This is a genomic window from Corynebacterium sp. KPL4035, assembly GCF_037908325.1.
Classification (GTDB): domain Bacteria; phylum Actinomycetota; class Actinomycetes; order Mycobacteriales; family Mycobacteriaceae; genus Corynebacterium; species Corynebacterium kefirresidentii.
On record NZ_JBBMGF010000011.1, the window covers coordinates 1 to 57,671 of the forward strand.

The window sequence follows — 57,671 nt, forward strand, 5'->3', positions numbered from 1 at the left end:
CACCGCGGGGAACGGGCCCAGGGGCCCCACGCCCTGCGGGCCCCCACCGGGGCCCGCGCCCGCCCCCGGCTCGGCGGGCGGATACTCGGTGGGCCTACCGCATCTCCCAGGGCCGCATCCCCGCTTCGCTGGAATACCGCGTGGTCAATGACGGCCAAGTTGTGGCCCGAACCGACCGCAACGCGGGCGAGCTGCAGGTACGCGGCAACCTAGTCACCGGTTCCTACTACCACTCGCCTACCGCTGAGCCGGGCGAAATCGCCTCCGAATTTCGTGGCAAGCAGGTCGAGGCTGCAGAGGGCAAGTTCACCGCGGATGGCTGGCTGCGCACTGGCGATGTCGGCTCGGTCACCAAGGACGGCTTCCTTACCGTAGAGGACCGCGCCCGAGACGTCATCCGCTCCGGCGGCGAGTGGATCTATTCCGTCCAGCTAGAAAACCTCATCATGTCTGACGAACTTGTCGTCGAAGCCGCCGTCATCGGCTACCCCGATAAGCAATGGGTCGAGCGCCCACTGGCCGTTACCGTCTTGGCAGAAGGTGCTTCTCCCACCATCGAAACCGCAGAGCGCCTGCGCGCCAGCATGCGCAAGGAGCTGCCAAGTTGGATGCTGCCGGAGTACTGGACCTTTGTAAAGTCCATCGATAAAACTTCCGTGGGCAAATTCGATAAGAAGGATTTGCGCACCCACCTGGCAGAAGGCGAGTACAACATCATCCGGCTCAAGGGTCCAGGCGAATCGCAGCGCCTCGCTGCCACCGAAGCTACCGAGTTAAGCCGGGAAAACTAGGAATAATATCCTTCTCTAAGCCGTTGCAGCTTGGTGTACCTCGTCCCCTCTCTTAGACTGGCACCAATGACCTCTTCCACGCAGCGACCCGTAGTTTCCCTGCCCCTGCCCACCGTGGTCCGGGCGCAGTTGCCAGCGGATCTGCCCGCCCCGGCTGCTGATGGCACGCGCGCACTGCTGGATCGCTATGGCCGCCAAGCCCGCGACCTGCGCGTCTCCCTCACGGATCGCTGCAACTTGCGCTGCACCTATTGCATGCCGGCCGAAGGCTTAGAGTGGATGCCCACAGAGAAGACCTTGAGCGATGAGGAAACCATCCGATTGATTCGAATTGGCGTCGGCAAGCTGGGCATCCGCCAAGTACGCTTCACCGGCGGCGAACCCTTGCTGCGTAAGTCGCTGGAAAAGATTATTGCCGCCACCAAGGAGCTACGCACTGACCAAGGCCTCTCCCCTTCCACCGCGCTCACTACCAACGGGCTGGGACTGGAAAAGCGGGCCGACGCCCTCGCCGCGGCCGGGCTCGACCGCATCAATATCTCGCTCGACACCATCGACCGCGAGCGCTATGCCGCGCTCACGCGCCGCGACCGCCTCGATCACGTCCTTCAGGCCATCGCTGCCGCGGATGCCGCGGGCTTAAAGCCCATCAAAATCAACGCCGTGGTCATGCCCGGGGTCAATGAAGAAGACATCGTCCCGCTAGCAGACTATGCCGTCCGCCACGGTGCTCAGCTGCGCTTCATCGAACAGATGCCGCTTGGGCCCCGCGAGCAATGGCGCCGCGAGGACATGGTAACGGCCGCGGATATCCTCGCCCGTCTGCGCACCCACTTTTCGCTACAGCCCGCCCGCGAACCGCGGGGTTCTGCCCCCGCCGCTCTGTGGGAGGCCACCGCTCCGGATGGAACGCGCGGCACACTGGGCATCATTGCCTCGGTCACCCACCCCTTCTGCAGCGACTGCGATCGTACGCGGCTGACTACCGATGGCGCCGTCCGCAACTGTCTCTTTGGCAATTCCGAAACCCCACTGCGGGAATTATTGCGCTCTGGGGCCAGCGATGAGGAGATCATGGAGGCCTGGGCTGGGGAAATGTGGACCAAAAAGCCTGGCCACGGCATCGATGACGAGGGCTTTCTCCAACCGGACCGTCCGATGTCCGCCATCGGCGGCTAACCTTATTTTTATGTCCACGCCCCGCAGCATCTCCGCGCACCTCGATGCCGTCCTCACCCTGGCATCCCCCCTGCCGGCCGAGTCAGCCGCCGTCGATGCTTCCCTCATCGGCCGCGTCCTCGCCGCCGATGCCACCGCGCGCTTTCCCGTGCCGCCCCACGCCAACTCGGCGATGGATGGCTTCCTCGTCCACGCCGCGGATCTTTTCTCCACCGGCCCGTGGACCCTCCCCATCGCCGGCGATGTCCCAGCCGGCGCCGCCCCTATCGAGGTCCCCGCGGGACACGCCGTGCGCATCATGACCGGCGCACCGGTAGCTGATACCGCAGGAATGCTTGTCGTGCCCGTGGAAAATACCACCACCCCGGCCGGCCCAGTAGCGCTTCCAGACGAGGTGACCATCACCGATGCTCCCACCAAGTCACATATTCGCCCTGCCGGGGAGGATATCCAGCCCGGCGCGCCAGTGGCCACAGCCGGCACGCTTGTCGACGCCGCCGTAATCGCCGCTCTCACCTCCGCCGGCGTTTATTCCGTCTCGGCCTACCGCCGCCCACGCATAGCGATCATTTCTTCTGGCGAAGAACTCGTCTCTTCCCCAACAGAGCTCGCTGCCGGCCAGCTGCCGGATTCCAACGGCCCCATGCTCGCTGCCCTTGCAGGCGCAGACGCACACGTCCACGTGAGTGATGCCCCTGCGGACCTCGCCTCTGCACTGGATGAGCTTGCCTCCTCCCACGACCTCATCATCACCTCCGGTGGCGTGTCAGCCGGCGCCTTCGATGTGGTCCACACTGTGCTGGGGCGCACGGATTCCGCGTGGTTCGGTCACGTCGATCAGCGCCCAGGTGCCCCACAGGGCTACTCCCTCTGGAAAGGCACCCCGGTACTATGCTTGCCCGGCAACCCCGTGGCTGCCTTCGTGGATTTCCAGCTTTATGCTCGGCCCCTCATCGCCGCACTTTCCGGGCACCCTGCGCCACGGGAGCGGGTCAACCTGCGCGCCCGTGTGGACTCGCCTCTTCCTGCCTCCCGCGGCCGGCCGACCATTGTCCCCGTGACCGTAGACTTTCAGCCGGAGCCCGCCATTACTTCGCACCTGCCCCACGGCAGCCATCGCGTCGTATCGCTCGCCGGTACCAATGGCTTTTGTCTCATCTCCTCCGAACCGCCCGCCGTGGGCGAAGAGACCACCGTTTATCTGTATTAAAGGAGCAACCATGAAATTTACCCACCTAAACTCTGACGGCGCTGCCTACATGGTCGATGTCACCGAGAAGCAACCCACCGTACGCACTGCCACGGCCGAGGGCGAAGTCGCCTGCTCCCCCGAGGTCATGACCGCTTTGCGCGACGGCACGGTCCCCAAGGGCGATGTCCTCGCCGTAGCCCGCATCGCCGGCATTTCCGCCGCCAAGAAGGTCCCCGAGCTGCTTCCACTAGCGCATACCATCGGCGTGCACGGCTGCGCTGTGGAGCTCACGCTTGCCGACGACCACGTATTCATCTCCGCCACCGTCCGCACCGCCGACCGCACTGGCGTGGAGATGGAAGCGCTTACGGCCGTGAATGTTTCCGCGCTCGCCATCATCGACATGGTCAAGGGCGTGGACCGCTCCGCCTATATCCGCCGTTGCGGCATCGTGGCGAAATCCGGCGGCCGCTCCGGAGACTGGTCCCGCACCCTGCCGGAGGCCTAATGCTCGGCGCGATAATCCTCGCCGGTGGCCACGGCCGACGCATGGGTGGCACAGATAAAGCCTCTCTTTCCGCCCACGGAACACGTTTTATAGACCGCCTGCTCGCCCAGCTCCCCTACGGCACCCCGGCCGTGGCCGTCTCCCCGCATTATCTCGGCCTACCCCAGGTGTGCGAGTCCCCGCTCTATGGTGGTCCCGTCGCTGGCATCGCGGCCGGCGCACAAGCGTTATCCCACTGCACCGAACTTGCCCTCTTCGCCGTGGATGCCCCCGATTCGCCGCTACTGCTTCCCCGTCTGCGCTCGACCCTCGCCTCCTCCACGGCCGATGCCGTACTCACCCGCGCCGCCGACGGCTACCTCCAGCCGCTGTGTTCCCTCTGGCACGCCCCCGCGCTCCACACTCAGCTCGAATCCCTTTCTACGGCTAGGAACGTCTCCGTCCGCCGCCTCATCCGCGGTGTGAATTTTGTCGAGGTCCCTGGCACCGGCGCCGAACGCGACTACGACACACACGCGGAATTGCGCGAGCTCCCCCTGCTCTGCTTCCCGGACCCTGCCCTCCCCCTTCGCGCTCACCGCAGCTCGCTGAACTAGGCCACGGCACCGCACTGGTGAGCGGCAAGGGTAAGGGTCTTCTTCCCACCACCCTTCGCGCTCACTAGCAGCCGCGGGTAGCACGAAATCACCGTCCCGGTGAGCGCGAAGGGGAAGCTGCAGAACTACCCCGCTCTTCGTGATCACCGTGAAGCCGCGGATTTATGAAACTTGTTTCATGGTGAGCGCGAAGGGTGTATCGAGCGAGGCTGGCCTACTCCGTGACGATGAACTTGCCGTGCTGCCCCTTCTCGGCGTTAGTCATGATGTGATTGACAAAGGAATAAGTACCGGGCTCGTTGAAGGTCATCTCGACGAATCCGCCTTGCGCCGGGAGGAGGTCCAGGGCTTGCGAGCCGGTCGAGTCCTCATTCTTGATGAGGTAGGCGCCTTCTTTGTAGGCGGTATCGAATTGTTCGCCCACAACGTGGAAGCTCAGCGGCTGGTCGGGGCCTAGATTAGTCAGCCACAGGCGAACAGTATCGCCCACCTTGGCCTTGATGGGTTCTGCGTCGTACTGGCCTGGATAATAGTTAAAGGCCATGAGGTCGAAGCGGCCGTCGGCTACGCGCTGGGCATCGGCACCAGTGTTTTCCTCACCGAGGAACACGTCGGTCGCCATGAAGTTGTATTCCGCGTCCACGGGCTTCAGGTTCGGCGGATCGATGATGACGTTGCCGGCCATACCATTAGCGATGTGGAGGGACATGGGCATCGTAGAGCAGTGATACATCCAAATGCCGGAGCGATGCGCGGTGAATTTATAGGTCAATTCCTCACCCGGTTGGATGGATTTCATGGTCTCATCAGGGTTGACCTCGCCGGCGTGGAAGTCGATGGAGTGGGCCATGGAGCCCTCGTTTTTGATGGTGATTTCGAATTTATCGCCCACTTTTCCGCGCAGGGTCGGGCCTGGGGCTTGGCCGTTGAAGAGCCAACGCATTTGCTTGATGCCGGGGGCGACCTCTACGACTTCTTCGGTCATCGTCCAGGTCTCTTTGTGGGTCTTCGTTTTGGCGGCAGGCTGCACAGAGGCGTCGAAGGCAGAAAAGCCATCGTGCTGGGTGCCGAGTTCGGCGGCGGTGGGCACGTCTACGTGGGGGTTGCTCGCAGACGCCACCGTGTGATCATGCCCTGCGGCGGCGCCATCTCCGACGTTGACCTTAAAAGTCATGCCCTGCATCTTGTGGCCGGCGATGGTGCAATAGCCTTCCTCGGAGGAGTCGATGACTCCGGCATCAAGTTGGACGGTCTCGCCGGGATCGACGCGGCCGGTTTCGGCATCGCCAATCTTCAGGTCGTGGACTTGGTCACCCGAGTTAGTGAAGTTGACCACCAGGTGGGTTCCCGGGTCGATATCGATGGACGAGGGCGTAAATGCCATGCCATCCACGCCCACGTCAATGGTCTGCGTTTCACCGGTTGCTACAGGCGTAGCGGATTGAGAGCTCTTGCCGGTGGAATTGACCACCGCGAGTGCGATTACTGCCGCTAACGCGATACCGATGAGTAGCCACGATGCCCAAGAGGAATCCTTAGGCGCGGGCTTATCCGCGGGTTGTGAGGAAGAGACGCTCAGCATTTAGTTCTCCAGTCTTTTCTGTAAGTAGAGGGCTCGGCCAACGGCGAAGATATTGGCGGCAAGACCTATCCCCATCATGATAAGCCCGGCCGCAATAGCATCCAGCAAGCTAAATAGTCCGCCCAGGTTGATGAGCAGCAGACGAGCGTAACCGGTGCGGTCCGCGGTATTGGGGCGCGCTCCAGTAAGGATGGGCAACAGATGGTGCAAGACACCGGTCACCATTTGCAAGAGGCCAGCGCCGAGGAAGGCGGGAAGTACAACCAAGGTGATGGTGCGCGGGTAGGCTCCGACGGCCGCGGAGATGGCATCACCGGCGCACAACGCCAGCATCCACAGCAGGCCGGCGATGACGGCAACGGTGGCGGTGGTCAGTCGTGGTGAGCGACCCATGACGGTGGCGAGTACCGGCTGGATGATGAGCAGGGCTGCCAATACCACGAGCAGCTGGGCCACACCTGCAGCTCGGGTGAGACCTACCGCGTATAGTGCCATCGCACATCCCAGCCCCACGCAATGCACGATGAGCGCACGAGTACACCGCGCACGAGCAGTGGGCGAAATCGCGGTGGCAGACAGCGTGGGGAGCAAGGTCACCACCGTGCCGATGACGGTAAGCCAGGCAAATCCCCAGACCATACCGCGCGAGTGGGCGCCGATGAGGAGGGAGTACTCGCCTACCCCGTTGCCGCTGAGGATGACGAGCACTATGGAGACAATCATGAACACGCTCGCGGCGATATAAAAGGGCACGGTCACGGCAAAGGAACCAGACAGCGAACCGCGCAGGCGCCGCGCCACGAACCACAGGTGCCAGGCGAGGGCGGCGATGATGAGGGTTGAGGCGACGTCGGCAAGCGGGCCCCAGTCATACCCCGCCCTATCTATGAGCAACAAAATAAGCCCCAGCTGTACCAACCCCACGCGACTGCCGACGCCCCGATAGTCCCCACCCGCAGTCCTACTCAAGGCCTCGGTGAAGTGAGTGGAAAAGACGATAATCGCCGTGGTCAGCGCTCCAATTGTGAAGGGATGGATGATATCCCACCACACCACGGGTGCGCCCAAGGAGCTAGCGATGAGCAGGCCGAGGCCGACTAGAATCCACCCGGCGATAATGGCAGCGCTAAGGGTATGCCAACGGCCGCGTGCGGCCAGTGAAATGTCATGAATGCGCACGTCGCGCCTCCTTGCTGGTCAGGGTAATGCCGCAGGCAAGAAAGCCTATTACCGCAATAATGGTAACCACCCCGCCGCTTTGGAGCGCTGTGGTGTGCTGGGCACAATCTGCAAGGACTCGCAGCGCAAGGCCACCATGCAAGAGCCCCACAGGTACGTAGAGCACTTTGTGGTATGGCAGGCGGCGGCGAATAACAGAGGTGACGATGATGGGCGCGTGCGCGAAAATCATGGACATGACAAAGCCCAGGAAAATGGTGTGCACCGAGGCATCATAGACAAAGCCGGTGGCCTCGCCATAGATCAGCCACAAGTACCCGCCGAACGCGAGCCAGGCGTAGCCGGCTAGCATGCATGCCGCCGAATAGCGCGGCAATCCTTGTGAGCGCACCAAGTTCTTGGCCACATCCACCCGCGCGGTCGCCACGGCGATGGCAATCAACATCAGCCCCATTGCGCGATAGCCCACCGCCGGGGAAAGCACATAGATAACGCTGGCTGCCGCCAGCCCCAGCACTAAGAGGGTGAGATGATTTTCGGCGCGAGTTCCGGCCATGGTTATGCGCGCTAATTCCATGCGCTCGCCGATGATGGTGGCCACGGCATAAAGCGCGCACAGCGGCATCGCAGTAGCAAACCCTGGCCCCATGGCCCAGAGGGCGGCGGCAACTACTCCCCCAATGACGCCGACTGCCTGCACCAGGATCGCGAGGCTAGCCTGACGGCGGTAGATAGTGGCATAGATGCAGCCAAGGACAAGGAAGCCGGCGGCAAAGAACATGGCTGCGACCCCACGCGGTAGGCCGGCGAGAATGCTGAGCACGCCAGCGACGTGGCATACAGGCCCCACCCAGGCCCACGTGGTGCGCGCGGCGACGACGCGTTCGAGGCCGATGGCCCCGCCTATGAAGCCGAAGACCATAAGCGGCCCGTGGTCGGCGGCAAAGGATGCTCCCGGGGTGGCGTTCAAACCCAGGAGGGAGGCGCCCGCACCCAGCCCAACCAGCAGGGATAAACCTGCACAGGCGAGAAAGATAAGGCGATGCGCCACGCTATTATTTTGCACGAGTTTTATCGTACTAATATTGGGGTCAGAGCGAAACTAGCACCCCAGTAGAAAGGACTACTTGCCATGCAGCTGCCCATTTCCGACGCCAATAGGCCGCATTCCATCCCCACCCTCAACGCCTCAGAAATTCCGCACGCCGTTCGCCACGGTGCCATCCATGGCGCATTGGGCACCCTTAACGTGGGAGAGTCTATGATCCTCATCGCCCCGCACAACCCTATTCCGCTGCTCAAAGAAGTCGAGTCCCGCGAGGAGAAGTTCGAGCTCGACTACCTCCAGGAAGAAGAAAACGACTTCCACATCAAGTTCACTCGCGTGAGCTAAACCTTTGTCCGGCGGAGGGCTATTCTAGGTAGGTCAAGCCCGTCGCCGAAGAAGCCGAAAAGGAGCTCTCCGCAGATGAAAAGATGCATCGCCGCACTCCTCGTTGCCTTGGGATTCGCCGTTTCAGCCTGCGCTCCGCACACGTCAGTAACCTCGCCGCAGGATACGGCGGATCCCACGCTCAATGTACTGGCGGCCTCATCCACCCGCGTTATCAATGAGGAACTTACCCAGCGCGCGGGCCAGCTCGATCCAGCAGTGAATCTAAGCTTTGAAAATGGCGGCTCGTCCGATCTGGTGAGCAAGCTGCGCGAGGGTGCCCCGGCCGATCTTCTCCTCACAGCTTCTAAGAAGACCATGGATAAGGCGGTCCAGGATGGCACAGTCACCACACCTGAGGTGCTCGCCACCAATGTCATGGTCATGGTGGTTCCCAAGGGAAATCCGGCGGGAATCCATTCCGTGCACGATCTCTCCCACTCCCATCACTTCGTACTCTGCGATCCGCAAGTACCCTGCGGCGATATTTCCTCCCAAATCATCGATGACCAGCATCTGGACGCACACCCTTCCTCCCAGGAGCGCCAGGTGGCAGACGTTTTGGGAAAGGTGGCCTCGGGCGAAGCCGATGCTGGATGGGTCTACTCCACAGATGCCGCCGCGGCCGGCAATGATGTTGAGGTGATTGAGATTCCTGGGGCGGAGAAATTCTCCAACCAGATTTTGGGTGCCGTTGCCACGGACGCCTCTCATCCCGACCAGGCACGCGCGGTGCTCGAGGTACTGGGCAGTGACTTCGATTCCACCTGGCGCGACCTTGGCTTCAGCCCAGCGGAGTAGTCTATGTCCGCCCCTCAGCCTGTCCGCCCCAAGGCCCCGCTGCTTATCGGCCTCATTGGTCTCATTGCGGTAGCTACCATCATCGTTCCCGTGGTAGCTCTCGGGCTGCGGGTGCCGTGGGCACGCATCGGCGAATACCTTGGCCGCGAAGAGATTCGAGACATGCTGCTCATCTCCGTGGCGGCGGCCTTCCAGTCCATGCTGCTCGCACTCGTATTGGGCTTGGGCCTGGCATTATGGGTCCAGCAGCTCGGCCGCGGCAGCACCATTATCCGTCTTTTGGTCTACCTTCCTCTGGCTATGCCACCGGTGGTCGGCGGTTTGGCCCTTACCGCAGCCTTAGGGCGCAAGGGCTACCTCGCCCCGCTTCTCGACGCCCTGGGCATCCACCTCGCTTTCGCCTTCCCCGGAGTCGTGGTGGCGCAAACCTTCGTGGCACTGCCCTTTGTGGTGGTAGCGGTCGATTCGGCGCTGCGCCAACTAGACCAGGAAATCCTCGCTTCTGCGCGGAGCGTGGGCCTGGGGCGTTGGGAGATACTCGGCAAGATCACCCTTCCTTCGATCGCGCCGGCTGTAGCTACCGGCGCGGCGCTGGCCTTCGCGCGCTCATTGGGCGAATTTGGCACGACACTGACCTTTGCCGGCTCTCAGCCAGGGGTTACCCGCACGATGCCGCTGGGTATCTATTTAGAGCGAGAGGTCGACGCGGACGGCGCCTACGTGCTCTCCGCCCTGCTTATCGGGCTGGCTTTGGTCTGCCTGGCGCTTGCGGGCTTGCCGACCCTGCGAAGGCGGCGCTACCAGCCACAGGCAAAGCAGCTGCATTCACTGGACGTGGACAAGCTCCGCGAGCTCACCCAGCCCACGAATGCGCAGGCGGTATCCGTGACGGTCGAAGGCGTGCGCACGGCTTTGTCTCCACGAGCCATTACGGCCGTGGTGGGTCCGAACGGCTCCGGCAAGACCACTTTTATGGGACGCATTGCTGGACGCCTGAGCGGCGGTGAGGTTTCTCCAGACACAACCGGCATCGTCTTACTTACCCAGCGGCCGGGCTTGCCGCCGCGCTCGACGGCCCAGCAAGCGGTCGCCATGGTTACCCGCGATAGAACCCGTGCGCAGAAGCTTCTCGCGGCAGCAGGATTGCACGAGCTTGCCGACGTCCCAGTAACAGCCCTCTCCGGCGGCCAGGCCGCCCACGTGGCCCTGGTGCGCGCGCTAGCCGCACGACCAGCCGTTCTCATACTGGACGAGCCACTTGCCGCAGTCGACGTGAAATCGGCCGAGAGGTGGCGCCACTTTCTGCACGCTGCCCGCGAGGATAGGACCACCCTGCTCGTTACCCATAACGCACTCGACATTGCGAACCTGGCGCAGGACATGCTGGTCATGGAAGCCGGACAGGTGCGAGCGCACGACGCTACCGCGCGGCTGCTTGATGCCCCGCCGACTGGCTTCGTTGCGGCACTCGCGGGGCTTAACCGCCTTGAAGGAACGGTGACCGCCACAGATGCCTCCACTGTGGAGGTCGCCTGCGGGGAGATTACTATTTTGGCAACGACAGAACACGCACCTGTTCAGCCCGGGCGGGAGGTGGCGGTGACATTCGATCCGCATACGGCCACCATCGGCGCCGTGCCGGAAGCCTGCAACCAGTGGGCTGTGCGAGTCCTAGCGGTCGAGGCCACCAGCCTCGCAGCCGCTCAGCTGCGCGTGGACCTGGGCGGTTACGAGGCCACCGTACCGGTAGACCGCGAGTCTGCTTTAGGTTTTGCGGTGGGTAGCACCGTATCCTTGGCAATATCTACAGCAAACGTTTTTGTCCACCCCAAATAGAATCTCTGTTATGCAGACCCCAAGGCGGATTTTCTACCATGCCTGACTCACTACCCCGGCCCACCACCGAGCTCTTCCCCGAGGCCCTCAACCTCTCGCCAAAGCAGCGCGAGGTGCTCACTGCTTTAAAACGCCATCCTGATGGCGCCAAAGCCGGCACCGTGGCCGAGGAGCTTGGCATGCACGTCAACACCGCCCGCGGCCACATCGATGAGCTGGTCAACGCCGGAGCTGTAAACGTGCTATCCGCCCCAAGTAAGGGCCGGGGACGCCCTTCCCTGATTTTCCAAGTCCGCGTCCCAGACAATAAGACCGTGGCAGAGGAATACATCACCCTGGTAGAAGTGCTGACCACCATGCTGGCGGGCAAGGAAGAGCTTGACGACGCCGCGTCAGCCAAGGCCATCGAGATCGGGCGCCGCTGGGCACGCGCCGCAGGCGCGGAGGGCTCCGACCGCGCACTCGATACGCTCTTTTCCACGCTGCGCGATATGGGCTTTGACCCCGCCATGCAGCCGGACTCTACCGATATTGAGCTCCGCGCCTGCCCTTTTGTGTCTTCAGGGCTTAAGCCTTCACCGTTCCTCTGCGCGGTACACGCTGGCTTCCTGCAAGAAACTACCGATGAAAGCACCACCATTAACCTGGTGCCGCGCCAGCCTCACAACGTATGCAGGCTGGAAATTAAGCCTGCGTAAGCTCCACGCTGACTGGGCCGGCGACGGCGAGGTCGAGGACGCGGAGGTTTTGCTCGCGGGCGTCGGCAAGAATGCTCTCATCGATGTCCTCGGTGTGCAGCACCATTACGGTCGGGCCGGCGCCGGAGAGATAAGCTGCGTATCCTCGGTTGCGCAGACGGTTAACCCACTCCGCGGTCACAGGAAGCACATCCGCTCGGTACGGCTGGTGCAGGCGATCGCGGGTGCCTTCCCACAAAAGGTCCGGATAGTTTTGCAATGCAGCCACTTGCACCGCGGTGCGCGAGACGTTAAACGCCGCATCCGAATGAGTCACGTGCGACGGCAATACGCGACGCACCGCCTGGGTAGAAGCATGGAAATCCGGCACGAGCGCGGTGGCACGAATATCTTTATGCACCTTGATGGAAGCAGCGCGATAGTCCGGCAAGGAGTGGCCATCGACGGGGACATTGGTCCACGACACCACGGCATCCCCCAGCACGGAGGCGGCCGCATTATCGGGGTGGCCCTCAAAAGCGGAAGAAAGCTGCACCACCTGCTCTTGTGTAAGGGGGCTTCCCGCCAGCGCATTGCCAGCGGCCACGCCCGCCACAGCGGCGGAGGCGGAAGAGCCTAAGCCACGCGACTGCGGAATATTATTATGCGAAACCACCCGCAGGCCCGGGACGGTAGCATCGGCCGCCGAGAGCGCGGAGCGAATCGCCTTAACCACTAGGTGGGAGCCATCGCGCGGCAGGTCTTCTGCGCCCTCACCAAAAATCTCTACCTCCAGCCCAGAGGTGGTGACCTCTACCTCGACGGTGTCATAAAGGCTTAGCGCCATGCCCAAGGTGTCGTAACCGGGGCCCAGATTCGCTGTAGAAGCGGGAACGGTCACGATTGCTTTGGTGCCGACTTCAACTTCGATACTCATAGCTGACCAGTCTATTGCGTCGGGCTAGCTGCCGAGGCGGATTACGGAATGGACGGCCTTGACCTCAGCTAGCTCATCCAAGTCAGCCACGATCTTGTCCAGGGTGGCTTCCTTGGCAGCGTGGGTAACTACGATGAGGCGAGCAGTATCTTCACCGTCCTCTTGGCGGACCGTGCGCAGGGATACGCCATTATTGGCAAAGGCCGTAGAGATAGCCGCAAGCACACCGGTGCGGTCTTGGACCTCCATATCGATGTGATAGCGAGTTTCCACCTCACCAAAGTCGGCGATAGGTAGATTGGCGTAGGTATTTTCACCCGGTGCGCGGCCGCCGTGGACGATATTGCGGGCTGCACCGACGACGTCGCCAAGCACGGCAGAAGCAGTAGGATTACCACCTGCGCCATTGCCGTAGAACATCAGGGAACCTGCGGCCTCGGCCTCGACGAAGATGGCGTTATAGGACTCGCTGACAGAAGCCAGCGGGTGCTCCTTGGGCACCAAAGTGGGATGTACGCGGGCGTTGACAGCTTCGGAGCCGTCCTCTCGCTGGAGGCGCTCGCAGATGGCCAGCAGCTTGATGGAATAACCAGCGTCATTAGCCGCCGCGATATCCGCGGCCGTGACCTTGGTAATTCCCTCGCAGTGCACATCTTCAAACTTCACGCGGGTGTGAAAGCCCAAAGATGCCATAATGGCGGCCTTGGAGGCGGCGTCGTGGCCCTCAACATCCGCGGTGGGATCAGCCTCGGCGTAGCCCAGACGGGTGGCCTCGGCCAGTGCCTCATCATAAGAGGCACCCGTGGACTCCATGGCATCCAAAATAAAGTTGGTGGTGCCGTTGACAATACCGGAGATGCGCTCTACCTGATCGCCGGCCAAGGAGCGGCGCAACATGCCCACCACCGGGATGGCGGCGGCCACAGCAGCCTCAAAGTAAAGGTCCACGCCGGCACGGTCAGCGGCCTCTGCCAGCTCATCCGCATGCGCGGCCACCAGCGCCTTATTGGCGGTAACCACGGACTTGCCGGAATTGAGAGCGGCGAGGACCAGCTCGCGCGGAAAATCAATGCCGCCGATGACCTCAACTACAAGGTCGATATCGTCGCGGGCGACAAGTGCCTTGGCATCATCGGTCAATAGCTCCTGGGGTACCCCTGGGCGCAGCTTATTCTTATTGTGGATGGCGATGCCGCGAATCTCGGCTGGGCCGCCAATGCGGTGAGCAAAGGCATCAGCATTTTCTCCCAGCAGGCGGAAGACCTCAGCGCCAACGGTGCCGAAGCCCAGCAGCGCGATACCAACGGTCTCGCCTTCGCCTTTGCCGGAATGCTTTTGTGCCTGAAGCTCACTAGTCGGTGCAGCCATAGTCCGTCTCCATATTGAAGTTGGGGTTAACGTGTCGTTCCCGCTCAGTGCGGATACAGGACACTATACAGAACAAGCTGTCTACTTTCGCCCTAAATAGACTCCTAGATAGAAAAAGCCCCGCCACAAGGCCTGAATTAAATTAGACCTTGTGGCGGGGCTGCGGGCGCCGGCTAGTCGACCTCGAGGGAGAGAAGATCCTCGATGGTCTCGCGCCGCAGCATTGGCTTGGTATGTCCCACGCGCGTTGCGACGACCGCGGGGCGCACCGCACCGTTATAGCGCGAGGACATCATGTACTGGTAGCCGCCGGTAGCTGCAAAGGCAATCAAGTCTCCCGGCTGGATATCATTGGGTAGCTCGCCATCCTCAAGGAGGATATCTCCGGATTCGCAGTGGAAACCCACCACGCGGGAGGGAACCTCTTCCCCATCACTGAAGCGGTTGACCACGCGCACGTCATACGCCGAACCGTAGAGCGCCGGGCGAATATTGTCTGACATTCCGCCGTCGACTGAGATATAGCGCCGCAGCGGCAGATCGGACTTGCCGGTTTCTACATCCTTGACGGTACCCACGCGGTAGACGGTCACCGCAGAGCCAGCGACCAAGGAGCGACCAGGCTCAACTAGGAGGAAGGGAGCCTCGATGCCCAACTCCTCTGCGGTGTGCTTGACCGCACCGAGCATATCGCTGGCCACGCGCTCGATATCCAGTGCCTCTTCATAGGGCATATAGGGAATGCCGAAGCCACCGCCCAAATCGAGCTCTTCCAATGTCACGTTCAGTTCGGTGTAGATCTGACGGTACAGGCCCATTACGCGCTCAGCGGCAAGCTTGAAGCCTTCCGCGTTGAATACCTGGGAGCCCACATGGCAGTGCAGGCCGCTCAAGTGCAGGTTCTCTGCCTCCAAACATCGCTTGGCCGCGGCGAAGGCCGCACCGGTGGCTAGCGAAATGCCGAACTTTTGATCCTCATGCGCTGTAGCGATGAATTCATGCGTATGCGCATCCACGCCCGGCTTGACGCGGATCATGACCGGCTGCACCTTGCCCGCTTCCCCAGCGATGCGATTGAGTTCTTCGAGTTCGTGCTCATTATCGATAACGACGTGACCCACGCCGGCATCTACACACAGCCGCAGGTACTCTTCGTCCTTATTATTGCCATGCGTGGTAATGCGCTCGGCCGGGAATTCTGCCGCCAGTGCAATCTTGAGCTCGTTGAGAGAGGCCGCGTCCAAGCACAGGCCTTCCTCATTGACCCAATTCACGATCTTTTTGGAAATGAATGCCTTGGAGGCATAGTGCACATGCTCCGGGCCGCCAAAGGCACGCGCCATGTCTTGGCAGCGGGACCGGAAGTCATCTTCGTCGAAAACGTAGAGCGGGGTGTGGAACTCCTCCGCCAAGTCCGGCAGCGGAACGCCAGCGATGGTAACTACGCCGTCTTCCTCGCGCTGCGCATTGCGCGGCCAGACATGGGCGGGCAACTCATTAAAATCCGCCATTTACATCTTCTCCGGGGTGCTTACGCCCACCATGGTCAAAGCATTAGCCAGGACCACGCGGGCTGCCTGTGCCAATGCCAGGCGGGCACCATGGATAGGAGCCTTCTCCTCGCCGGCCTTGGGCAGGACCTGGCAAGAGTCATAGAAACGGTGGAATACCGCAGCGAGGTCTTCGGCGTAGCGGGCAATGCGGTGCGGTTCGCGCAACTGCGCTGCCTCTTCCACTACGGCCGGAAATTCACCCAGCGTACGGATGAGATCTCCCTCGCGTTCGTGTGTAAGCAGGGAAAGGTCCGCACCTTCGGCATCGACACCCAGCTCGGCTGCCTTGCGGCCGATAGAGCACAGGCGGGCGTGGCCGTACTGCACGTAGTAGACGGGGTTATCGGAGGACTGGGATTCCCACAGGCCGAGGTCAATATCGATGCTCTGGTCCACAGAGGATCGCACCAGGGAGTAACGGGAGGCGTCCACGCCGATGGCGGCCACGAGGTCCTCCATGGTGATAACTGTGCCCGCACGCTTGGACATGCGCACCGGCTTGCCATCGCGCAAAAGGTTGACTAGCTGGCCAATTAGTACCTCGACAGCATCGGCATCGTAGCCCAAGGCGGCAGCTGCCGCTTTCAAGCGCGGCACATAGCCGTGGTGGTCCGCACCCAGCATGTAGATATTCAGATCATGGCCGCGGTCGAACTTATCAGCCACGTATGCGATATCGCCTGCGATATAGGCCGCATTGCCATCAGACTTAACCACCACGCGGTCTTTCGAATCACCGTAGTCGGTGGATTTGAGCCACCACGCATTCTCGGCCTCATACATATTGCCTTCAGCCTTGAGCTTGTCCAGCGCAGCGTCGACCGCACCGGACTCAAAGAGGGAGTTCTCGTGGAAGTAGACATCAAAGTCCACGCCAAACTCATGCAGAGATTGCTTAATCTGCGCAAACATCATCTCTACGCCATCTGCGCGGAAGGCTTCCTGCACTTCTTCATCGCTGCCCTCCAGGGCGGATGGATTCTTCTCCACCACGGCCGCAGCGATGTCTTGGATATAGGCTCCGCCGTAGCCATCCTCCGGAGTTGGCTCGCCCTTCGCAGCCGCCACGAGGGAGCGGGAGAAACGGTCAATCTGGCCGCCATGGTCATTGAAGTAATACTCGCGGGTAACCTCCGCGCCGGATGCCTCCAGCACGCGACCCAAGGAATCTCCGACTGCGGCCCAACGAGTACCACCGAGGTGGATCGGACCGGTGGGGTTAGCGGAGACGAATTCTAGATTGACCTTCTTGCCCGCAAAGGAATCATTAGAGCCATAATTCTTTCCGGTGCGGAGAATCTGCGCGACGATCTCCCCCTGGGCATCGGCACCGAGGCGAATATTAATGAAACCAGGCCCGGCGATGTCGGCCTCCGCAATGGCGTCATTTTCCGCTAGGGACTCTGCTAGCCAGCCACCCAACTCGCGCGGGTTAGCTCCGGCCTTTTTGGCCACCTGCAGTGCCACATTGGTGGCATAATCGCCGTGTTCAGGATAGCGAGGGCGTTCGACGTTTACCGTTTCCGGCAAGACGGAGGAGTCAAGGCCATGGCTTTCCATGACCTTGGTGGCAGTTTCTTTAATCAGTGTGGCCAAATCAGCTGGTGTCATGTCGCACGATTCTAGTGGACTGAAAAGTCAAGTGTGAAAAGGGCCGGGCCCTAAAACTCCCCTTTACTGCACAAACGGCTGATAAACACTTTCTGCAACACTAATATTGCAAAATAATCGCTGGTCAACGAGGAGACGCATTACGCACGTACTGCTTAAAGGGAGTAAGGTTGTGGCTACCCCATGTCAAAAATCAACGAGGAGCACCGTATGCGCATTGCGCTATTTTCCACTTGCATTGGTGACGCCCTTTTCCCGGACGTACAAAAGGCAACGGCACTGGTTCTCTCCCGCTTGGGCCACGAGGTGGTCTTCCCGGAAGAACAGACCTGCTGCGGCCAGATGCACATCAATACCGGCTACCAAAAGGAAACGTTGGGCATGATCCGCTCTTATGCGGATGCCTTCGCAGATCCCTCTATTGACTACGTAGTTGCGGCCTCCGGTTCCTGCGTGGGCGCTGTTCGTGAACAGCACGAGCGCATCGCCGACCGTTTCGGCAACTCCGCCGACGTCGACGGCGCCCGCAAGACCACCCAAAAGACCCTGGATCTACCCGAATTCTTGGTCGACGTTGCCGGCGTGACCAATGTGGGCGCATTCTTCCCGCACCGCGTGACCTACCACCCCTCCTGCCACGGCTTGCGCTTCCTGAAACTGGGCGACCGCCCGCTGCAGCTGCTCCAAGAAGTAGAGGGCATCGACCTGGTCACCCTTCCTAATAAGGAAGAATGCTGTGGCTTCGGCGGTACCTTCGCAATCAAGAATGCGGAAGTATCCCGCGCGATGGTCACGGATAAGACCCGCCACGTTAAGGAGACCGAAGCAGAATTCGTCACCGGCGGTGACTCCTCCTGCCTGATGAACATCGGTGGTGCCCTGAGCCGCCAGCGTTCCGGTGTCCGCGCCGTTCACATGGCTGAGATCTTGGCTTCCACCAAGGAGCACCCATGGACTCCTACCTCCGCCGCCTACTCCAAGGAGACGATGCTCTAATGACCTCTTTCCTCGATACCACCCCACCGCGTGCGCCGGAAGGCTACGGTAACCTGCGCGGCAGCAAGGCCTTTGTTCCCCTCGCACACGTTGGCCTAAACAACGCCACCCAGCGCCACAACCTGCAGCATGCCACTACCTCCATTCGTGAGAAGCGCTCTGGCGCTGTAGAAGAGCTGGATGATTGGCAGGAGCTGCGCGCCGCTGGTTCCGCAATTAAGGAAGATGTCGCCGCCCGCATGCCAGAACTGCTCGAGCAGTTCGAAGAGGCAGTTAAGGCGCGCGGTGGCACTGTCCACTGGGCACGCGATGCCAAGGAAGCTAACCAGATCATCGAGGGTCTGATTCGCGCCACCGGCGAGACCGATGTGGTCAAGGTTAAGTCCATGGCCACGCAGGAAATCGGCATGAACGAGCACCTAGAGGCGGCCGGCATCAACGCTCGCGAGACCGACCTCGCGGAGCTCATCGTGCAGCTGGGTGAAGATAAGCCATCCCACATTCTGGTTCCGGCTATCCACCGCAACCGCGCGGAGATTCGCGATATCTTCGTCAACAAGATGCCGAACACCGATGACTCCCTGCAGGCAGAGCCGGCCGAGCTGGCAGAGGCATCCCGCCAGTTCCTGCGCGAGCAGTTCATGAAGGCCAAGGTTGCCATCTCTGGCGCCAACTTCGGCGTAGCAGAAACCGGCACCATCAACATCGTGGAGTCCGAGGGCAATGGCCGCATGTGCCTGACCCTGCCGGAGACCCTCATTACCGTCATGGGCATTGAAAAGCTGGTTCCTACCTTCCAGGACCTGGAAGTCTTCCTCCAGCTGCTGCCGCGTTCTTCCACCGCGGAGCGTATGAACCCATACACCTCCATGTGGTCCGGCGTTACTGAAGGCGATGGCCCGCAGAACTTCCACTTGGTGCTGCTGGATAACGGCCGTACCGCGGCCCTGTCTTCCCCGATTGGCCACCAGGCCCTCAAGTGCATCCGTTGCTCGGCCTGCCTGAATGTTTGCCCGGTCTACGAGCGCGCCGGCGGCCACGCCTACGGCTCGGTCTACCCTGGCCCAATTGGTATTTCCCTGACGCCGCAGCTCACCGGCATGAAGGACCACAACGATCCTTCCGCCAGCCTGCCTTATGCTTGCTCGCTGTGTGGCCGCTGCGACGAGGTTTGCCCGGTTAAGATTCCGCTTTCTGACGTCATTTTGGAAAACCGTCACCAGAAGGTCACCCACGCCACCCCACCAATCGAGCCGAAGCTCTTCAAGACCATCCAGCTGCTGTGGAGCAACCCGAAGCTGTGGAACAAGGCAACCCACATGGTCGCCCTGGGCCGCATTCTGGGTGGCACCAACAAGACCATCGAATCCCTGCCACTGTTTATGTCCGGTTGGTCTGAAGGCCGCGATACCGCGGTTCCACCAAAGAAATCCTTCCGCCAGTGGTTCGAGTCCGAAGAAGGCAAGGAACTTCTTGCCGAGGCCCGTGAGGAGTCCAAGAAGTGAACGCAAAGCAGGAAATTCTAAACCGCATCCGCTCCGCTCAGAAGCAGGCTGGTCTTCCCGACCACGTTGACGCCCCGCGCGACTACCAGCACGAAGGCACCCTGAACGCGGACGAACTGCGCGATATGCTCATTGACCGACTCGAGGACTACAAGGCCGAGGTGCACGTCACCGAGGAAGGCGAGCTGAAGCAGGCCATCGCCAAGATCCTTAAGGATCGCGAGTGCAACGACATCCGCTATGCCGAGGGCATGGACGCTAGCCTCTTCGAGGGCTTCGATGCTAAGCCGGACGATAAGACTGTCGATCCACGCACCCTCAATGAGACCGACGCCGTTGTCACCTTGTCTCACGTCACCTCCGCCCAGACCGGCACCATCGTGCTCGAGTCTGATGAGCGCTGCGGCCGTCGCGCGCTCACCCTGGTTCCGGATCGCCACCTGTGCATCGTTCACCAGGATGAGATCGTCTACGGCATCCCCGAGGTCATCTCCCGCATGAACCCGGAGAAGCCAGCGACGTGGATCTCTGGCCCGTCCGCTACCTCTGATATCGAGCTCACTCGTGTCGAGGGCGTACACGGCCCGCGTGACCTCATCGTCCTCATCGTCAAGTAGGTGCATAGCCCTCGCCCCGGCCGGTGAGGGCACCCACCTACTGTGAATATGATGCCAAAAGCATCAAAAAAGCATAGGCTAGGTCTACCAATTATTTTTTATTCTGGAGACCTAACCTATGCTTTCTTTTTCTTCTAAGTTTGCGGCCACGCTCGGTGCTGCTGCGGTCACGATTGGTGTTACTGCACCGATTGCCACGGCCGCGCCACAAGACACCAAGCCCGCCATTGCCTGGGAAGACTGCCCAGAGCAGGTGGACATCGACAGCGCCGAGTGTGGCCGCATCGAGGTCCCTACGTACTACGACAACCCACAAGCCGGCACCATTAGCGTCGGCTTCGTGCGCGTTCCCGCCGCCAACCCAGGCGCCCGCCGTGGCGCGTTGTTTACCAACCCTGGTGGCCCAAGTGGCGATGCCTATGAATGGGCCGGCAATACCGCTATTCCGTGGCCACAGGCCGTGCGCGATGAGTGGGACACCATCGGGGTACAACCGCGTGGCCTGCCCGGCTCTACCCCGGTCAAGTGTGATGCCACGGCCACCAGCAATCCGCTCCAAGGAAGCCTCCAGGTAGGAAAGCTCACCCGCGATGCCTGCGAAAAGAACACTCCGGGCTATACCAACTCACTGACCACTGCGAATACCCTGCAGGATTGGGAAATGGTGCGCCGCGCCTTGGGTGAAGAAAAAATTGACATCGCCGGCACCTCTTATGGCACTTACCTCGGCTCCGCCTACGCCACCAAGTATCCAGAGCACACCGGCAAGGTCTTGCTAGATTCGGGTATGAGCCCCAAACTGGCGTGGAATGGCATCTTTGCTTCGCAACAGCGCGGCTATGAAAAGGGACTGCACGATCTCTTCGGGTTTATTGCCAAAAATGACGCCAAGTACCACCTCGGCACCACCCCGCTGCAGGTCTACGAAAAGTGGTCACAGAAGGTAGCCCGCGAGGCAGGTGTACGCCCTACTGTTTTGCCACCGAATGCCAAGATCGGTGACCTCCCACCAGGGCTCGAGTTTGCCGGCCAGCCCGGCGCGGACATCATGACCGCTACCGGCCCGCTGCGGGTGCAGGCAGAGTTTCTCAGCCAGAAGATTCAGCAGCCCAATGCTGTGCAAGTGTCCTCCCCGCTTTTGGGCATGACGCGCCTCCTCGTGCCGGTTCCTGCACAGTGGGATGCCTTTGCTAAGCACTTAAATGGCAGCGAGCCTATGGATGCCGAGCAGTCTGACCCAGAGGCACTGCGAAAACATCAAGAGTCCGTCGCTCAAGCAATGAATATGCAAAACCTCATCGTCTGTAATGAAAACACCGTGCCCGGCAATCCGCTGCTGTATCCGAGTTATTTATGGGCCAACTTCGTCAGCACTGATCCCTTCACCCTCATCAACTCCCTGTACGGTTCCGGCGCGGGCTGTGGTGGCCGTGCACCGGTCACGGGCCAGGCGCCTCTCGACGGCTCTAAGCTGGCCACCAAGCCCCTCCAAATTCAGGCGACGGGCGATCCACAAACGCCGTACCAGTACCACACGAGCCTCTCCAAGCCGATGCAGTCCCGCGTAGTCACCGTCCATGGTCCCGGCCATGCGCACTTTGCCTCTGGGAATAAGGTTGTCGACGACATCGGCGTGCATTACCTGCGCACCGGTGAAGTCGCTACCACCGACGCCCCAGGGTTGATTTAGTCCCCCACTACCCCATGCGCTAAAATCACATCGTTGGGAATTTTCCCAGCGATGTCTCCGTAGCTCAGCGGATTAGAGCATCGGTTTCCGGTACCGAAGGTCGCAGGTTCGATCCCTGTCGGGGACACAAGTACTCCCCACTCTCAAGCGGATATTTGCCTGAGAGTGGGGAGTAGTCGTTTTGCAGTACGCCTGATTAGCCCTTGTGCTTGAGCAGACCTGCTTCTTGCAGGAGTTCACCGATCTCGTTGTCTTCCAGCTTGTCTAGGAAGTGCTTACGCATAAACCGGCCGGCCTTGGTGTCACGGCCATTGCCAAGTGGCTCGCCGTCGCGTAGCTGAACGGTGGCGTCGAGAAGCGTGCGTACATCGAAGGTGGAATTGAATACCTCCGGTACGCCACGCTCCAGATCCATAAGGGTATAGACCGCTTCCATTGGTGTGCGAACCGAGTACTCGGTGGTAAAGATGCAATCACGCTGAGCAGATTCGGAGAATTGGCCGATGAATGCAAAGTTCTTCGCACCTTCCGGCACCACATCCGGGCGGTCGCCAGCCTGACGCGGCATGAAGAACGCCGTGACGTAGGGCATCATGACTGGAACGGCCTTAGCGCCCGTTGCAGCCATCTCATCAATCTGGTCTACCGGAACGCCGAGGTGATAGAGCCACTCGCGGGTGATTTCCTCACCAGTGGATTCCTCGATGGTCTTGCCGGTGTAGTCACCTGGGCGATCAGAATAAAGGGCGTAGACCCAGACCACGATTTGGTCGTCCGGCTGATTCTTAAAGTGGGGCTGGCGGTTCACGGTCCAAGACATCAACCAGTTGGAGTCGCGGGCGGTAACAATACCGCCGGTAACGACCTTGCCGGAGAAGGGGTCCCGCTTGGCAATCTTTTCGATGTAGCGTGGGATGCGCTCGTCCAGCGTAGTCACCGTGCAGGATTCCCACTTCGTCTCTGGGATATGGCTGCCAAAAACGTCTGGGCGGCCAAAGGAATCATCTTTCGCCGCGATCTTGCGCCACAGTTCCCAAGCCGGTGCTGGACCTTCATTGAGCTTGGCTGCACGGTGGTGATTTCCGTTATCGGAATTTTCCACCAAGGAGCCAATGGTCAAAAATGCTAGATCATTATCCGTGAGGGACACACCGCCCTCTTTGCCGTTTTTCTCCCAATGGATGTAGGTGGCCTGCTTTTCCCCGTCGGCAATGCGGAAGTCTACGTCGGTCACGCGGGTACCGTACTCGAATTGCACACCGTGATCCTGCAGGTACTTTGTCAGCGGCAAAGCCAGCGATTCATACTGATTATACTTTGTGAATTTAAGCGCGGAAAAATCCGGGAGGCCACCGATATGGTGGATGAAGCGGTGGACATAGAGCTTCATCTCCAGTGCCGAGTGCCATTCTTCGAAGGCAAACATGGTGCGCCAGTACATCCAGAAATTGGACTCAAGGAAGTCTTCGCTAAACCACTCGTTAATACGGACATTTTCCACCTCAGCACGGGTGGCAAGGAAGAGCTTGATGAGTTCCTTTTGCGCCTTGCGAGTCAAAGTAAACTTGCCATCGGTGTGCGCGTCCTCGCCGCGGTTTACCGTCGCGCGCTGCAGGGAATAATTCGGGTCATCGCGGTTGAGCCAGTAGAACTCGTCCAATACGCTGGCGTCCTCGATCTCCAGCGAGGGCACCGAGCGGAAGAGATCCCACAGGCACTCGAAGTGGTTTTCCATTTCGCGGCCTCCACGGATGACAAAGCCGTCCTCTGGCTCTTTGATTCCATCGAGAGCGCCACCTGCGATATTGGATTGTTCGAGGATATGAATATTTTCCCCCGGTACCTGTGCATCACGTACTAGGAACGCGGCGGCAGAAAGACCAGCGAGGCCAGATCCGAGGATCCACGCAGTTTTCTCATCGGCCCCTTTCGGCTTACGGGGGCGAGCAAATGCTTCATAGTTACCGTTGGTGTAGCGCATGGCGAGCACTCCTTGCATAGACAATTGGCCTAAAGTTAACGGTAGTACCATCGAGCGCTCCCCGCGGAGAAATAAGCTATGCCGCACCACCATCCGGGGGTAGACATAAGCAAAACCTCAGAAACGGTTCCGGCTACCTATTTCCACTCCGGATGCACAGTATCTACCCCCTGCGCCTGAGCTGCACATTCGATTGCATCCGCCAGCCACTGAGCAAGCCCCTCCTGCTGCGCCTCATAGTGATCCCGGAAGCGCTCATCGGCAACGTATCCGCGTGAGATTAAGAAGTGCTTTGCCGGCGTGACAGGAAAGAAGGCACTGAGTGCTGCGCGGTGCTTGTCGACGAGTCCCTGGGCCTCCTCCGACCCCGCAGCCACACCGCTCGCTACGGCCTGGGCCAGCTCCTTTTCGACCTCAGCGACTCCGGCTTGCGCATCGCTCCAGTCTTGCATCGACCAGTCGGCAGTACGCTGTTGATACATAGCCCAGTCCTCGCTCGATCCATAGGCCTCTTCAGCCTCTTGTTGATGCGCGGCAAAGTTGGCATCGCCGACGATTTGTCCGATTTCTTCCACAGTGAGCTTTCGGTTATTCATTGCATCCTCCATCAAGGTGTCAATTGCTGCCAACATGTCAGTAAGACTGTCGCGCTGTGCGAGCAGGCTTTCTCTTTGCCTCCGCAGATGCTCCACATCGGAGGCACCGCCATCTAGCAGCTGTTTAATATCGGTCAATTTCATACCGGTAGCGCGGTAGATCAGAATCTTCTGCACGCGGGCGCAGTCCTGTTCGGTATAGAGCCGGTAATTGGACCAGCTGCGCCACGTGGGAGATAGCAAGCCTTGCGCCTCCCAGTGGTGCAAGGTGCGCACCGTAATACGAAAAAGCGCTGCTACCTCGCCAACGGTATAAAGAACTTCATCGATGTCGTCCATGGCTTCATTGTCGCGCCTTACGTTGCGTCAGGGTCAACCTCAAAGAAAAATCTGCAGAAACTATTGCCAGAGTGTTGGGTTTATGCAACACTTAAATACATGACAGCAAACGACGCCCCAGTTTCAACAACGATCCGCGCCAAACGGTTCCGCCGTCCCGGCCCCACCCGTGGATTAATCGCATCAATGTATGGCTGCGTAGCTGTATCCGCGATTTTCCTCATCCTCGCATTGGCGCTTTCTTCTTACTGGGCACTGTTAGCCATGTCTATAGCAATGGTGCTCTCTTGCATTCCGTGGACCATTCTGCGGGTATCCATTGATTCCAAAGACCGCAAGCCGCTGTCCTCTCTTGATGAGTACGAGGCCCAGGTCCTCGACCAGTGGCGCCGCAAGGCTTTCCAGCTGTCTACCGCCCTACTTTTTACCGGCGGTCTGGTCACCCTCCTCGTAGGAAATTGGTTCCTAGGCGGAGGCATTACCGGCACCATTGGCACCAAATATTTGCTTGGAGCTGGCTACTACCTGCTCTTTAGTTACTTCATCTCTGCCACCCTGCCCGCTGTCGGCTACGCACTGACCTTCAACCAGAACTCGGAGGACTAAACATGCCCACTTTGACCATCGACCACCTCAATAAGTCCTTCGGGGAGACGCAAGCCCTGCGGGATATGACTTTTAGCGTTGGCGAGGGCGAAATCTTCGGGTTCGTCGGCTCCAACGGCGCCGGAAAGTCCACCACCATGCGCATTGCACTAGGTGTGCTGGCAAAAGACTCCGGCGAAGTCTACTTTGATGACGCCCCGATTAATGACGATAACCGCCGCCGCATTGGTTATATGCCAGAAGAGCGCGGCCTCTACGGGAAAGAACCGCTGCTCAGCCAGTTGGTATTCCTTGGCACGCTGCACGGCATGGATAAGGCCGCCGCCAAGCGGGCCGGCGCTGAGCTCCTTGAACAGCTGGGCTTGGGCGAGCGCATGGACGATAAGCTCGATGACCTCTCCTTGGGCAACCAGCAGCGAGTACAGCTCGCGGCCTCCCTTATCCACGACCCAGACATGTTAATTCTGGACGAGCCCTTTTCCGGGCTGGACCCAGTTGCGGTCAACGTCATGTCAGATATGCTGCGCGAGCGCGCCAACCGTGGCGTGCCCGTCATTTTCTCCTCGCACCAGTTGGACTTGGTGCAGCGTTTATGTGACCGCGTGGGCATTGTGACGAAGGGGCATATGGTGGCTGAAGGGGGCGTCGATAAGCTGCGCAGCCAAGGCCCTCCTCGCTTCGAAGTCGCTACCCCAGCACGCGGCTGGTATCCGGAAGGAACCGAGTTGGTGGCAGAGACTGCCGACGCCGTGGTACTCCAAGCAGACCCCAGCGTCGATGACCAGACAATCCTACAAGCCGCATTGGCTGCAGGCCCGGTCCATTCCTTCGGCCGCAAGATCCCAGACCTGACCGAGCTTTTCCAGGACGTTGTCACCAGCAACCAGAATGAGGAAGCCTAAGCCATGCAGTATTCCGCAATGAAGACCATCGGAGTTGTAGCCAAGCGTGAAATGGCAGTCGCGCTGAAGTCGAAGATGGTAGTGGGCACTATGCTGCTCCTCATCCTCGGCGCCATTATCGCCCCGATTGCTATCAGCTTCTTCAGTGGCGATGACGAACCTGATTCCGTAGCCGTCGTGGGAATGGAAGAGTCCGCCTTCAAAGACTCCGGCATCGATGCCACCGCGGCGAAAGACCGCGCAGAAGCCCAGCAATTGGTGGAAGATGACGAGGCCGATGCCGCCCTCGTTCCGGCAGAGAACGACGGCTGGGATCTGTTGAGCAAGGGCGATACGCCTGCCGCGGTGACTACTACCGTCAACCAAATCGTTTCTTCTCAAGCACAAGCAACGGCGCTGGAGAAGCTCAATATTGACCCGCAGGAGCTAGAAAAGGCTACCCCGTCGACCACGGTAAATCAGGTGAATCTAGAAGAAGAGGACAGCACTGAACAAAAGATGGCCGGCGTAGCCACGGTCCTCATTGGCGCAATGGCAGTGGTCTTTTCCATCATGACCTTCGCTGGCCTGATTGGCGGCCGCGTCACGGAGGAAAAGTCCTCCCGCGTGGTGGAAATTATCTTATCTTCCGTGCGCCCGGTGGACTTCCTAGCCGGCAAGATTTTGGGCAATACCATCGTCGGTTTCTTGGCCACCCTCCTCATCCTGGGCGGTGGCGCGATTTCGATTGCTGCGTCCGGCCTGGCTAGTGACCTCGAGCTGGACTATGGCTTGGTAGCCGTCCTCCTTGTAGGCGAGATTCTAGGCCTGCTTTTCTTTGGCAGCCTCTACGCTGCAGCCGGCTCCATGGTGCAGCGCACCGAGGATCTCCAGTCCACGCAGGCACCGATTCTGTTCCTTGTCTTTGCCACCATGTATGTACCGATGTTCGGCTGGATGCACCTGGATGCCACGTGGATGCAGGTTATGACCTGGTTGCCGCCGGTTTCTATGCTGGTTGCTCCGATGCAAGTAGCCGGGGGCAACCTCAGCTGGTTGGGCTTGCTAGCTAGCTATGTGCTCATGGCTGTGGTGACCGCACTGATTATCGTGCTAGTCGGACGCATCTACCGCCGCGCCATTTTGAATAATGGACGCAAGATGACCTGGCGCCAGGCGGTGGGCAAATAAAACAATCCGGCTCCCCGCCGTGTGCAGGTGAGCCGGATTCTTCTATGTGCCGAAGCTACTGAGTAATGAACTCGTTGGTGATCGGCTGGGTGATGTCCAAGGTGCCGTGCTCGATGTAGTACATACCGAAGAACATGGCTGCCAGCATCACTACGGCTAGCAGCATGGAAGGAATCCACTGAAGGAATACGGGAACCCAGCCATTGCCCTTGTCGCGAGCTGCTGCTTCGCGCTGTTCCTGAGCCTCACGCTCGTTCATAATGATAAAACCTTTCGATCCACCGAGGATTAACTACGGATATCTTAACAGTTAAGTGCTTATAAGGCCGCATTCCTCGCACTTTTGATTGACGCCGAAATTTCGCCCTTAGATTCCGGGGTCCTCGTTATTGAGCAGTGCCTCTACGAAAGACTCGCGGTCCGCGAGCATGCGCTCGATGTCCTCTTCCGCGCCGACAATCCATAGCTCGGTGTCTTGGTCATAGGTCAACACGGAGTCTGGGTAGGCCTCTAGGGCCTCTTCCATAGCGGAGACTTGTTCCTCGCTGGCGGCATCATCCAGGTGCGCTTCGGGGTCACCGATGCGTGGACTAAGCTCCTCCAACGCGGTGATTCCGTAGGTCTTATATTGTTTCTTTGGGTGCTCAAAGAGCTCTTGTCCCATCATGGAGCTTAATCCCTTCCGTGTAGTAGCGAATCTGGCACGTATCCCTCATAGCCTGGGAGGTTTTTGGCCTGCAAAACGCCGTTAAAAAAGCGCCGCAGCGCAGGCACGTCCTCGGGCTGCAGGTGGTCAAAAACCATGCGGCGGACTGATTCCACGTGTTCGGGGGCGGCGCGCCGCAAGTGTTCTAGGCCCACGTGAGTAACGCACACATTGATCCCACGGGCATCTACCGCGTCTGGTTCTTTATAAAGCAGGCCGCGCTTTTCCATGCGGGTTACTTGGTGGGAGGCGCGGGAGCGATCCCACTCTAGCTGCGTGCACAACTCGTGCAGGCGCAGGTGCTGCTCCGGTGCCTCAGACAAGGCAACGAGGACAGCAAACTCGGAGGCAGATACCTCGCCGCCGGCCTTGAGCGTTTCATCCATTCCCCTATTAATCTTGCGCACAGCGCCAAGGAGCAGGCGCCATAGTTCCTGTTCCTCGTCGTCTAACCAGCGAGTTTGAGAAGGCATGGCACTAGATTACCCCTTTGAGGGAAGCAATGGCGCGCTCGCTGCGCCCCGGCACGCGAGAATAGCGCTCCGGCATGCAGGTAAAGACCAATACCTGGTTATCCCGTCCCACGTGGGAAAAGAGCGTAGCCATGAGTTGCAGGCGGTGCGCGTCGGTAGAACCCAGCGCATCGTCCACGATGACCGGCACCGACTCCGCCCCTACCAATTGCGCGATGGCAAAGCGGGTGAGGATGGCCAACTGCTCGCGAGCACCGCCGGACAAGCTGGCCAGGTTCACCGTCTCTTTATCCTGGGTACGGGCGGTCACGCGGAGATCTTCATCGAGCTCGAAGGTGATATCGCCACCGTAGACGGTGCGAGCCAGCTGTGAGAGTGCGTCCACGAAGGGCGCGGCATAGCGCTGGCGGGCGGCATCGCGGTGCTTGAGTAAAAGTTCGCGCAGATAGCAGGCTGCTTGCGCGCGCTTGTCTACGCTCTCGTACACCGCGCGAGCCATCTCTACCGCTGCGGTGGCCTGCTGGGCGCGCTCTGCGGCACCAGAGTGGAAGTTGATTTCGCTCGACAGCCTGCCAAGGTCCACCTCACAGCGCTGGATGCATCCGGTGAGGTATTCCAGGTGGGACTGTGCGCCTTCTACCAGCGAATTGGCGGTATCAAGATCAACCGCTTCCATCTGCTCCAGCTGCCCGCGCAGCTCCGCCACGACGGTCTCCAAACGGGTGACTTCGGCATGGAGCGCCTCGTCGGCGGCTTGCTCGCGCGCGGAGGAGAGCTCCCTGGTCACGCGCTGTGTATTCTCGCGGGCGGCGGTCAGTTCGGCGTTTAAGCGCACTACCTCGTGGGCAAGACGGCTTTCGCGATACGGCACCAGCTCGCGGTCGAGCGCATTGACCTTTTCGCTGGCTTCTTCCTCCGCGGCTTCGGCGGCAGCAAGATCTACCTCGCCCGCATCCGCAAGGTCCGCCACCTTCTCGGACAAAGCGGAATGCTGGGCGCGGAGGTCGCCTAAATCATCCGGCCCCAGTTCCACGGCAAGAGCCCGGGTGGCGGCATCCAGAGTGTCGTTGAGCGCGCGGTGCTCCTCATGGGTCTTTTCGGCCGCTTCGACAGAATCCACGCCAAGGGTATCGAGCAGGTCCTGCAGTCGCGTGCGGGCCTGCTCCACATCGCGCAGGGTGTCTTCGGCCGAGTAGGCCCCAGCGGAAAAGCGGGCGGTGATATCACCAATGGTGATAACTCGGGCGTCGACAAGCTCGATGGCTGTGTCCTCGCCTAGCTCGATGTCTTCCCCATCAACACGGATCCTAGAACCATCCGGACCCGAAAAGTGCACCTTGGCGGCCGCAGCCTCGTGCAGGCGCGTGGCCACAGACAGCGCCGAGTCCGCCTTATGCAGGCTGCTGATATCGGCCGCGGTGATCTCGCGTCCGCGCTGGGCAATGGCTGCACGGGCCTGGTCTACCTCGGCGGCGAGGGCGTCGAGCGATTCCAACCGGGCGCTTAACTGTTCAAATCTCTGCCTATCTTGCAGACGGCGAGCCTGTTTGAGAGTGCTGCGGGCCGCGGCATAGTCCTCTTTTGCCTCTGCCAGGCGCTTGTCCAGTGACTCCTTTTCCGCAGCTTCTTCTTGAGCTCTTTCTTGCGCGCCGGTGAGCTTCTGCTCGGCGTCCTTCGCAGCCGTGGCAGATTCATCGGCTGCGGTGACCAGCCCGGCGCGCTCGGTAACCGCTGCTTGGGCGCGGGCGAGGTCCTCGATGGCGCGCTCAAGCGTGGCTTTGTGGGAATCCAGCGTGGCCTGCGCGGTTGCGGCTTCCTCCGCCTGGGTCTGCTTTTCGCTGAGATCGGCTCGGGCGGCGGGAAGCTCGGCTTCGGCGGCGGATTGCTCGCGCTGGAGTTGCTCGTAGCGCTCGACCACGGAGTCCAGCTCCCGCAGAACGCGGGTGGCCTCGGTGTATTCTTCTTCGGCGTGTGCGAGGGCTGCGGCGGACTCCTTATATTCACCGGCTGGGTTGCCCTTCGCGGCGGTGAAGTAGCGCTGGTATTCCTTGTCCACGCGGGCCAAGAGCGCGGAATCGTCGCCGGAGACCTCTTCCTCGGCCAAGCCGGATTCGCGCTCTAGCGCCCGGGTAAGGCTAGGAATGCCGACGGCCGAGATGGCCTCGCCGGTGTCGTCTTGGCGCATAAAGAGGGCGTCGACAAGCGAGCGGTCCAAGTGCTCCGAGAGGATGCGCTCCAACTCATCATCGGCCTGACTGCCAGTAAATTGCGCCGGCCGCGGGGAAGAAATGTGTAGCTCGCAAGATTTCTTGGAAAGCCAGCGCTTGGCAATGCTAAAGCGGTAGTCGCCTACGCTAAGTTCAGCCGTGATTTCCGGGGCCACGTCCTTGCCCACCGGTTGCAAGGCACGAATGCGCTTGGATCGGCCACTGTGTTTTTCGGTGAGCACCACGTCGAGCGCCTCCACGATGGTGGATTTGCCGGCCTCGTTTTCGCCGTGGATGACCACGACGCCGGACTCGGGCAGATCATCGAGGACCAAGTGCTCGATGCCCCGGACGTTATTAAGTTCTAGGCGGTGGATGCGCATTAGGACTGTCCCTCCAGGCGGAATAGCAAGTTGGCAGCGTCGCGGGCGACGGGATCCTCGCGGTTATCCAGCAGCTCCTGCAGGGCCTCGGCCGCGTAGCCGGGAATATCAAGGCTAGCTAGTTCTTCCTCGCTGGGCTCGAGGTAGAGATCCATGGTGCGCTCGCGGGGGCGAAGGGAGGCAAATACGGCCTCGTACTCATCTAATCCGCGCTGCAGGCGGGCGTGGGCATCGACGCCGAGCGTGCCGCGCAGGCTATATTTCACGGCCGTGCGCACCTTGTCCGGGTACTCGCCCAGCCGAGCCAAGAACCGGTCCACATCCTCGGCGGAGTCCACGGCGGCATCAAGGGCTTCAAAGGTCCAGCGGCCGATACGCCGCTTGTCGACGTCCACCTCATCCCCCACGCGCACCACCAGCGCATTGCCAGAATCCGACTCGCCACCGCCGGTGCTCGTTTCCTTAAAATCCGTGGTTTCTGGACTGCCGGAGAACCACACTCGGCCGGTGGTGCCGAGGCTTTCGGTGGAGTGGGTATCTCCGAGCGCCAGGTAATCAATCACCCCGCGATCCAGGCAGTCTTCAACGAAGGCTAGATCGATGGTATCGGCGTCATCCTCGCCAGAGCGGGAATCCACCTGCCCGTGACCAACGGCGATGCGAATGCCCTCGGCCGGCTCCAGCGGCTCGAGAGCGTGGCGGACTAAGTCGTGGTTCGCGCGCTTGGACAGATAAGGCGCGCCAACCAGCTCCACGCCGGGGGCCACCTCAATCGGCTGGGAGTCCGCAATAACGTGAACATTATCGGCGCTGGTCTTATAAAAGACCGAGTCCGCCACCAGCGGGTCATGATTGCCGGGCAGGACGTAGACCGGTACAGGTAGGCGCTTAAACATTTCCGTGGCGCGGGCGAGGATTTCGCGGGAGAGGGAATTGTGCTCAAAGACATCGCCGGTTACGACGATGAAATCCGCCCCGGTGTCCTCGGCCAGCTCGCCCAGCCGCATGATCGCGGCCTCGCGGTCATCATTAAATCGGCCCTGGGCCTCGCCCTTCAAGAACCAGCGGGTCATGCCCAGCTGAAAATCGGAGGTATGGATAAACGTGGTAGCAGTCATTAGTGCGTGAGGTGGTAGTAGAGGTCTTCAATATCGGATACCGCGCGCAGAAGATCCAGGTTGGTATGAGAAACCGAACGCATGGCCTTGCGCAAGAGGTCCGGATCGGAGTCATCGATGGCCGGGGCTACCTTGGGCTGCGGCAGCTTGGGCAGCTCACGGCCGTTCCAGAAGATGTCATTCTTTTCTTCCTCGGACAGCCCACTTCGGGTAAAGCTTTCGCGGCTGACTGTCTTAGCCTGTTCGAGGACCATGCGCTCCAGGCGGGCAAAGTCCAAGCCACGCATATTAAAAATGACAGCCGGGTCCGCATCCGCCCGGGTGGCGAGCTTATCGCCCACCGCCACGATGTGCTTGCACACGTACTCGCCGTCTGGGCAGTCGCAGGTCAGGCGCAGGTCTTCGGCCTCGGGGGCGAAGAGGGTGTCTAGGGCGGCGTCGGCAAGCAGGCCTTTGCGTGCATTGGCAATGGAGTTGGGGGTGCGGGCGAATTCGGTGGCTAGCTGGGCAATATCGTCATTATTGCGGTAGGGCAACTGGATGAGCACCGCGAAGGGCTCATTCTGGGAGCCGGCCACGCGGCCGTGGATGGCGCCGTTGCGCACCTCCAACCCCACGACGTGGCCGCCCTCGGCATACTGGCGGCCGCGGGTAATCCGGCCGCGATCCGCACCGTGGGAGGTAAAGGCCGCGATACGCGAGGCCGTCGTGGACAGGATGCGCCCGCTGCGGTCGACGTGATTGACCTCAGCCGGGGTGCTTACCCGCTTGCGGGTACCAAAATTGGCATAGATAACGTTGTCATCGCCTTTAACAGCCATGGATTACTCCCTCCCCCGGTAGCTCATGAGTGCGGCCAGCTGATCTGGGTCCAGCTCGGTGAGCCAACCCTCGCCCTCGCCCACGACGGCGCCGGCCAGCTGCGTCTTACCATCCAAAATGTCCTGGATAGATTCCTCCAGCGTACCCGCGGTGATCATCTTATATACCTGCACATTGCGGCGCTGGCCAATGCGGAAGGCGCGGTCCGTCGCCTGGTTTTCCACCGCCGGGTTCCACCAGCGGTCCATGTGGACGACGATGGAAGCAGCCGTCAGGTTCAGGCCGGTACCGCCGGCCTTGAGCGAAAGGATCATCGCCGGCGGACCATCCTCGGACTGGAAGTCTTCCACCATCTGGTCGCGCTTATTTTTGCTCACCCCGCCGTGGAGGAAGGGGATCTCCCGGCCGAGCTGATCGCTAAGGTATGGCTGCAGGATATCGCCAAAGGCCTTGTATTGGGTAAAGACCAAGAGGCGCTCGCCGGATTCAGTGGCCTCGTCCACGATGCGCATGAGTTCTTTAACCTTGCCGGAGCGATGCTTGCCCTTGAGCGTCACCGGCGAGCTATCGCCCAGGTAATGCGCGGGGTGATTACAAATCTGCTTGATACGGGTGAGCGAGGACAACACCAGCCCACGCTTATTCATTCCCGTAGCTTCCTGCAGGTCTTTTTTCACCTGGTTGACCAGTGCTTTATACAGGGCGGCCTGCTCGGTGGTCATGGACACGCTAAGGATTTGCTCGGACTTTTCAGGCAGATCGTCGATAATATTCGGATCCGTCTTCACACGGCGAAGGATAAACGGCGCGGTGAGCTGGCGCAGGCGTTCAGACATCTCTTCGTCATCATTGCGCTCGATGGCCTTAGCAAAGTGATTGCGGAAGAACGAGGCGGAGCCCAATACTCCGGGATTACAAAAGTCCAGGATGGAGCGCATCTCCGAGAGGCGATTTTCCACCGGGGTACCGGTCAGCGCCACGCGGTGCTCCGAGGGCAGCGAGCGCACGGCCTTGGATGAGCGCGTCGCGGAGTTCTTGATGGCCTGGGCCTCATCTAGAACAACGCGCTGCCAGCCTACCTCGCCCATGTCCTTAAAATCGCGGCCCACGGTGCCATATGTGGTGATAACCAGGTCGCACTCAGTAGCGGCTTGAGCGAAGTCTTCGCCCCGCGGGCGGCTTGGACCATGTTGCACCATAACCTTGAAATCCGGGACGAAGCGCTGCGCCTCGCGCGCCCAGTTTCCCACCACGGAGGTTGGCGCCACGACGAGCGTGGGGCCAGTCTGCTCACCGCGCTCCTTTTCCACCGCGAGAAGGGACAGTAGTTGGAGGGTTTTGCCGAGCCCCATGTCGTCGGCAAGCACGGCGCCTATGCCATTGCGAGACATCCAATACAGCCAGTCGACGCCGCGACGCTGGTACTCGCGCAGCTCCGCATGGACAGTTTTGGGAATGTCCGCGCGCTCTGGGGCGACCTTGTCCACCCCGCCGAGCAGGGCCGTATGCCAGGTACTGCCAGTGAACTCGATGGGTTCTTGGGTCATGGACTCGAGCGCCAGCTCGCGCAGCTCAGCCACGGTAACCTGCTCGTGTTCTTCGCCACCCTCGTTGAACTCTTGGCGGCGCCGCTCCACGTCCGCCATTAAGGCTTCCCAACCGGGTTCGCCGAGCTGCTTGGCTATCTCCGCGGTAGCGGCCAGCTGCTCAAGTTCCTTCTTCTTGTGCGCCAGGGACTTCTCCCGCAGCGCATCCATGTATCCGGAGACCTGGGAGACAACCTGCTTATCGGCCATGACCCACTTGCCGCGTAACTGGATAAGTCCGGACTTGGAATTGACCAAGTCCTCCATTTCTTCCTCGGTCAACTCCACATCGCCCACGGACATGCGCCAGTTATAGTCCACCAGCTTATTCATGCCAATGTGCTTTTTAGTGGCGGCCTCGGCCGGATCGCGGGCCTCGTGGGTTTCCAGCTTGGCCTTCGTTTCCATCTGCGCCCAGGCCTTGGGCAGCATGACAGTCACGCCACTGGCCTTGAGCTTGTCCACCTCGTGCGTAACAAAATGGGTAAGTTGGTGGGTTTCTAGGTAGACATCCCAGTCGCCGTCGCCGGGCTGCGGCAGCTGTGCGGTCTCCCCCAGCGTGGGCGCGATGCGCACAGCCTTGCGGTGGGCTTCCCGCAGCTTTTCGACGCTCGCCCTATCCAGACTCTGCGCTGACACCGGCCGCGGAGCATCCGTGCCCGAGCGCACCCGCACGCGCACCGGCCACTTGGCCGCATCCGGGTCATCTTCTGCCGGTTCTTCCACGATGTAGACCAATTGGAGTTCCACCTCGTAGATGGAATTCTTCCACTCATTGAGCCCGCGCAAAAGTTGTGCGCGCCCACGCCGGATCGACCGCGTATCGAGCAGGGCGCGGGCGAACTCGTGCCACGGCATCGGCCGCGGTGCTTCCGCCACGGGCCGCAGCTCTCGAAACGCGATCCAGTGCGTGAGCTCATCGGCCATATCATCCGACAGTGCCCGGTTATTAACATGCAAGATGCCGGGCGCGGCTGCCATCATCTCTGCAAGCCACCCGCGCTCCCCCAAGCCGGAGGCCAGCTGCCACATGGGGAACCACTCATTGGCCTGGTAAGCCAGCCGGAACGTCACGCGCCCGGCGCGCACGAATTTGCATAGGCCACTGTAGGCATGGAGCAGCCACTGAAGGTCTGGAGCGATGGTGGCAGGCGGCTTGTGATTCAGGTGTTCCATCTGAGCAAGCGCCGCGACGGCCTCTTCTGGGCCGAACATTGCCATCGGCACCATCAAGGACACGTCCTTGCCCTTGGGCGTGCGCAGCGAGACCCGCGCCCGGTTGCGGAAAGATTTCTTCCCCAGGATCGACTCCACCGCTGGCGGGAAGGTGCCTTCAGGAACGGCATTGGGCATGACAATCTTGTGCCCTTCTACCTGTTCAATCCACAGACCAAGCCCCGTAACGGGGAGCCACAGTCCATGCACGAGGTAAGAAGCCATAACCGCCAGCATAGCAGCCCTGCCAATTTTGTTACACGCTCGTTATGTTCTCTCCTTTTCCCAGTTGAACGATAGAAAATCCAAACGGAGACATGCGTCACACCTGTATTTTCGCTTGGGTTAACCTTGTGACCCCGTTAACGTGAATATGTCCTACATATCACTACAAGGAGTAAAACGTGCAAGATTCAACTTGGTACGTCATTGCGATGATCGTGTATCTCCTCGCAATGGCAGCCATTGGCTACTGGAGCTACAAACAAACCGACCAATATGACGATTATGTTTTGGGCGGCCGTGGCCTGCACCCATTCGTAGCGGCTCTTTCCGCTGGCGCATCCGATATGTCCGGCTGGCTACTCATGGGCCTGCCCGGAGCTCTATTCCTTTCCGGCATGTCCGAGCTGTGGATGGCCATCGGCCTGCTCGTCGGCTGCTGGGCTAACTGGAAGTGGGTCGCACCGCGCCTGCGTTCTTACTCGGAAATCGCGGCCAACTCCATTACCGTGCCGTCCTTCTTTGAAAACCGCCTGCACGATAAGTCCCGCCTGCTGCGCATCATCTCCGCAGCCATCATTATTTTCTTCTTTACCTTCTACGTCTCCTCCGGCATGGTTTCCGGTGGCCGCTACTTCGAGTCCACCTTCGGTGGCGACTACCTCACCGGCATGCTCGTCATCGCTGCGGTGACCATCTTCTACACTTTCGTCGGCGGCTTTTTGGCGGTGTCTTACACGGACGTCGTCCAGGGCGTTCTTATGTTCGTCGCCCTGATGATCGTGCCGATCATGGCCATTGTCTCTCTCAGCGATCCATCCTCGATCTTCTCGTTTGCCGCCAATAATCCCTATGGCACCGATGGCGTAGTAGAAAATGACAGCTACTTCTCCATGTTCGCAGGCGTATCCGCCGGCGTTATCATCGGCAACCTGGCCTGGGGCTTGGGCTACTTTGGCCAGCCGCACATCGTTGTCCGTTTCATGGCGCTGCGTAAGCCTTCCGACGCCAGCCAAGGCCGCTTCTACGGCGTGACTTGGATGGGCCTGTCCGTCATCGGCGCAATCTTCGTCGCGCTCTCTGGCACCGTTTACTTCACCCAAACCGGCCACAGCATCACCGACCAGGACAATTTCGAAACCATCTTCCTGGACATGGCACAGGCCATGATGCACCCGTTGCCCGCAGGCTTCGTCCTGACCGCGGTTCTTGCCGCCATCATGTCCACCATGTCTTCCCAGATGCTCGTCGTCTCTACTTCCCTCATCGAGGACCTCTTCCTCATCTTTGCCAAGAAGAAGCCAGGCGAACAGGTCCTCATCAATCTCTCCCGCACCGCAATCGTTGCCATCGCGGTCATTGCTGCCCTCTTGGCGATCAACCCGTCTGACTCCATCCTTGGCCTTGTGGGCTTTGCGTGGGCAGGCTTCGGTTCCGCTTTCGGCCCAATCATCTTGCTGTCCCTGTACTGGAAGCGTTTCAACGCCACCGGCGCGATTGCCGGCATGCTCACCGGCGCCATCGTAGCCATCGGCTGGGGCATGTCTCCGCTTTCCGATACCCTCTACGAGATGGTTCCTGGCTTCTTCCTGGCCCTCATTGTGGCGGTCATCGTCACCAAGCTCACCAAGGAGCCAGCACCGGAAGTTGTTAGCGAGTTTGAAGAGGCCACCAAGCTGGCCAAGCTCGTGGAAAATGACTCCAGCCTCGACTTCGAGGAGGCCGCAGAAAAGGTCACCGATAAATAATCGGAACCATCACGGACTCCACGCAGTCCAATAGGACATGAAGTCCTATTATCTGGCCGCGCTATCATGCGTCACCGTCCTTATCGGCGCATGGTATGCGTGGCCTTTTCCACGTTTTGAGGTCGATACCGTAGCTGCACGCCCTAACGCCGCTGGTTACAATCGCGATGATTTCGGCATCTGGCAGCCCCACGGTGCTTGTAGCACCCGCGAGGCCATTCTGGAAAGCCAGGCCAGCGATCCCCTCCTCGATTGCCATACCCGCAGTGGGACTGTCTATGACCCTTATAGTGGCACCACCATTCCTGCCACTTCACCCATAGAGATCGACCACATCTTTCCGCTCTCCGCGGCCTATGACATGGGCGCTTCCGAGTGGGACCGCGAGACCAAAGTGCGCTTTGGCAACGATCCGCTCAATCTCGTAGCCACCAGCCGCAAGCTCAACCAAGAAAAGTCAGATGCTCTTCCTGCCGAATGGCTTCCGCCGACCAACCGCTGCGAATATTCTCGCCGCCTCGCAGACATCGCCCGCAAGTACTCGCTTCCGCTCCCTTCCGCGGACGTGCGCGCCATGCAAAGGCAATGTCGGATAGCCCTACTCACCGGAAATTGATTAGGGTAAATGTGGCAACTTTCCGCGATTGAAGGGTTCTTTCAATGACTACTTTCCTTGTATTCCTCCACGTGGCTGCAGCTATTCTCTTAATCGGTCCAGTCTGCGTATCTACCTCCAGCTTCCAGACGCAGATGGCAAAGGCAGCACAAGGTGAGCACGCAGCACTAGGCTCCGCCCGCGTTCTGCATAACATAACCAATACCTATGGCTACATTTCCGCTATTGTGCCTATCCTCGGGCTCGGCGTATTTCTCTCCGATATCAGCGCCTACAAGTCCGAGGTAAACTTCCACATCGCCATCTTGGTTGCCATCGTCGCGTGGTGCTTGCTCTTCTTCGTCATCATCCCTAAGCAGAAGAAGGCAATGGCCTCCCTCGAGTCAAACGAAACCTTTGACTACGCGGCGGCAAAGAAGCCACTGTCCGCGTTCGGTGGCGTATTTAACCTCCTATGGATCATCTGCCTAATCCTGATGTACGTCCACTTCTAATTGGTCTTCTAGAAGGCCATCTACTCTTCCGGGACAGTTTCTTCGCTGTCCCGTTTCTCGTTTTCCAGCTCTTCTTTCAATCTCTGTGCATCCTCGTGCGCATTGTGCCGACGCCGCTGTGTCGCCTGCGCCACCGTCTGCGCCCACCTCCGATTTTTCGCTGCGAGTGGCCCGCTAGCTTCGTCATAGACCCACGTGGAATCCTCAAAAAGCCAGACTATGTCCCCACTAATCGGATCCTTTATATAAAAGGCCCGCCCATCAGTCTTGATGTTGTGGTGATGTTGGCATAGGCACGCAAGATTGGCCGCCGCCGTAGGCCCTCCTTCGGCAAAGTCGTGTCGATGGTCCATCTGGGAAGCCATTGCTGGCCGCGTGCAGCCGGGCCATCGGCAGGTTCCGTCGAGTCCTTCCACAAAGGCACGGATATGGGGCGGCGTTACGTAGTTTCCACTTTCGTCCTGTGCTGCCTTTTCCATATCGCGGACGGTTGTCGCCCGCTTTTGCATGTCGTCGGCAACCTCTGGCGAGACCCAACCCAAACTTTGAACGAAGGCTGGCGCATCAGGAAGATCGCAGCGGTACATATTGAGCACCACCTTCGCCTTGGCTTCAGCCTTGCCGGTGAGCAGAGCAACTGCCGCTTGGGCCAAGGAAATGTCCTTCTCCGTAGCCACGCTGCGGATATTTCGGTCAATGATTTCGGCGGTTTCTAGGCCCACGTCGAGGCATACTGCGGCCCACTCCCCTCCCGTGGGCTCGAGATTATAGGACTCCTTCCGACGTGGATCGCGCGCGGCGATAGTGGGATCGAGGCGGACAATAAGCTCCCGCAACTTACGCCGCAGGTTGCGATGGGACGGCAATTTTTGGTTGGGGCGCTTGGGGGTGAGGTAGGTGGTTAATTCGGCGTCGATAAGCAGCCGTTTATCGGCGTCAATCTCCCCTAGCTTGGAAAGTGTCTGGTCGATAGTAATTAAGCGGTCTAAATCTAGGTGGTAGAGCTCTTCCTGCCGCGCTTGAAGGTGTGGTAGCTCCTTTAAGCGCTCAAAGGCGAAGATAATATTTCTAATTCGAGACTGCCGCGTACCAGTAAGGTCCGACAACGATTGGCTGATGATTTCGATATCCTCATCCGGATCTGGATGCAGGCGCCTCCATAACAAGTATTCGGCCTTGCGTATGGTTGTAGCTGCTCGTGAGGTTGAATTTTGTGAATTGGTATTGGCAAAGTAGGGCGCATTCATAGACTTCCCCCGCAGAAGTTTCCCTAGAACATGTTTGCGCTTTTAGTATATAAAATCGCTCCGACACGCTACCCCCGTTTATAGTAAAACTGCTGGTCACAGGGCACGAAAAAATGGGCCTCCGAAGAGGCCCATTGAGTCGAAAAATTTAGTCGCGCCAGCGTCCGCCGCGCTTGCGTCCACCGCCGTGATCACGGCGTGGTGGTCGGCCGGTGTCCTTTTGAATATTGATGAGCTGGCCGGAAATGCGCGTATCTTTTAGGCGCTTGAGCACATCTGGATCCAAATTCTTCGGCAGGTCCACCAAGGTGTGGCCTACCGCGATGGTGATGCGGCCGAAGTCCTTAGCGGACAAGCCACCTTCGTTGGCAATGGCGCCAACGATAGCGCCAGGCCGCACATTCTGCCGCTTGCCGACGTCCAACCGGTACGTCTCAAAATCCCCATCGGGTCGTTTCGGGCCACGGCCCTTGCCGCCGCCCTTGAAATCACGGTCGCGCTTACGATCGTCCCGGCGATCACGCTTGGGCTTTGGTAGCGGCTTATCCTCCATGAGGAAGTTCTTGCCGCCCTGCAGCATGACTGCGAGAGCCGCGGCGATATCGTCCATTGCCGCATTATTGTCCTCGGAGTATTTACGCACGAGGGTACGGAAGAAGTCAGCCTGCTTATTGTCCATGGAGGCGGTAATGGATTGCGCAAACTTCTCCTTGCGCTTTTCATTGACCTCATCGACGGAAGGCAAATCCATTTCTTCCAGGCGGGCATTGGTTACGCGCTCAATGGAGCGCAACATGCGCCGCTCGCGCGGAGTGACGAACAGGATGGCTTCGCCAGAGCGCCCCGCGCGGCCGGTGCGGCCGATGCGGTGCACGTAGGACTCGGTGTCGTTAGGAATATCGAAGTTAACCACGTGGGTGATGCGGTCGACGTCGAGGCCACGAGCGGCAACATCGGTAGCCACGAGGATGTCCAGACGGCCATCCTTGAGCTGATCGACGGTACGCTCGCGCTGCGCCTGCGCAATATCACCGTTGATGGCTGCGGCGCTAAAACCGCGGTCCCGCAGGGTCTGGGCTACCTCTTCGGTCTCGTGCTTCGTGCGGCAAAAGACGATGATGGCATCATAATTAATGACCTCAAGGATGCGGGTGAAGGCATCCATCTTCGCGCGATGCGGGATGAGGAGGAAGCACTGCGTAATGTTGTCATTGGTGCGGCGCTCGGACTTCACCGTGACCTCGGCAGGGTTGTCGAGGTAGCGCTTAGACAGGCGACGGATAGCGTTCGGCATGGTGGCCGAGAAAAGCGCCACCTGCTTGCGATCCGGGGTGTCCTCCAAGATACGCTCAACGTCTTCCTGGAAGCCCATGTTCAGCATTTCATCGGCCTCATCAAGGACAAGGAACTGCAGCTGAGACAGGTCCAGCGAGCCCTTCTCCAAGTGGTCGATGACGCGACCTGGAGTACCCACGATGACCTGCGCACCGCGACGCAGCCCGGACAGCTGAATGCCGTAGGCCTGGCCGCCGTAGATAGGCAGTACCTCGACGCCCTTGAGAGATTCGGCGAAGGACTGGAAGGAGTCTGCCACCTGCAGGGCCAGCTCACGGGTTGGCGCGAGCACAAGTGCCTGCGGGTGACGGGCCTTGGCATCAATTTGCGACAGAACCGGCAGCGCGAAGGCCGCGGTTTTGCCGGTACCGGTCTGGGCAAGGCCGACTACGTCGCGGCCTTCCATCAAGATCGGGATGGTTTCTTCTTGAATGGGGGACGGCTTGGTAAAGCCTACTTTCGCAACGGCTTCCAGAATCTTCTCTGGCAGGCCAAGATGCGCGAACCCCTGGGAATTGTCGTTGGCCGAGTCTTGAGACTCAGCGCCGGTGTCCTCAGAAGTATTCGCAGCCCTGGTGTCCTTGGTGACACCTTGCGAGTTGTCCTGAGATTCCGACTTTTTAAAATCTTCCGGCTCGTTGACGCCGCCGGTGGCGTTATCGGTAATGCTCATTGCTTCACCAACCCTACGCGATTGCGGCTATAAACTCCATTGCGCAGCTCCTAGACTTTCCTAGCCCAGATTTCCTGCCCTGTTCGAAGCAGTTCGAAAACACCGAAGTATGGTGTCGGGGCGGTCTTCTACTGTGCAGCCTATGAGTCATCCACGCCCACGATTCCTTGACGACCAAGCACGTATCCGTGCCAAGCTAAGTTCTTATCCAGGGTTCAGCACGGAACTGGACCCGCCGGTAGACCTATATTTGTCCTCGCTGTCTACCGGCCTGATCTACCCCACTAGACGCAGCCGTCGGCCACAGCAGGGCGAGTTTGTACACATTACAGACCGCCGCTTTCATCTAAACCCCGTCTTTCGCATAACCGGGGTGGAGGATAATTTTGAATTTTATGTAGTGGAGCTAGAGCCAGTGTGCTTTCACAGCACGGAATACGCCGCACGCCCAAAGCTTCTTAGCCTCGGCAGCGTGGTGGACAACGAGAACACAACCTACTTTCCGGTGGAGTTTGATTTCGCACCCCGTGGCAAGTTTGTGACCTTTAGTGCCGTCGATAAGCCTAAGATAGGCCACCTATACTCCTGCTTTACTTCACGGCCTCGGCACCCTTTGTGCCTGCGCATAGAATCCACGGAGGACAAAAATGGGCTGGTGCGTGCCCAAGTGAGCGAGGTCTATAGCGATTTTGAGCGCGGAGAAAGAAAAGGACCGCGAAAGGACTATGGGCCCGACAACCTCCCCTACCGGCCACCGGCTATCACCCGCAGGGACGTAGAGATAGAGCTAGGGCGCTTTCGTCGCCTCTACGACCCAGTGTCGTGGACTGTCCACGGTGCACAAGACGAAGAAACCCTCTTTATGGTGGAAGATCCGGATGGATCGCGCGCAGTCTTTATCGGCAAGAAGGATGCGTGGCTACATATGACAAAAGAAAAAGGCCGCCGGCTATATCAGATAGCGGCGACCTTTCTAGAAGAGCGCTAGGCTCCGGCGATAAAGGTGCGATAGCTCAGCGGCATGCCTGGGCGGTAGGCCAAATGCACGGCGCTGGGGGCGTCGAGCACGTGCAGGTCGGCGGCGGCACCTTCCACGATGGTGCCCTTAGCGGGTCGGCCCTGCGGGTCGAGACCATTGCCCACGTTGTGGCGACGCAGGGCGGTAGCCCCACCGGTGGTCGCCGCGTGGATGGCCTCATCAACGGACAGGTACTGCTGGAGGACCGCGGTGGTCACGCAGTAGTTCATCGAGGAGGTATAGGACGTGCCGGGGTTGAGGTTGGAGGCGATGGCGAGGGTTGCGCCGGCGTCGAGAAGCTTGCGGCCTGGGGCGAGCGGCTCGCGAGTCGAAAGATCGCAAGCCGGCAGCATGGTGGCCACTGTATCGGAATTAGCCAGCAGTTCTACGTCCTCGTCGCTCAAGTGATTGACGTGGTCTACCGAGGCCGCACCCAACTCCACGGCTAGGGCCACGCCTGGGCCTTCGCCCAGCTGGTTGCCATGCACGCGCAGGCCAAGGCCTAGCTTCTTACCGGCTTCCAGTACGCGCCGGGATTGTTCCTCGTTGAAGGCTCCGCGCTCGCAGAAGACGTCGATCCACTGCACATAGGGAGCTACTCCCTCAAGCATCGGGCCAACGACTTCGTCGAGGTAGTCTTCCGCGTCTGCCCCTGGCGGCACCAAGTGGGCGCCAAGGAACGTCACGTCATCTACGTGGCGGGACGCGACCTTAGCGGCCTCTACCTCGGACTCGGTGTTGAGGCCGTAGCCCGTCTTGGTCTCGAAGGTGGTGGTGCCGCCGCGACGACCAGCGGCCACGCGATCTGCCACCAGCTTGTCTAGGCGGTCGGTGCCGGCCTGGCGGGTGGCGTCCATGGTTACGGCGATGCCGCCAGCCTCATAGGAGCCGCCGGAGATGCGGGCCTCAAACTCAGCGGAGCGGTCACCGTCGAAGACCATGTGGGTGTGCGAATCGACCCATCCCGGCAGGACGGCGCGGCCACCCAGGTCCACCTTCTCATCGGCGGCCGGCGCTTCGGATGCCGGGCCAATCCAGGAGATGGTGCCGGATTCGGCTACCAGGGCGGCGTCGTTAAGCGTGCCGCGCTCGCTGACCGTACAGAGTTCTGAAATGCCGGTAAAAAGTGTGCTCATCTAGTCCCTTGCCTTGAATTCCATTGGAATGCGGACGCCGCGCTCATCGGCGACCTCCTTTGCGCGAGTGTAGCCGGAATCAACGTGGCGGATAACGCCCATGCCCGGGTCATTGGTCAGCACGGCGCGCAGCTTAGCCGCAGCAAGCTCGGTGCCGTCCGCAACGGTAACCTGGCCGGCGTGGATGGAACGGCCCATGCCTACGCCGCCGCCGTGGTGAAGGGAAACCCAGGTAGCACCGGAAGAAACTGCAGTCATGGCGTTGAGCAGAGGCCAGTCAGCTACAGCGTCGGTGCCATCGAGCATGGCTTCGGTCTCACGGTACGGGGAGGCCACGGAGCCGGAGTCTAGGTGGTCGCGGCCGATGACAATAGGAGCCTTGATCTTGCCCTCGCGCACGAGGTCATTGAAGAGCAGGCCAGCCTTGTGGCGCTCGTTATAGCCGAGCCAGCAAATGCGTGCCGGCAGGCCCTCGAATTCGACGTACTCCTCGGCGGCGTCGAGCCAGTTGTGCAGGTGCTCGTTATCCGGGAAGAGCTCCTTGAGCGCTTGGTCGGTGACCTTGATGTCATCTGGGTCACCGGACAGGGCGGCCCAGCGGAACGGGCCTAGGCCCTCGCAGAAGAGTGGGCGGATATAAGCCGGGACGAAGCCGGGGAATTCGAAAGCGCGCTGGTAGCCGGCCTTGCGAGCCTCATCGCGAATGGAGTTGCCATAGTCAAAGACCTCGGCACCCTCATCTTGGAATTCGACCATGGCCTGGACCTGGGCCGCCATGGACTCACGAGCCTTCTTGGTAAAGGTGGTCGGGTCTGCCTTGGCCTCGTTATGCCAGTCCTCCATGGTGATTTCAGAGGGCAGGTAAGACAATGGATCGTGGGCCGAGGTCTGGTCGGTGACGATGTCCACGGTAAATTCCCCGGCGCGCTGGCGGCGCAGGACCTCTGGGAATACCTCGGCGGCGTTGCCTACCAGGCCTACGGAGAGCGGCTTCTTGTTTTCCTTAGCGTCAAGAACCAGCTTGAGTGCTTCATCTAGGTCGGTGACAACCTCATCGAGGTAGCGCTTATGCTGGCGGCGCTTCAGGCGGGTTTCATCAACGTCGACGATGAGGCAGGCGCCACCGTTAAGGGTGACAGACAGCGGCTGTGCGCCGCCCATGCCGCCGCAGCCGCCGGTCAGGGTGAAGGTGCCGGCCAGGGTGCCGTTGAAGCGCTTCTTGGCCACGGCTGCGAAGGTCTCGAAGGTGCCCTGCAGGATGCCCTGGGTAGCGATGTAAATCCAGGAGCCGGCCGTCATCTGGCCGTACATCATCAGGCCTTCATCCTCGAGCTTGCGGAAGTGCTCCCAGTTAGCCCAGTCTCCCACCAGGTTGGAGTTAGCAATAAGCACGCGCGGTGCCCACTCATTGGTCTTCCAGATGCCCACCGGCTTGCCGGACTGCACCAGCAGGGTTTCATCGGATTCGAGGTCCTTGAGGGATTCTACGATGGCGTCAAAGGCTTCCCAGCTGCGCGCTGCACGACCGGTGCCGCCGTAGACCACGAGGTCCTCGGGGCGCTCGGCAACCTCGGGGTCGAGGTTATTCATGAGCATGCGCAAGGGCGCTTCGGTCTGCCAGGACTTGGCGGACAGTTCGGTTCCGCGCGGGGCGCGTACTTCGCGTGGTTGAGACATGGCTTCCTTTCTTCGTGCTTTTTCGACGCCCTCCCAAGTCCCCTAGGCCGGTGTCCCGGGGCTGTCCCCGAGGACTTGTTCAGCGTCACATGTCATAAAGTACTGTGACCCAGCTCTGTGTACCATGCCACATGCACCCCAACTGTCTCGTATATGAGACACCTGCGGGATGATCTACGATGGCCTGCATGCGCCGGTTCATCCCCTTCCTTTCCGCGACCCTCCTCGCCGCTTGTTCCACCCCCGCCGAGGAGCCGCAGCCACCCCACTATGTCGCCCTGGGGGATTCCTATGCGGCCATGGGCTCAACCACGCTGCCGCTCGATCCGCCCAATACCTGCGTACGTGCGCAGGATTCCTACCCCGAGCTTGCAGCCAAGGAAATGGACGCGGAGCTCACCAATGTAGCCTGCCAGGGCGCTAGCACCCTCGATGTGCTTTCCTCGGCCGGCGAACACCCCGCCCAGGTCGACGCCCTGCGGGAGGACACCGACCTAGTGAGCCTGTCCATCGGCGGCAATGACGCCAGCTTCGTACGCCTTACCCAATGCGCCACGGATGATATCTGTCAGGCGGAATCCGGCCCGCAGATAGACCTGGAAATCCGCGATCTGCCCCGCCGCCTAGACAAGGTCTACGAGGAGATCCACCGCCGCTCCCCCGCTGCGAAGGTCCTAGCCACCGGCTACCTGCCATTGATTAAGCGTGGCGAGACCTGCCCCTACATTGAAAAAATCCCGGCCAGTGACCGGGAATGGTTGGCACGCTCCATCGAGCGCATCAATCAGGCGGTGCGCGAGGCCGCCGAGCGCAATGGGGCTATATACGTGCTTGCCGACGCCGCCTTAGACCACACCGCCTGCTCCCCCTCACCGTGGGTGGATTTCACGGGCCAGGAGACTAATTCCTTTCCCATGCACCCCACCCACGCGGGTCAGCGGGCTATGGCCGATGCACTACGCGCTGCCCTCTAACCCGGCGCGCGCGGCGTCGTCGGAACCAGGCACGCGCATCTCGAACTTTTCTGTGACCACGGTGTAGTCAAAGTAGCCCATGCGTGCGATGGGCTTGATCTTGAGGATGTCGAGCTTGCCTTCCTCATCGATGACAGATTCATCGATATGGATGGTTTTCACGTCCGCCACCACGAGGTCGATGCTGCCCACCTTAGAATTGCCGGGCACGCGCAGCGTGGTTTTGTACTGGCACTCGAACTTCACTGGCGATTCTTTCACCATGGGAATGTGGTGATTGTCCGCATATTCCTTGGTAACGGAAAGGCGGTCCCACTCGCTGTCGCCATAGTCAAGCACTTGGGCGGATTTATTGACTTCCTCGCGCAGATCATAGGTGGCCATATTCCACACGAACCAGCCGGTTTCCTCCGCGTTAAGCACCGTGTCCTTGCGGCGACCATCCGGGTATTGGTTGGCCGAAAACATCACCATGGGTGGATCGAAAGTGAGGTTTTGCCACTGGCTATAGGGCGCGATGTTTTCGCGGCCCTCACCATCCACGCTGGAAAGCCAGCCAATGGGGCGCGGCACTGTGCTCGCCTTAAAAGGGGAAAACGGCAAGGGGTTGGGCTCAGATTGTGGGTGCCAAGAAATGGTCGCCATATTAATCACGCAGCTTTCCAGTAGCGTTCTCGACGGCTTCAACAAGTGCGCCCTCCTTAACCAGGCGCACGGTCTCCTCGATTTCCGGCGATAGGTAGCGGTCCACACCTGGACCCTTGACGGTCTCGCGCAGCTTGGCGATGACCGCGCCGGTTCCCTTGGCTGGGGTGCCCTCGCGCATGTCGATAGCGCGGGCGGCGGTGAGGATTTCTACGGCAAGCACGCGCTGCAGGCCATCGACGGCCTTGCGTAGCTTGCGGGCGGCGGACCATCCCATGGACACATGGTCTTCCTGCATGGCCGAAGAAGGAATGGAATCGGCCGAAGATGGGTTGGCAAGGCGCTTCATTTCGCTCACGATGCCGGCTTGGGCGTACTGGGCGATCATGTGGCCGGAGTCAACACCGGGGTCGTCGGCAAGAAAGGCGTTCAGCCCCCGGTTGCGCGCCGGGTCCAGGAAGCGGTCGGTGCGACGCTCAGAAATGGAGGCCAAGTCCGCGGTGACAATTGCCAGGAAGTCAAGCGCATAGGCCACCGGCGCGCCGTGGAAGTTGCCGTTAGAGACCACGCGGCCATCCTTGGTCACCACCGGGTTGTCCACCGCGGCAGCCAGCTCGCGCTCGGCCACCTGGGCGGTGTGGGTCAACGTATCGCGGAATCCGCCAGCTACCTGAGGGGCGCAGCGCACGGAGTAGGCATCCTGCACTTGGTTCTTCTTAAACTCCTCGAGCGCGGCCTCCAAGATCTCAGAGCCTTCGGCCACCTGGAGGATATTAGCCGCAGCATCGGCCTGGCCCGGATGCGGCCGCAGCTGCTGCAGGTCATCCGCGAAGACCACGAGGGTACCCAGCAGGCCTTCCACGGTCATGGCGGTGGCAATATCGGCGGTCTTTGCGGCCGCGCGCAGGTCAGTGATGGCCAAGCAGAGCTGTCCCAGCATGCCATCGGTGCCGTTGATAAGCGCTAGGCCTTCCTTCTCGCGCAGCTGCAGCGGCTCGATGCCAGCTGCGGCCAAGGCTTCGCCCGCATCCTGCAGCTCGCCGTTCACGCGCACCTCGCCCTCTCCCAACAAGGCCAGCGCACAGTGAGCAAGCGGCGCCAAATCGCCGGAACAGCCCAGCGAGCCATACTCGCGCACCACCGGCACAATGCCGGCGTTAAGGGCCTTGGCATACGTTTCCACCACTACGGGGCGCACGCCAGTGCGGCCAGTGCACAAGGTGGACAGGCGCAGCAGCATCAGTGCGCGGATGACTTCTTCTTCCACTTCCGGGCCGGTACCCGCAGCGTGCGAACGCACCAGGGAAAGCTGCAGCTGGGCGCGCATCTCCTCTGGGATATGGCGGCGAGCGAGCGCGCCAAAGCCGGTGGAAATGCCATAGACCGGGGTGGGATCTTGTGCTAGTTCTTCCACGCGCTCGCGGGTAGCAGCCACCTCTTCTAGGGCTGCAGGCGCAATCTCCACCTGCGAGCCATAGCGGGCAACGGCAACAACATCCTCGATGCTCAGCGCGCCGACGTTTACGGTCACGGTGGTTGGGTAGGCGTTAGGCATGGCAAATACTCCTCTAAATAAGGGATCAACAATTGTGATGTGTCGCGCGACAGCCTAACGCGATGAATGTATGCTACCTCACTTTTTGCGATTGCGGTACATTTTGGCCGCGACCTTGTCCGATACCTCTAGCAAGGCCCGAATAGCGGCGTCTACCTTCACATCCGGCGTCCCAACCGGATGCGTCACCGCCACCGCCGCTGCAGGGCGGTCCAAGTGATCCAGGATGGGCGCCGCTACAGAGGCCTGACCGCGAGTAATCTCTTCGATCTCTTGATCCCACCCGCGTGCAGCCACCAAACTCAAGCGCTTTTTCAATGCAGCAAAGCCGCTACCTCCTGCGGTATCAAAGGCGGCGCGCACCTCCGCATCAGGCAAATGCGCCAGCATCACGCGCCCAGACGCCGTCTTATGTGCCTGCAGGCGCACACCCACCTCAGTGACCAAGGAGGTAGCACCCGCCGCACGCACCTCTTGCAAATACAAGATTTCCGAGCCGGCCATACGTGACAGGTGCCCCGATCCACCCACCAGCGCCGCACACTGTTCCAAATCCCGAGTGGCCATGCGCACCAAGGGCTGCTGCGTTACATAGGCCGAAGCCATGGAATACGCTGCCAGGCCCAGTCCATACGTCTTGTGCTCCGGCAAATGGGCTACAAAACCAGCATCAACCATCTCCGCCAGCAGGTGGTATGTAGACGAGCGTGGCAGGTTGAGCTCACCTTGGATGCGGGCGGCGGATATAGGGACGTCGATGGTGGACAAAAGCCTGAGGATCTCCATCGCATGACGCGCCGCTGGGACTCTGTTGGTACTCACGGAGGGCAATTTTAAGCACCACTGTGGCGCTTATCAGTGCAGCACACGGCACCAAGTCTGAAATTCCAGACAAATGAATATGTTCCACGACACACCTTGAACAAATAGAGACTTAGACTACATGAAACTTTTCATACGCTAGGAGATGCCATGTCCCAACACGGCCTTAAACACAGGCACCTGCACTTCATCGCCCTCGGATCCGCGATCGGCACCGGACTGTTTTATGGTTCAGCCGGTGCCATCCAAGCCGCTGGCCCCTCTGTCCTCGTCGTCTATCTCCTCGCCGGCGCGGTGGTGTATTTCATGCTCCGCGCCCTAGGTGAAATGGCCGTGCGCCACCCCATCACCGGCTCCTTCGCCGGCTACGCCCGCATGTTCATGGGCGGATGGGCGGGCTACATCACCGGCTGGATGTTCGCCTTTGAGATGGTCATCGTAGCGCTTGCGGACCTCACCGCCATCGGCGTTTATATGCGCTTTTGGTTCCCAGACGTCTCGCAGTGGGTTTGGGTTGCAGCCACCTTGCTCATCGTGGGCGGCGCAAACCTCGCCACTGTCAAGGCCTTCGGTGAACTAGAATTTGCCTTTACCATCATCAAGGTCGGCGCCGTACTCGCCATGATTGCCGGCGGCCTTGCGGTATTAGCCTTTGGGCTTTCTGATGCCCACACCACCGGCCCCGTCAACTTCGTCAACGACGGTGGCTTCTTCCCCAACGGACCCACGGGCATGATCGCTTCTTTCATCCTCGTTCTCTTTGCCTTTGGCGGCACCGAAATCATCGGTGTTGCCGGCAGCGCCGCCCAGCACCCAGAAAAATCCGTACCCAAAGCAATCAATACGGTGCCCATGCGCATCCTGCTTTTCTATGTCCTTGCCATCGCCGTCATTCTCATGATCACGCCATGGCGCGAGATTACCGGCGAGCAGTCCCCCTTCGTCCAAATCTTTAATACCCTTGGCGTTTCCTGGGCCGCAGGTTTGCTCAACTTCGTGGTCATTACCGCAGCTTTATCGGCCATCAACGCCGACCTCTTCGGTGCAGGACGCGTCATCACTGGCCTTGCCCACCAAAAGCACGCCCCTAAGTTCATGTCCAAGGTAGTGCGTGGCGTACCCGTAATGACCACCATCATCCTCATCGCCACCATGATCATTGGCACCATACTCAATGCCCTCCTGCCGGAAAATATCTTCGAGGTCATCGCCTCGCTAGCTACCTTCGCCACCGTGTTTGTATGGCTCATGATTCTGCTGGCTCACCTGTACTCTCGGCGCGGAATGAGCACACAAGACGTAGCGAACCTCAAATACAAAGTTCCCTTCTGGCCCTATGGTCAGTACCTGTCCATCGCATTTATCCTCATGACCTTCGGCATCATGGTCTGGCAAGAGGAATACCGCATTTCCCTCGTTGTGGGTGTGGCCTTCATTGCCATTATGACGGCGGTTTATTTCCTCACCAACCGGCACGAGGTAACACATGAGAATGAACCCACCGAAGAGCCAGAAGAACTCGTCGTTTCCGCCTAACATCGAAAACCATGAACACTGAAAAAGCTGAACTTTTCACCCCCGCCCCCGAATGGTCCGGCCGCTCCGATGGCCCTGGCCCAGAGCATGCCCGTTGGCATAGCGTTATCAATCAGTCCACCGAATCCCCCGCCCCAGTAACCCTCCTGGGGTTTGCCTCCGATGAGGGCGTGCTGCGCAACGGCGGCCGCCAGGGTGCAGCCGCAGGCCCAGCCGCGCTGCGTTCCGCGCTTGGCTCCTTGGCGGTGCACCATGAGCATGCGCTTGCCGACGCCGGCACGATCACCACCCAAGCCGACGACCTCGACGGCGCCCACGATGCCCTATCCGACAAGGTGCAAGAGCTCGTCGAGGCCGGCACCCTCCCCATCATCCTGGGCGGCGGACACGAGACTGCCTTTGGCTCCCACCGTGGCCTCTACCGCGCGGTAGGCGCCACCAAGATCATCAACCTGGATGCTCACTTCGATCTGCGCCGCGCGGACCAAGCCACCTCCGGCACCCCGTTCAAGCAGATTTCGGAGCTTTCCGACGACTTCGACTACACCGTGTTGGGAATCTCCCGCCCCAATAACACCGCAGTGCTTTTCGACGAGGCAGAGAGCCTGAACGTCGCCATCACCCTGGACGAGGAACTAGTCAATCTCACCCCAGCCGAGTGCGCTGAGCTAGCCGCCAAGGCTACCGAGGGCAAGGACAAGGTCCACTTGTCCATCGACCTCGATGTCCTACCGGCTTCTACCGCGCCGGGCGTATCCGCCCCAGCCTCCCTCGGCGTTTCCTATGAACGCATCCGCGCCATGGCCGTAGCTATTGCACGAACGGGCAAGCTGGCCCTGGTGGACGTCGTCGAGCTCAACCCCACCTTCGACATAGATAACCGCACCGCCAAAGCGGCGGCGCGGCTTATCGATGACATCGTCACGGCCCACATCGAGGCCTAGCTCTTAAATCAAAACAGCAGGTGAGCAATCGGCGTGGCGATAAGAATGGTCAGCGCCACGCGCTCGAACCAAATGATGACCAGGTGACTCAGCTTCACCGGAATCTTGGTAGCCAGGATGCAGGGCACCAGCGCGGAGAAGAAAATAATGGCAGAAACTGCCACCACGCCGATGACGAACTTGAGCACCATGCTGTCGCTGCCTGCCACTGCGGTGGCGGGCAGGAACATCTCCGCAATTCCCATGGCCGCACCCTTGCCGGCTTGTACCGGCTCCGGCAGCTGCACTACCCACGCAAATGGGTAGAACAGGTAGCCAATCCACTCAAAGATGGGTGTAAAGCGCGCCAGCAAAAGGCCGATGAGGCCCACCGACATAATGGAAGGCACAATGGCCGCCGCCATGCGTACACCATCGCGCAAGTTCTCCCAGATGGATTCCCACAACGACGGCGCGCGCTGTAGCGCCAGCATCGCCTCGCGCCACGCGTTTTTGATTCGCGAGCCTTCTACCGGCTTTTCCGGATCTGGGTGCGCATCCGCAAAATACTCGTCCGGAATGGTCCGCAGCGGCGGAATACGCACGGTAATGGCGGTAACCACAAAAGTCACGATGAGCGTGACAATGAAGTAGGTGCCCCAGATTTTCATCAGGTCAAGCTGCTTGGCGACGATGACCATGAAGGCCGCAGAGACCGTCGAAAAGCCGGTGGCAATAATCGCTGCCTCGCGCCCGGTATAGCCGCCCTTTTGATAGACGCGGTCCGTGACCAAGATTCCCAGTGAATACGAGCCTACAAACGAGGCCACCGCGTCAATTGCTGAGCGCCCCGGAGTCTTCCACAGTGGCCGCATGATGGGCTGCATGAGCACGCCGACAAATTCCAGCAAACCAAAGCCAATGAGAAACGCGAGGAAAGCACCACCAATAGGCACGATAAGGCCTACCGGAATGGCAATGGAGTTCCACAAGAATGGCACTAGGTCCTCGTCACCGAGCACCCACGGCAGCGCGTCGATGACCATCAGGAACGAAACCACCGCACCCACAATATTGAGCACCGCAAAGACTGCCTGCAGCACGCTTTCTTTAAACGCGCCGGTAGTAAAACTGCGCACCGTCCCGTACACGGCCAAGGCAAAGATAATCCACGGCACCGCCGCAGGAATCCCCTCACGCACCATCGTGACCATGTGGTCCAAAGGAATGGAGCGCTTATCCTGATACGTCACCGGCAGGAAGAATACGAACGCGCCAATCGCGCTATATAAAAAGAGTTTCCACCGTCCCCCAGGCTGCGGGATTTCCCCGTCATGGCTCTGGATGGAGGAGTAAACCGATTCGGTAGAAGTCACAGTAAAACCGTCCCCTCAAGCTTGCCTACAAAAATCAAGCCCGCGTGACAGCCTTACGCGAACATTGGGGACATGTTATCTAAGTAACAGCTCACTGTCTAGACGTTTTCGAGGTCCAAGGCACAATAGAGTCATGTCTAAACCCATTCGCGTCGTCGGCGCTGTCTTCCATGACGGCCAGCGCTTCCTCGCCTGCCGAAAGAAACCGGGCAAGCCATTAGAAGGCCACTGGGAATTCCCAGGTGGAAAAGTCGAGCCTGGTGAAACGCCTCAGCAAGCCCTAGCTCGAGAAATACACGAAGAGCTCAACCTCAAAGCCGAGGTGGGAGCTAAGGTCGCGACAACAACCTACGAGTACGAATTCGCCACTATTGAGCTAACGACTTTCTATTGCACGCTTATTGACGGCGACCTCCGCCTGACCGACCATGACGCTACACAATGGGTTACCCCCGCAGAGGCCACCAGTTTGAACTGGGCTCCCGCTGATATTCCAGCGGTAGAAGCATTAGCTTCTACTCACAACTAGGGAACGAAAGATTCTTTTTCATAGTGTCCTTTCGCCAGCATTCGGCGGATATCCTCCGCTAAACGCAACACCAGCGGGAGAACATTTAGTCACTAATCCTCTCTTATGCCAATTTAGGATGCCCAGCCTTTAGAATTTGGTCATTATGAGCATCAATCCCGATTCCTCCCTACCTTTCGGTGTATACGAAACCCCCATTACGACCCGTATTCGCGAGCGAATGGAGGAAACGCTAAACCAACACCCTGCTGCAGGATTCGGTATCGGGCGAAGCTCCGATGAGGAAGCTCAGGGCCGCTATACTTCGGCGGTTTCTCAACACATCGGCTCACTCTTAGAGCACCGTCTCCGCGGTTTGAAGTCGCCCGAGGACCGCGTTGCCCTCATCAACGCCATTGCGCTTCTGCTGGGCGATGATGAAGGAATCGATTCCGAGGAGCTCCTCTATGCTGTGTACAACTCCGGATTAGCGGATCCTCCCCTCCTTCCTGACGTTTCACTCACCAAGAGCGCACTATTTACCAATGCCCGGGGAGAATCTAGTTTAACCAGCGAGATCGAAAGAGAAATTAAAACGGCCGATTCGGTAGACCTGCTGTGCGCTTTCATCAAGAATTCCGGCATTAGCGTCCTCGATAGACAGCTGGAGTATCTTCGCGATAACAAAATCCCATTCCGCCTTCTTACTTCTACGTACTGCGGTGCGTCTGACGCAGCCGCGCTCAAGCGATTGGTCGAGAAGTATCAGGCAGACGTGAAAATTTGCTATGAACACAAATCCACTCGCCTTCATGCCAAGGCTTGGCTGTTCCGCCGAAAGTCCGGTTTCGACACTGCATTTATTGGTAGTTCTAACCTGTCAAGGTCCGCTCTTGTCGATGGTTGGGAATGGAATGTCCGCGGCTCTAACACCGCAACACCGGAAGTGATTGATAAATTCATCAAGACTTTCGATAGTTACTGGCACGACAGCCACTTTAAAACCTTCGTCCCAAATAGTGACATGGAGCGTCTCGAGCGGTCTCTGCGCATAGCCAGAGGCGGTGAATCGTCCGGAGCACTTCGCCAATTGGAGCTTTCTGGCCTAGAGGTAACGCCTTACCCATACCAGGAAGAAATGCTCGAGGCTTTGCGGTCAGAGCGGGAGATAAAGGATCGACATCGAAACCTTCTGGTAGCTGCGACAGGAACTGGAAAGACCGTAGTTGCTGCACTGGATTATCGAAATCTTTGCGAACAATGGAAACGACGTCCCCGATTGCTCTTCGTGGCTCACCGGAAGGAAATTCTTCACCAAGCCCGACGGACATTCCGGGAAGTTCTCAAAGACGCAGACTTTGGCGAGCTGCTTGTCGACGGCGCCGAGCCGCACCGTTGGGATTTTGTCTTTGCCAGCGTGCAATCCCTGAGTGCTTCCCGTCTAGAAAAGCTAGATCCCAAACGCTTTGATGTCGTAATAATCGACGAGTTTCATCACGCACAAGCTCCCACCTATAACGCGCTTTTAGACCACTTCCAACCACGAGAGCTCTTAGGTTTAACAGCTACGCCGGAACGTGGTGATGGCGAAAATGTTCAAAGGTACTTTGACTATCGCGTAGCCCATGAACTGCGTTTGTGGGATGCTTTGCGTTTGCAGCTGTTAGTTCCCATGCATTACTACGGGATCGCTGATGGGACGGACCTTTCTTCGTTGACCTGGATCCGAGGCAAGAAAGACTATAACTCCAGAGAGCTCTCCGAGTTCTACATCAAAGCAGGAGAAAAGCGCACCCGCTTCATTATTAACGAGCTGAACCGGCGCATTTTCGATCTCTCGGAGATGAAAGCCATCGGTTTTTGCGTCACTATCGCTCACGCAAAATATATGGCAACGCAATTCCAACAATTTGGAATCCCAGCGCGCGCTGTAACGAACGAACTCTCCGCCGCCGAGCGGGCCCAGGCCATTAGAGATCTGGAGGCGGGTGAGGTCAAAGTTCTGTTTTCTGTAGATATATTTAACGAGGGCGTAGACATTCCTGCTGTTAACACCCTACTTTTGCTCCGCCCGACGCAAAGCCCCGTGGTCTTTCTGCAACAACTAGGTCGCGGTCTCCGTCTATCTCCAGGTAAAGACTCCTGTGTCATTTTCGATTTCATTGGCCAGCAGCATGCGGATTTTGATTTCGAGCGAAAGTTCCATGCCCTAACACGGAAACGGGGCAAGCGCTTAACCGAAGAAATTGAACAGGGATTTCCCACAACTCCGCCGGGGTCACATATTCAGCTAGACCAAACGACAACCGAGCAGGTTCTTCGCAATGTCAAGAAGATCTCACGAAATTCACTACGCAAAGTACGTGCATTACTTTCTGAAATTCGAACTACAGATCTTAAAGAGTTCCTTGAGGAATCAAATCTCCAGCTAGAAGATATCTATCGCCCCTCAAAATATTCGTGGACGCGGCTTCTTCGAGAAGAAGGCCTTATTCAGCAGAACGCCAATGAGACTGAAACATTTCTGCTCAATCGGATTCGGGTTTTCCTGCACGTCAACGATCCGCACCGAGTCGACGCCTATCTGCGCATCCTTTCCACCCCAGATCTCCACTACGCCGACATGGTCCAATCCGATCAAGCCTTCACCCGAATGCTCGTCCTCGGGTTCTGGGCGAACTCAAATTCTCCGCATCCCGGTTCCTATGACAAGGCTCTGACAATTTTGCGCCAGCACCCGCAGGTCGCTTGGGAATTGCAACAGGTTATGCAACTGTCCAGTGACTCCTCTCGCATCATTCCGCAGCATAGCGAGACGTCTGTGTTGGAAACGCACGCGGATTATTCATTGGCCGAACTAATTGGCGCTTTTGGAGACTAGGAGCCTTGCACAACTTGTAAACCTTCCCCGCGAGGGCGTGAAATACTTCCCGGATATCAATACGGACCTGTTCTTGGTGACGTTTCAAAAAGACGAACAGGTAAGTGCCTCTACGAATTACCGAGACTATC

48 protein-coding genes, 1 tRNA gene and 3 pseudogenes (1 of these 52 running past the window's edge) are annotated in these 57,671 nt (G+C 59.5%); 28 read left to right on the forward strand and 24 right to left on the reverse strand.

All coding sequences use genetic code 11. The features are described 5' to 3' along the window. The 5 genes from WMP96_RS09760 to mobA all read left to right on the forward strand — a co-directional run. The coding region (locus WMP96_RS09760; RefSeq protein ID WP_445292949.1) for an AMP-binding enzyme at positions 1-791 on the forward strand (791 nt) is incomplete at its 5' end. Between the two features lie 66 nt (positions 792-857). Beyond that, positions 858-1,970: a GTP 3',8-cyclase MoaA gene (gene moaA / locus WMP96_RS09765; protein WP_301716187.1), complete on the forward strand. Its 1,113-nt coding sequence runs from the start codon at positions 858-860 to the stop codon at positions 1,968-1,970. 10 nt (positions 1,971-1,980) lie between these two features. Continuing rightward, positions 1,981-3,180, forward strand: a complete 1,200-nt coding sequence (locus WMP96_RS09770; RefSeq protein WP_239206802.1) for a molybdopterin molybdotransferase MoeA — start codon at positions 1,981-1,983, stop codon at positions 3,178-3,180. Positions 3,181-3,190: 10 nt separating this feature from the next. Beyond that, entirely contained in the window at positions 3,191-3,670 is a 480-nt protein-coding gene (gene moaC / locus WMP96_RS09775) for a cyclic pyranopterin monophosphate synthase MoaC (RefSeq protein WP_086588029.1), read from the forward strand. Then, positions 3,670-4,266, forward strand: a complete 597-nt coding sequence (mobA, locus tag WMP96_RS09780; protein WP_239206804.1) for a molybdenum cofactor guanylyltransferase — start codon at positions 3,670-3,672, stop codon at positions 4,264-4,266. Before moaC ends, mobA begins: the two co-directional genes overlap by 1 nt. A 214-nt stretch (positions 4,267-4,480) precedes the next feature. Here the strand turns inward: mobA and WMP96_RS09785 are convergent, their stop codons facing one another. From WMP96_RS09785 to WMP96_RS09795, 3 genes are read right to left on the reverse strand one after another with little or no spacing between them, the layout of a single operon-like run. After that, on the reverse strand, positions 4,481-5,848 hold the full coding sequence (locus WMP96_RS09785; RefSeq protein WP_340433163.1) for a multicopper oxidase domain-containing protein: 1,368 nt from the start codon (positions 5,846-5,848) through the stop codon (positions 4,481-4,483). Beyond that, positions 5,849-7,027 carry a beta-carotene 15,15'-monooxygenase gene (locus tag WMP96_RS09790; RefSeq protein ID WP_301716189.1) on the reverse strand — a complete coding sequence of 393 codons (1,179 nt, stop codon included), beginning with the start codon at positions 7,025-7,027 and terminating at the stop codon, positions 5,849-5,851. It lies immediately after the preceding gene. Further along, a complete protein-coding gene (locus tag WMP96_RS09795) occupies positions 7,014-8,093 on the reverse strand; it encodes a hypothetical protein (RefSeq protein WP_301716190.1) in 1,080 nt (359 codons plus the stop codon). Before WMP96_RS09795 ends, WMP96_RS09790 begins: the two co-directional genes overlap by 14 nt. A gap of 66 nt (positions 8,094-8,159) precedes the next feature. Between WMP96_RS09795 and WMP96_RS09800 the strand changes: the two genes are divergently transcribed. The 6 genes and pseudogenes from WMP96_RS09800 to WMP96_RS09815 all read left to right on the forward strand — a co-directional run bounded on the left by WMP96_RS09800 (position 8,160) and on the right by WMP96_RS09815 (position 11,794). After that, positions 8,160-8,420: a DUF2249 domain-containing protein gene (locus WMP96_RS09800; RefSeq protein ID WP_086588034.1), complete on the forward strand. Its 261-nt coding sequence runs from the start codon at positions 8,160-8,162 to the stop codon at positions 8,418-8,420. A gap of 75 nt (positions 8,421-8,495) precedes the next feature. Next, positions 8,496-9,260 (forward strand): molybdate ABC transporter substrate-binding protein, encoded by a 765-nt coding sequence (modA, locus tag WMP96_RS09805; protein ID WP_239206809.1) that lies wholly within the window; start codon positions 8,496-8,498, stop codon positions 9,258-9,260. Between the two features lie 198 nt (positions 9,261-9,458). Further along, a pseudogene (locus WMP96_RS11760) lies at positions 9,459-10,010 on the forward strand (molybdate ABC transporter permease subunit); the annotation flags it as partial. 150 nt (positions 10,011-10,160) lie between these two features. Beyond that, positions 10,161-10,511, forward strand: a pseudogene (locus WMP96_RS11765) (ATP-binding cassette domain-containing protein); the annotation flags it as partial. Between the two features lie 138 nt (positions 10,512-10,649). Then, positions 10,650-11,096 carry a TOBE domain-containing protein gene (locus WMP96_RS11770; protein WP_445292950.1) on the forward strand — a complete coding sequence of 149 codons (447 nt, stop codon included), beginning with the start codon at positions 10,650-10,652 and terminating at the stop codon, positions 11,094-11,096. A 38-nt stretch (positions 11,097-11,134) separates the two neighbouring features. Further along, positions 11,135-11,794, forward strand: coding sequence for a helix-turn-helix transcriptional regulator (locus WMP96_RS09815; protein ID WP_239206811.1), 660 nt, complete (start codon positions 11,135-11,137; stop codon positions 11,792-11,794). Here WMP96_RS09815 and thrB read toward each other — a convergent pair. From thrB to argS, 4 genes are all read right to left on the reverse strand, one after another. Then, entirely contained in the window at positions 11,781-12,710 is a 930-nt protein-coding gene (gene thrB, locus WMP96_RS09820) for a homoserine kinase (protein ID WP_239206812.1), read from the reverse strand. The genes WMP96_RS09815 and thrB overlap by 14 nt on opposite strands. A 24-nt stretch (positions 12,711-12,734) precedes the next feature. After that, positions 12,735-14,078 (reverse strand): homoserine dehydrogenase, encoded by a 1,344-nt coding sequence (locus WMP96_RS09825; RefSeq protein WP_340433175.1) that lies wholly within the window; start codon positions 14,076-14,078, stop codon positions 12,735-12,737. A 173-nt stretch (positions 14,079-14,251) separates the two neighbouring features. Next, on the reverse strand, positions 14,252-15,589 hold the full coding sequence (lysA, locus tag WMP96_RS09830; protein WP_340433178.1) for a diaminopimelate decarboxylase: 1,338 nt from the start codon (positions 15,587-15,589) through the stop codon (positions 14,252-14,254). Further along, positions 15,590-17,242: an arginine--tRNA ligase gene (gene argS, locus WMP96_RS09835; protein WP_340433181.1), complete on the reverse strand. Its 1,653-nt coding sequence runs from the start codon at positions 17,240-17,242 to the stop codon at positions 15,590-15,592. 210 nt (positions 17,243-17,452) lie between these two features. Here argS and WMP96_RS09840 point away from each other — a divergent pair, with 210 nt between their 5' ends. From WMP96_RS09840 to WMP96_RS09860, 5 genes are all read left to right on the forward strand, one after another. Beyond that, positions 17,453-18,238, forward strand: a complete 786-nt coding sequence (locus tag WMP96_RS09840) for a (Fe-S)-binding protein (RefSeq protein WP_049361528.1) — start codon at positions 17,453-17,455, stop codon at positions 18,236-18,238. Beyond that, positions 18,238-19,743 (forward strand): lactate utilization protein B, encoded by a 1,506-nt coding sequence (locus tag WMP96_RS09845; RefSeq protein WP_049361405.1) that lies wholly within the window; start codon positions 18,238-18,240, stop codon positions 19,741-19,743. Before WMP96_RS09840 ends, WMP96_RS09845 begins: the two co-directional genes overlap by 1 nt. Next, the gene (locus WMP96_RS09850; RefSeq protein ID WP_239206816.1) at positions 19,740-20,360 is read left to right on the forward strand and encodes a LutC/YkgG family protein; all 621 of its coding nucleotides are present in this window, start codon (positions 19,740-19,742) and stop codon (positions 20,358-20,360) included. The genes WMP96_RS09845 and WMP96_RS09850 overlap by 4 nt, the downstream gene beginning before the upstream one ends. Positions 20,361-20,478: 118 nt before the next feature. Beyond that, positions 20,479-22,050, forward strand: coding sequence for an alpha/beta fold hydrolase (locus WMP96_RS09855; protein ID WP_301716583.1), 1,572 nt, complete (start codon positions 20,479-20,481; stop codon positions 22,048-22,050). A 53-nt stretch (positions 22,051-22,103) separates the two neighbouring features. Continuing rightward, positions 22,104-22,177, forward strand: a tRNA-Arg gene (locus tag WMP96_RS09860). Positions 22,178-22,246: 69 nt separating this feature from the next. On the opposite strand, the gene WMP96_RS09865 is transcribed toward WMP96_RS09860, so the two are convergent. Then, on the reverse strand, positions 22,247-24,031 hold the full coding sequence (locus WMP96_RS09865; RefSeq protein ID WP_340433187.1) for an oleate hydratase: 1,785 nt from the start codon (positions 24,029-24,031) through the stop codon (positions 22,247-22,249). Positions 24,032-24,168: 137 nt separating this feature from the next. After that, positions 24,169-24,966 (reverse strand): MerR family transcriptional regulator, encoded by a 798-nt coding sequence (locus WMP96_RS09870; RefSeq protein WP_301716581.1) that lies wholly within the window; start codon positions 24,964-24,966, stop codon positions 24,169-24,171. A 99-nt stretch (positions 24,967-25,065) separates the two neighbouring features. On the opposite strand from WMP96_RS09870, the gene WMP96_RS09875 reads away from it, so the two are divergent. The 3 genes from WMP96_RS09875 to WMP96_RS09885 are packed head-to-tail and all read left to right on the forward strand — an operon-like array spanning position 25,066 to position 27,644. Further along, positions 25,066-25,572, forward strand: a complete 507-nt coding sequence (locus WMP96_RS09875) for a hypothetical protein (RefSeq protein WP_301716580.1) — start codon at positions 25,066-25,068, stop codon at positions 25,570-25,572. A 2-nt stretch (positions 25,573-25,574) separates the two neighbouring features. Continuing rightward, positions 25,575-26,474, forward strand: a complete 900-nt coding sequence (locus WMP96_RS09880; RefSeq protein ID WP_301716579.1) for an ABC transporter ATP-binding protein — start codon at positions 25,575-25,577, stop codon at positions 26,472-26,474. Between the two features lie 3 nt (positions 26,475-26,477). Then, the gene (locus WMP96_RS09885) at positions 26,478-27,644 is read left to right on the forward strand and encodes an ABC transporter permease (RefSeq protein ID WP_301716578.1); all 1,167 of its coding nucleotides are present in this window, start codon (positions 26,478-26,480) and stop codon (positions 27,642-27,644) included. Positions 27,645-27,699: 55 nt separating this feature from the next. Here the strand turns inward: WMP96_RS09885 and WMP96_RS09890 are convergent, their stop codons facing one another. The 7 genes from WMP96_RS09890 to WMP96_RS09920 form a co-directional block, all read right to left on the reverse strand. Further along, positions 27,700-27,903: a hypothetical protein gene (locus tag WMP96_RS09890; RefSeq protein WP_034668134.1), complete on the reverse strand. Its 204-nt coding sequence runs from the start codon at positions 27,901-27,903 to the stop codon at positions 27,700-27,702. A 108-nt stretch (positions 27,904-28,011) separates the two neighbouring features. Then, positions 28,012-28,311: a hypothetical protein gene (locus WMP96_RS09895; RefSeq protein WP_023021788.1), complete on the reverse strand. Its 300-nt coding sequence runs from the start codon at positions 28,309-28,311 to the stop codon at positions 28,012-28,014. A 5-nt stretch (positions 28,312-28,316) separates the two neighbouring features. Beyond that, positions 28,317-28,823, reverse strand: a complete 507-nt coding sequence (locus tag WMP96_RS09900; RefSeq protein WP_200287721.1) for a MarR family winged helix-turn-helix transcriptional regulator — start codon at positions 28,821-28,823, stop codon at positions 28,317-28,319. Positions 28,824-28,827: 4 nt separating this feature from the next. After that, a complete protein-coding gene (locus WMP96_RS09905) occupies positions 28,828-31,413 on the reverse strand; it encodes an AAA family ATPase (RefSeq protein WP_301716577.1) in 2,586 nt (861 codons plus the stop codon). Then, positions 31,413-32,531, reverse strand: coding sequence for a metallophosphoesterase family protein (locus WMP96_RS09910; RefSeq protein ID WP_340433199.1), 1,119 nt, complete (start codon positions 32,529-32,531; stop codon positions 31,413-31,415). The genes WMP96_RS09905 and WMP96_RS09910 overlap by 1 nt, the downstream gene beginning before the upstream one ends. Then, positions 32,531-33,352, reverse strand: a complete 822-nt coding sequence (locus WMP96_RS09915; protein WP_301716575.1) for an SWIM zinc finger family protein — start codon at positions 33,350-33,352, stop codon at positions 32,531-32,533. The genes WMP96_RS09910 and WMP96_RS09915 overlap by 1 nt, the downstream gene beginning before the upstream one ends. 3 nt (positions 33,353-33,355) lie before the next feature. Then, positions 33,356-36,391, reverse strand: coding sequence for a DEAD/DEAH box helicase (locus tag WMP96_RS09920; protein ID WP_340433203.1), 3,036 nt, complete (start codon positions 36,389-36,391; stop codon positions 33,356-33,358). A gap of 167 nt (positions 36,392-36,558) precedes the next feature. Here WMP96_RS09920 and putP point away from each other — a divergent pair, with 167 nt between their 5' ends. Genes putP through WMP96_RS09935 form a run of 3 tightly spaced genes read left to right on the forward strand, consistent with a single transcriptional unit; the run spans position 36,559 to position 39,234 of the window. Next, the gene (gene putP, locus WMP96_RS09925) at positions 36,559-38,124 is read left to right on the forward strand and encodes a sodium/proline symporter PutP (RefSeq protein ID WP_023021794.1); all 1,566 of its coding nucleotides are present in this window, start codon (positions 36,559-36,561) and stop codon (positions 38,122-38,124) included. A gap of 37 nt (positions 38,125-38,161) precedes the next feature. After that, positions 38,162-38,740, forward strand: a complete 579-nt coding sequence (locus WMP96_RS09930; RefSeq protein WP_301716573.1) for an HNH endonuclease family protein — start codon at positions 38,162-38,164, stop codon at positions 38,738-38,740. A 44-nt stretch (positions 38,741-38,784) separates the two neighbouring features. Beyond that, complete coding sequence (locus WMP96_RS09935) at positions 38,785-39,234, forward strand: hypothetical protein (protein ID WP_023021796.1); 450 nt, start codon at positions 38,785-38,787, stop codon at positions 39,232-39,234. Positions 39,235-39,254: 20 nt separating this feature from the next. Here WMP96_RS09935 and WMP96_RS09940 read toward each other — a convergent pair whose 3' ends face one another. After that, positions 39,255-40,481, reverse strand: coding sequence for an HNH endonuclease signature motif containing protein (locus WMP96_RS09940; protein ID WP_023021797.1), 1,227 nt, complete (start codon positions 40,479-40,481; stop codon positions 39,255-39,257). A gap of 148 nt (positions 40,482-40,629) precedes the next feature. After that, entirely contained in the window at positions 40,630-42,489 is a 1,860-nt protein-coding gene (locus WMP96_RS09945; RefSeq protein ID WP_301716572.1) for a DEAD/DEAH box helicase, read from the reverse strand. Positions 42,490-42,631: 142 nt separating this feature from the next. Here WMP96_RS09945 and WMP96_RS09950 point away from each other — a divergent pair, with 142 nt between their 5' ends. After that, positions 42,632-43,477, forward strand: coding sequence for a hypothetical protein (locus WMP96_RS09950; protein WP_340433209.1), 846 nt, complete (start codon positions 42,632-42,634; stop codon positions 43,475-43,477). Here the strand turns inward: WMP96_RS09950 and hutI are convergent. Together hutI and WMP96_RS09960 are read right to left on the reverse strand one after the other, a co-directional pair. Then, positions 43,474-44,643, reverse strand: a complete 1,170-nt coding sequence (gene hutI / locus WMP96_RS09955; RefSeq protein WP_340433212.1) for an imidazolonepropionase — start codon at positions 44,641-44,643, stop codon at positions 43,474-43,476. The two genes, WMP96_RS09950 and hutI, sit on opposite strands and share 4 nt — an antisense overlap. Then, a complete protein-coding gene (locus tag WMP96_RS09960; RefSeq protein ID WP_239206546.1) occupies positions 44,644-46,320 on the reverse strand; it encodes a urocanate hydratase in 1,677 nt (558 codons plus the stop codon). Positions 46,321-46,508: 188 nt separating this feature from the next. On the opposite strand from WMP96_RS09960, the gene WMP96_RS09965 reads away from it, so the two are divergent. Continuing rightward, on the forward strand, positions 46,509-47,294 hold the full coding sequence (locus WMP96_RS09965) for an SGNH/GDSL hydrolase family protein (RefSeq protein ID WP_340433215.1): 786 nt from the start codon (positions 46,509-46,511) through the stop codon (positions 47,292-47,294). On the opposite strand, the gene WMP96_RS09970 is transcribed toward WMP96_RS09965, so the two are convergent. The 3 genes from WMP96_RS09970 to WMP96_RS09980 form a co-directional block, all read right to left on the reverse strand. Beyond that, complete coding sequence (locus tag WMP96_RS09970; protein WP_239206550.1) at positions 47,277-47,867, reverse strand: flavin reductase family protein; 591 nt, start codon at positions 47,865-47,867, stop codon at positions 47,277-47,279. The genes WMP96_RS09965 and WMP96_RS09970 overlap by 18 nt on opposite strands. Positions 47,868-47,940: 73 nt before the next feature. Then, positions 47,941-49,494, reverse strand: a complete 1,554-nt coding sequence (gene hutH, locus WMP96_RS09975) for a histidine ammonia-lyase (protein WP_301716569.1) — start codon at positions 49,492-49,494, stop codon at positions 47,941-47,943. Positions 49,495-49,572: 78 nt separating this feature from the next. Continuing rightward, a complete protein-coding gene (locus WMP96_RS09980) occupies positions 49,573-50,280 on the reverse strand; it encodes an IclR family transcriptional regulator (RefSeq protein WP_340433235.1) in 708 nt (235 codons plus the stop codon). Positions 50,281-50,466: 186 nt separating this feature from the next. Between WMP96_RS09980 and WMP96_RS09985 the strand changes: the two genes are divergently transcribed. Together WMP96_RS09985 and hutG are read left to right on the forward strand one after the other, a co-directional pair. Then, positions 50,467-51,852, forward strand: coding sequence for an amino acid permease (locus tag WMP96_RS09985; protein WP_301716568.1), 1,386 nt, complete (start codon positions 50,467-50,469; stop codon positions 51,850-51,852). Between the two features lie 11 nt (positions 51,853-51,863). After that, entirely contained in the window at positions 51,864-52,796 is a 933-nt protein-coding gene (hutG, locus tag WMP96_RS09990) for a formimidoylglutamase (RefSeq protein WP_301716567.1), read from the forward strand. Between the two features lie 8 nt (positions 52,797-52,804). On the opposite strand, the gene WMP96_RS09995 is transcribed toward hutG, so the two are convergent. Continuing rightward, on the reverse strand, positions 52,805-54,151 hold the full coding sequence (locus WMP96_RS09995; protein ID WP_340433221.1) for a YjiH family protein: 1,347 nt from the start codon (positions 54,149-54,151) through the stop codon (positions 52,805-52,807). Between the two features lie 133 nt (positions 54,152-54,284). Between WMP96_RS09995 and WMP96_RS10000 the strand changes: the two genes are divergently transcribed. Together WMP96_RS10000 and WMP96_RS10005 are read left to right on the forward strand one after the other, a co-directional pair. Continuing rightward, entirely contained in the window at positions 54,285-54,680 is a 396-nt protein-coding gene (locus WMP96_RS10000) for a (deoxy)nucleoside triphosphate pyrophosphohydrolase (protein WP_301716565.1), read from the forward strand. 145 nt (positions 54,681-54,825) lie between these two features. Next, positions 54,826-57,671, forward strand: a pseudogene (locus tag WMP96_RS10005) (DUF3427 domain-containing protein); it runs 278 nt beyond the window's last position.

What these genes read in the sequence shown, in the direction of transcription:
- lysA (WP_340433178.1), bottom strand. Translation starts at nt 15,589, where the DNA reads ATGGCGGATTTTAATGAGTTGCCCGCCCATGTCTGGCCGCGCAATGCG.
- WMP96_RS09825 (WP_340433175.1), bottom strand. Translation starts at nt 14,078, where the DNA reads ATGGCTGCACCGACTAGTGAGCTTCAGGCACAAAAGCATTCCGGCAAA.
- WMP96_RS09800 (WP_086588034.1), top strand. Translation starts at nt 8,160, where the DNA reads ATGCAGCTGCCCATTTCCGACGCCAATAGGCCGCATTCCATCCCCACC.
- WMP96_RS09945 (WP_301716572.1), bottom strand. Translation starts at nt 42,489, where the DNA reads ATGAGCATTACCGATAACGCCACCGGCGGCGTCAACGAGCCGGAAGAT.
- WMP96_RS09965 (WP_340433215.1), top strand. Translation starts at nt 46,509, where the DNA reads ATGCGCCGGTTCATCCCCTTCCTTTCCGCGACCCTCCTCGCCGCTTGT.
- modA (WP_239206809.1), top strand. Translation starts at nt 8,496, where the DNA reads ATGAAAAGATGCATCGCCGCACTCCTCGTTGCCTTGGGATTCGCCGTT.
- WMP96_RS09840 (WP_049361528.1), top strand. Translation starts at nt 17,453, where the DNA reads ATGCGCATTGCGCTATTTTCCACTTGCATTGGTGACGCCCTTTTCCCG.
- hutH (WP_301716569.1), bottom strand. Translation starts at nt 49,494, where the DNA reads ATGCCTAACGCCTACCCAACCACCGTGACCGTAAACGTCGGCGCGCTG.
- mobA (WP_239206804.1), top strand. Translation starts at nt 3,670, where the DNA reads ATGCTCGGCGCGATAATCCTCGCCGGTGGCCACGGCCGACGCATGGGT.
- WMP96_RS09980 (WP_340433235.1), bottom strand. Translation starts at nt 50,280, where the DNA reads ATGGAGATCCTCAGGCTTTTGTCCACCATCGACGTCCCTATATCCGCC.
- WMP96_RS09905 (WP_301716577.1), bottom strand. Translation starts at nt 31,413, where the DNA reads ATGCGCATCCACCGCCTAGAACTTAATAACGTCCGGGGCATCGAGCAC.
- hutG (WP_301716567.1), top strand. Translation starts at nt 51,864, where the DNA reads ATGAACACTGAAAAAGCTGAACTTTTCACCCCCGCCCCCGAATGGTCC.
- WMP96_RS09880 (WP_301716579.1), top strand. Translation starts at nt 25,575, where the DNA reads ATGCCCACTTTGACCATCGACCACCTCAATAAGTCCTTCGGGGAGACG.
- WMP96_RS09920 (WP_340433203.1), bottom strand. Translation starts at nt 36,391, where the DNA reads ATGCTGGCGGTTATGGCTTCTTACCTCGTGCATGGACTGTGGCTCCCC.
- WMP96_RS09930 (WP_301716573.1), top strand. Translation starts at nt 38,162, where the DNA reads ATGAAGTCCTATTATCTGGCCGCGCTATCATGCGTCACCGTCCTTATC.
- WMP96_RS09815 (WP_239206811.1), top strand. Translation starts at nt 11,135, where the DNA reads ATGCCTGACTCACTACCCCGGCCCACCACCGAGCTCTTCCCCGAGGCC.
- WMP96_RS09855 (WP_301716583.1), top strand. Translation starts at nt 20,479, where the DNA reads ATGCTTTCTTTTTCTTCTAAGTTTGCGGCCACGCTCGGTGCTGCTGCG.
- moaA (WP_301716187.1), top strand. Translation starts at nt 858, where the DNA reads ATGACCTCTTCCACGCAGCGACCCGTAGTTTCCCTGCCCCTGCCCACC.
- WMP96_RS09895 (WP_023021788.1), bottom strand. Translation starts at nt 28,311, where the DNA reads ATGATGGGACAAGAGCTCTTTGAGCACCCAAAGAAACAATATAAGACC.
- WMP96_RS09910 (WP_340433199.1), bottom strand. Translation starts at nt 32,531, where the DNA reads ATGACTGCTACCACGTTTATCCATACCTCCGATTTTCAGCTGGGCATG.
- WMP96_RS09885 (WP_301716578.1), top strand. Translation starts at nt 26,478, where the DNA reads ATGCAGTATTCCGCAATGAAGACCATCGGAGTTGTAGCCAAGCGTGAA.
- WMP96_RS09960 (WP_239206546.1), bottom strand. Translation starts at nt 46,320, where the DNA reads ATGTCTCAACCACGCGAAGTACGCGCCCCGCGCGGAACCGAACTGTCC.
- WMP96_RS11770 (WP_445292950.1), top strand. Translation starts at nt 10,650, where the DNA reads ATGGAAGCCGGACAGGTGCGAGCGCACGACGCTACCGCGCGGCTGCTT.
- WMP96_RS09875 (WP_301716580.1), top strand. Translation starts at nt 25,066, where the DNA reads ATGACAGCAAACGACGCCCCAGTTTCAACAACGATCCGCGCCAAACGG.
- WMP96_RS09950 (WP_340433209.1), top strand. Translation starts at nt 42,632, where the DNA reads ATGAGTCATCCACGCCCACGATTCCTTGACGACCAAGCACGTATCCGT.
- WMP96_RS09890 (WP_034668134.1), bottom strand. Translation starts at nt 27,903, where the DNA reads ATGAACGAGCGTGAGGCTCAGGAACAGCGCGAAGCAGCAGCTCGCGAC.
- hutI (WP_340433212.1), bottom strand. Translation starts at nt 44,643, where the DNA reads ATGAGCACACTTTTTACCGGCATTTCAGAACTCTGTACGGTCAGCGAG.
- WMP96_RS09985 (WP_301716568.1), top strand. Translation starts at nt 50,467, where the DNA reads ATGTCCCAACACGGCCTTAAACACAGGCACCTGCACTTCATCGCCCTC.
- WMP96_RS09935 (WP_023021796.1), top strand. Translation starts at nt 38,785, where the DNA reads ATGACTACTTTCCTTGTATTCCTCCACGTGGCTGCAGCTATTCTCTTA.
- WMP96_RS09940 (WP_023021797.1), bottom strand. Translation starts at nt 40,481, where the DNA reads ATGAATGCGCCCTACTTTGCCAATACCAATTCACAAAATTCAACCTCA.
- thrB (WP_239206812.1), bottom strand. Translation starts at nt 12,710, where the DNA reads ATGAGTATCGAAGTTGAAGTCGGCACCAAAGCAATCGTGACCGTTCCC.
- WMP96_RS09870 (WP_301716581.1), bottom strand. Translation starts at nt 24,966, where the DNA reads ATGGACGACATCGATGAAGTTCTTTATACCGTTGGCGAGGTAGCAGCG.
- argS (WP_340433181.1), bottom strand. Translation starts at nt 17,242, where the DNA reads ATGACACCAGCTGATTTGGCCACACTGATTAAAGAAACTGCCACCAAG.
- WMP96_RS09915 (WP_301716575.1), bottom strand. Translation starts at nt 33,352, where the DNA reads ATGGCTGTTAAAGGCGATGACAACGTTATCTATGCCAATTTTGGTACC.
- WMP96_RS10000 (WP_301716565.1), top strand. Translation starts at nt 54,285, where the DNA reads ATGTCTAAACCCATTCGCGTCGTCGGCGCTGTCTTCCATGACGGCCAG.
- WMP96_RS09785 (WP_340433163.1), bottom strand. Translation starts at nt 5,848, where the DNA reads ATGCTGAGCGTCTCTTCCTCACAACCCGCGGATAAGCCCGCGCCTAAG.
- WMP96_RS09900 (WP_200287721.1), bottom strand. Translation starts at nt 28,823, where the DNA reads ATGCCTTCTCAAACTCGCTGGTTAGACGACGAGGAACAGGAACTATGG.
- WMP96_RS09770 (WP_239206802.1), top strand. Translation starts at nt 1,981, where the DNA reads ATGTCCACGCCCCGCAGCATCTCCGCGCACCTCGATGCCGTCCTCACC.
- WMP96_RS09845 (WP_049361405.1), top strand. Translation starts at nt 18,238, where the DNA reads ATGACCTCTTTCCTCGATACCACCCCACCGCGTGCGCCGGAAGGCTAC.
- WMP96_RS09865 (WP_340433187.1), bottom strand. Translation starts at nt 24,031, where the DNA reads ATGCGCTACACCAACGGTAACTATGAAGCATTTGCTCGCCCCCGTAAG.
- moaC (WP_086588029.1), top strand. Translation starts at nt 3,191, where the DNA reads ATGAAATTTACCCACCTAAACTCTGACGGCGCTGCCTACATGGTCGAT.